General features: G+C 30.8%; 50 protein-coding genes. 10 read left to right on the top strand and 40 right to left on the bottom strand.

From position 1 onward, the window contains the following. The 10 genes from RWQ73_RS03655 to upp form a co-directional block, all read right to left on the bottom strand. On the bottom strand, positions 1 to 487 hold a 487-nt coding region (locus tag RWQ73_RS03655; RefSeq protein ID WP_314406748.1), incomplete at its 3' end, for a YSIRK-type signal peptide-containing protein. Positions 488 to 962: 475 nt separating this feature from the next. Further along, complete coding sequence (locus tag RWQ73_RS03650) at positions 963 to 1,367, bottom strand: F0F1 ATP synthase subunit epsilon (RefSeq protein ID WP_314406747.1); 405 nt, start codon at positions 1,365 to 1,367, stop codon at positions 963 to 965. Between the two features lie 20 nt (positions 1,368 to 1,387). After that, entirely contained in the window at positions 1,388 to 2,803 is a 1,416-nt protein-coding gene (gene atpD, locus RWQ73_RS03645) for a F0F1 ATP synthase subunit beta (protein WP_314406746.1), read from the bottom strand. A 39-nt stretch (positions 2,804 to 2,842) separates the two neighbouring features. Beyond that, entirely contained in the window at positions 2,843 to 3,712 is an 870-nt protein-coding gene (gene atpG, locus RWQ73_RS03640) for an ATP synthase F1 subunit gamma (RefSeq protein ID WP_314406745.1), read from the bottom strand. Positions 3,713 to 3,746: 34 nt separating this feature from the next. After that, positions 3,747 to 5,249 carry a F0F1 ATP synthase subunit alpha gene (atpA, locus tag RWQ73_RS03635; RefSeq protein ID WP_314406744.1) on the bottom strand — a complete coding sequence of 501 codons (1,503 nt, stop codon included), beginning with the start codon at positions 5,247 to 5,249 and terminating at the stop codon, positions 3,747 to 3,749. A gap of 27 nt (positions 5,250 to 5,276) precedes the next feature. Next, a complete protein-coding gene (gene atpH / locus RWQ73_RS03630; protein ID WP_314406743.1) occupies positions 5,277 to 5,816 on the bottom strand; it encodes an ATP synthase F1 subunit delta in 540 nt (179 codons plus the stop codon). Beyond that, positions 5,816 to 6,340, bottom strand: a complete 525-nt coding sequence (gene atpF, locus RWQ73_RS03625) for a F0F1 ATP synthase subunit B (protein ID WP_314406742.1) — start codon at positions 6,338 to 6,340, stop codon at positions 5,816 to 5,818. Before atpF ends, atpH begins: the two co-directional genes overlap by 1 nt. A 52-nt stretch (positions 6,341 to 6,392) precedes the next feature. Then, on the bottom strand, positions 6,393 to 6,608 hold the full coding sequence (gene atpE / locus RWQ73_RS03620; RefSeq protein WP_006363497.1) for a F0F1 ATP synthase subunit C: 216 nt from the start codon (positions 6,606 to 6,608) through the stop codon (positions 6,393 to 6,395). Between the two features lie 78 nt (positions 6,609 to 6,686). After that, positions 6,687 to 7,415 (bottom strand): F0F1 ATP synthase subunit A, encoded by a 729-nt coding sequence (gene atpB, locus RWQ73_RS03615; RefSeq protein WP_314406741.1) that lies wholly within the window; start codon positions 7,413 to 7,415, stop codon positions 6,687 to 6,689. A gap of 157 nt (positions 7,416 to 7,572) precedes the next feature. Beyond that, positions 7,573 to 8,202: a uracil phosphoribosyltransferase gene (gene upp / locus RWQ73_RS03610; protein ID WP_314406740.1), complete on the bottom strand. Its 630-nt coding sequence runs from the start codon at positions 8,200 to 8,202 to the stop codon at positions 7,573 to 7,575. Between the two features lie 184 nt (positions 8,203 to 8,386). On the opposite strand from upp, the gene RWQ73_RS03605 reads away from it, so the two are divergent. Together RWQ73_RS03605 and RWQ73_RS03600 are read left to right on the top strand one after the other, a co-directional pair. Further along, positions 8,387 to 8,704 (top strand): hypothetical protein, encoded by a 318-nt coding sequence (locus RWQ73_RS03605; protein ID WP_314406739.1) that lies wholly within the window; start codon positions 8,387 to 8,389, stop codon positions 8,702 to 8,704. A gap of 13 nt (positions 8,705 to 8,717) precedes the next feature. Next, positions 8,718 to 9,242: a hypothetical protein gene (locus RWQ73_RS03600; protein WP_314406738.1), complete on the top strand. Its 525-nt coding sequence runs from the start codon at positions 8,718 to 8,720 to the stop codon at positions 9,240 to 9,242. A 76-nt stretch (positions 9,243 to 9,318) separates the two neighbouring features. Here the strand turns inward: RWQ73_RS03600 and RWQ73_RS03595 are convergent, their stop codons facing one another. The 7 genes from RWQ73_RS03595 to trpX form a co-directional block, all read right to left on the bottom strand. Next, positions 9,319 to 9,954 (bottom strand): PepSY domain-containing protein, encoded by a 636-nt coding sequence (locus RWQ73_RS03595; protein ID WP_314406737.1) that lies wholly within the window; start codon positions 9,952 to 9,954, stop codon positions 9,319 to 9,321. Between the two features lie 83 nt (positions 9,955 to 10,037). Continuing rightward, on the bottom strand, positions 10,038 to 10,607 hold the full coding sequence (locus tag RWQ73_RS03590; RefSeq protein WP_314406736.1) for a PepSY domain-containing protein: 570 nt from the start codon (positions 10,605 to 10,607) through the stop codon (positions 10,038 to 10,040). 277 nt (positions 10,608 to 10,884) lie between these two features. Further along, positions 10,885 to 12,228 carry a HAMP domain-containing sensor histidine kinase gene (locus tag RWQ73_RS03585; protein WP_314406735.1) on the bottom strand — a complete coding sequence of 448 codons (1,344 nt, stop codon included), beginning with the start codon at positions 12,226 to 12,228 and terminating at the stop codon, positions 10,885 to 10,887. After that, positions 12,218 to 12,883 (bottom strand): response regulator transcription factor, encoded by a 666-nt coding sequence (locus tag RWQ73_RS03580; RefSeq protein WP_314406734.1) that lies wholly within the window; start codon positions 12,881 to 12,883, stop codon positions 12,218 to 12,220. The genes RWQ73_RS03585 and RWQ73_RS03580 overlap by 11 nt, the downstream gene beginning before the upstream one ends. Positions 12,884 to 13,083: 200 nt before the next feature. Continuing rightward, positions 13,084 to 13,857, bottom strand: a complete 774-nt coding sequence (locus tag RWQ73_RS03575) for an ATP-binding cassette domain-containing protein (protein ID WP_314406733.1) — start codon at positions 13,855 to 13,857, stop codon at positions 13,084 to 13,086. Positions 13,858 to 13,860: 3 nt separating this feature from the next. Next, positions 13,861 to 14,736, bottom strand: coding sequence for an ABC transporter permease subunit (locus RWQ73_RS03570; RefSeq protein ID WP_314406732.1), 876 nt, complete (start codon positions 14,734 to 14,736; stop codon positions 13,861 to 13,863). Positions 14,737 to 14,977: 241 nt separating this feature from the next. Continuing rightward, positions 14,978 to 15,982 (bottom strand): tryptophan ABC transporter substrate-binding protein, encoded by a 1,005-nt coding sequence (trpX, locus tag RWQ73_RS03565; RefSeq protein WP_314160634.1) that lies wholly within the window; start codon positions 15,980 to 15,982, stop codon positions 14,978 to 14,980. Positions 15,983 to 16,781: 799 nt separating this feature from the next. Between trpX and RWQ73_RS03560 the strand changes: the two genes are divergently transcribed. Further along, positions 16,782 to 17,996, top strand: a complete 1,215-nt coding sequence (locus tag RWQ73_RS03560) for an MFS transporter (protein WP_314406731.1) — start codon at positions 16,782 to 16,784, stop codon at positions 17,994 to 17,996. A gap of 84 nt (positions 17,997 to 18,080) precedes the next feature. On the opposite strand, the gene RWQ73_RS03555 is transcribed toward RWQ73_RS03560, so the two are convergent. From RWQ73_RS03555 to mutM, 6 genes are all read right to left on the bottom strand, one after another. Further along, positions 18,081 to 18,362 (bottom strand): MazG-like family protein, encoded by a 282-nt coding sequence (locus tag RWQ73_RS03555; protein WP_314406730.1) that lies wholly within the window; start codon positions 18,360 to 18,362, stop codon positions 18,081 to 18,083. 10 nt (positions 18,363 to 18,372) lie between these two features. Further along, positions 18,373 to 19,233 (bottom strand): 16S rRNA (adenine(1518)-N(6)/adenine(1519)-N(6))-dimethyltransferase RsmA, encoded by an 861-nt coding sequence (rsmA, locus tag RWQ73_RS03550; RefSeq protein WP_314406729.1) that lies wholly within the window; start codon positions 19,231 to 19,233, stop codon positions 18,373 to 18,375. After that, positions 19,233 to 19,784, bottom strand: coding sequence for a ribonuclease M5 (gene rnmV, locus RWQ73_RS03545; RefSeq protein WP_314406728.1), 552 nt, complete (start codon positions 19,782 to 19,784; stop codon positions 19,233 to 19,235). The genes rsmA and rnmV overlap by 1 nt, the downstream gene beginning before the upstream one ends. Positions 19,785 to 19,846: 62 nt before the next feature. Beyond that, positions 19,847 to 20,179 carry a hypothetical protein gene (locus RWQ73_RS03540; protein ID WP_314406727.1) on the bottom strand — a complete coding sequence of 111 codons (333 nt, stop codon included), beginning with the start codon at positions 20,177 to 20,179 and terminating at the stop codon, positions 19,847 to 19,849. Positions 20,180 to 20,249: 70 nt separating this feature from the next. Next, positions 20,250 to 21,098: a YitT family protein gene (locus tag RWQ73_RS03535; protein WP_314406726.1), complete on the bottom strand. Its 849-nt coding sequence runs from the start codon at positions 21,096 to 21,098 to the stop codon at positions 20,250 to 20,252. A 12-nt stretch (positions 21,099 to 21,110) separates the two neighbouring features. Next, entirely contained in the window at positions 21,111 to 21,971 is an 861-nt protein-coding gene (gene mutM, locus RWQ73_RS03530) for a bifunctional DNA-formamidopyrimidine glycosylase/DNA-(apurinic or apyrimidinic site) lyase (RefSeq protein WP_314406725.1), read from the bottom strand. 185 nt (positions 21,972 to 22,156) lie between these two features. Between mutM and RWQ73_RS03525 the strand changes: the two genes are divergently transcribed. Beyond that, positions 22,157 to 23,500, top strand: a complete 1,344-nt coding sequence (locus tag RWQ73_RS03525; protein ID WP_314406724.1) for an LCP family protein — start codon at positions 22,157 to 22,159, stop codon at positions 23,498 to 23,500. 38 nt (positions 23,501 to 23,538) lie between these two features. Here the strand turns inward: RWQ73_RS03525 and RWQ73_RS03520 are convergent, their stop codons facing one another. The 3 genes from RWQ73_RS03520 to RWQ73_RS03510 are packed head-to-tail and all read right to left on the bottom strand — an operon-like array spanning position 23,539 to position 25,379. Further along, positions 23,539 to 24,480: a DUF4097 family beta strand repeat-containing protein gene (locus tag RWQ73_RS03520; protein ID WP_314406723.1), complete on the bottom strand. Its 942-nt coding sequence runs from the start codon at positions 24,478 to 24,480 to the stop codon at positions 23,539 to 23,541. Further along, on the bottom strand, positions 24,473 to 25,069 hold the full coding sequence (locus RWQ73_RS03515) for an HAAS signaling domain-containing protein (RefSeq protein ID WP_314406722.1): 597 nt from the start codon (positions 25,067 to 25,069) through the stop codon (positions 24,473 to 24,475). The genes RWQ73_RS03520 and RWQ73_RS03515 overlap by 8 nt, the downstream gene beginning before the upstream one ends. Further along, positions 25,062 to 25,379: a PadR family transcriptional regulator gene (locus tag RWQ73_RS03510; protein WP_314406721.1), complete on the bottom strand. Its 318-nt coding sequence runs from the start codon at positions 25,377 to 25,379 to the stop codon at positions 25,062 to 25,064. Before RWQ73_RS03510 ends, RWQ73_RS03515 begins: the two co-directional genes overlap by 8 nt. Positions 25,380 to 25,533: 154 nt before the next feature. On the opposite strand from RWQ73_RS03510, the gene RWQ73_RS03505 reads away from it, so the two are divergent. After that, positions 25,534 to 26,169: a YigZ family protein gene (locus tag RWQ73_RS03505; RefSeq protein ID WP_314406720.1), complete on the top strand. Its 636-nt coding sequence runs from the start codon at positions 25,534 to 25,536 to the stop codon at positions 26,167 to 26,169. 53 nt (positions 26,170 to 26,222) lie between these two features. On the opposite strand, the gene RWQ73_RS03500 is transcribed toward RWQ73_RS03505, so the two are convergent. The 3 genes from RWQ73_RS03500 to RWQ73_RS03490 form a co-directional block, all read right to left on the bottom strand. Next, positions 26,223 to 26,861, bottom strand: coding sequence for an NAD(P)H-dependent oxidoreductase (locus RWQ73_RS03500; RefSeq protein ID WP_314406719.1), 639 nt, complete (start codon positions 26,859 to 26,861; stop codon positions 26,223 to 26,225). 72 nt (positions 26,862 to 26,933) lie between these two features. Continuing rightward, a complete protein-coding gene (locus tag RWQ73_RS03495; RefSeq protein ID WP_314083648.1) occupies positions 26,934 to 28,241 on the bottom strand; it encodes an aspartate kinase in 1,308 nt (435 codons plus the stop codon). Positions 28,242 to 28,376: 135 nt separating this feature from the next. Next, complete coding sequence (locus RWQ73_RS03490) at positions 28,377 to 29,531, bottom strand: homoserine dehydrogenase (protein ID WP_314406718.1); 1,155 nt, start codon at positions 29,529 to 29,531, stop codon at positions 28,377 to 28,379. Positions 29,532 to 29,786: 255 nt separating this feature from the next. Here RWQ73_RS03490 and thrC point away from each other — a divergent pair, with 255 nt between their 5' ends. The 3 genes from thrC (at position 29,787) to asd (ending at position 33,306) form a co-directional block, all read left to right on the top strand. Beyond that, positions 29,787 to 31,259 carry a threonine synthase gene (gene thrC / locus RWQ73_RS03485; protein WP_314406717.1) on the top strand — a complete coding sequence of 491 codons (1,473 nt, stop codon included), beginning with the start codon at positions 29,787 to 29,789 and terminating at the stop codon, positions 31,257 to 31,259. Continuing rightward, on the top strand, positions 31,259 to 32,140 hold the full coding sequence (thrB, locus tag RWQ73_RS03480; RefSeq protein ID WP_314406716.1) for a homoserine kinase: 882 nt from the start codon (positions 31,259 to 31,261) through the stop codon (positions 32,138 to 32,140). The genes thrC and thrB overlap by 1 nt, the downstream gene beginning before the upstream one ends. Before the next feature lie 89 nt (positions 32,141 to 32,229). Continuing rightward, positions 32,230 to 33,306, top strand: a complete 1,077-nt coding sequence (gene asd / locus RWQ73_RS03475; protein WP_314406715.1) for an aspartate-semialdehyde dehydrogenase — start codon at positions 32,230 to 32,232, stop codon at positions 33,304 to 33,306. Between the two features lie 65 nt (positions 33,307 to 33,371). Here asd and RWQ73_RS03470 read toward each other — a convergent pair whose 3' ends face one another. The 4 genes from RWQ73_RS03470 to RWQ73_RS03455 all read right to left on the bottom strand — a co-directional run bounded on the left by RWQ73_RS03470 (position 33,372) and on the right by RWQ73_RS03455 (position 36,405). Further along, the gene (locus RWQ73_RS03470; RefSeq protein WP_314406714.1) at positions 33,372 to 34,478 is read right to left on the bottom strand and encodes a Gfo/Idh/MocA family oxidoreductase; all 1,107 of its coding nucleotides are present in this window, start codon (positions 34,476 to 34,478) and stop codon (positions 33,372 to 33,374) included. Positions 34,479 to 34,699: 221 nt separating this feature from the next. Next, a complete protein-coding gene (gene rpmF, locus RWQ73_RS03465; RefSeq protein WP_003147267.1) occupies positions 34,700 to 34,876 on the bottom strand; it encodes a 50S ribosomal protein L32 in 177 nt (58 codons plus the stop codon). Between the two features lie 32 nt (positions 34,877 to 34,908). Further along, the gene (locus tag RWQ73_RS03460) at positions 34,909 to 35,415 is read right to left on the bottom strand and encodes a YceD family protein (RefSeq protein WP_314406713.1); all 507 of its coding nucleotides are present in this window, start codon (positions 35,413 to 35,415) and stop codon (positions 34,909 to 34,911) included. An 87-nt stretch (positions 35,416 to 35,502) separates the two neighbouring features. Further along, positions 35,503 to 36,405, bottom strand: coding sequence for a 1,4-dihydroxy-2-naphthoate polyprenyltransferase (locus RWQ73_RS03455; RefSeq protein ID WP_314406712.1), 903 nt, complete (start codon positions 36,403 to 36,405; stop codon positions 35,503 to 35,505). A 161-nt stretch (positions 36,406 to 36,566) separates the two neighbouring features. Between RWQ73_RS03455 and RWQ73_RS03450 the strand changes: the two genes are divergently transcribed. After that, entirely contained in the window at positions 36,567 to 37,430 is an 864-nt protein-coding gene (locus tag RWQ73_RS03450) for an NAD(P)-dependent oxidoreductase (RefSeq protein ID WP_314406711.1), read from the top strand. A gap of 29 nt (positions 37,431 to 37,459) precedes the next feature. Here RWQ73_RS03450 and RWQ73_RS03445 read toward each other — a convergent pair whose 3' ends face one another. The 7 genes from RWQ73_RS03445 to hrcA all read right to left on the bottom strand — a co-directional run bounded on the left by RWQ73_RS03445 (position 37,460) and on the right by hrcA (position 45,594). After that, positions 37,460 to 38,317 (bottom strand): LD-carboxypeptidase, encoded by an 858-nt coding sequence (locus RWQ73_RS03445; RefSeq protein WP_314406710.1) that lies wholly within the window; start codon positions 38,315 to 38,317, stop codon positions 37,460 to 37,462. A gap of 1 nt (position 38,318) precedes the next feature. Further along, positions 38,319 to 39,377, bottom strand: coding sequence for a hypothetical protein (locus tag RWQ73_RS03440; RefSeq protein ID WP_314406709.1), 1,059 nt, complete (start codon positions 39,375 to 39,377; stop codon positions 38,319 to 38,321). A gap of 17 nt (positions 39,378 to 39,394) precedes the next feature. Next, positions 39,395 to 40,342, bottom strand: coding sequence for an HD domain-containing protein (locus tag RWQ73_RS03435; protein ID WP_314406708.1), 948 nt, complete (start codon positions 40,340 to 40,342; stop codon positions 39,395 to 39,397). Between the two features lie 281 nt (positions 40,343 to 40,623). Further along, positions 40,624 to 41,775, bottom strand: a complete 1,152-nt coding sequence (gene dnaJ / locus RWQ73_RS03430; RefSeq protein WP_314406707.1) for a molecular chaperone DnaJ — start codon at positions 41,773 to 41,775, stop codon at positions 40,624 to 40,626. 72 nt (positions 41,776 to 41,847) lie between these two features. Continuing rightward, positions 41,848 to 43,671 (bottom strand): molecular chaperone DnaK, encoded by a 1,824-nt coding sequence (gene dnaK, locus RWQ73_RS03425; RefSeq protein ID WP_314406706.1) that lies wholly within the window; start codon positions 43,669 to 43,671, stop codon positions 41,848 to 41,850. Positions 43,672 to 44,030: 359 nt separating this feature from the next. Continuing rightward, on the bottom strand, positions 44,031 to 44,567 hold the full coding sequence (grpE, locus tag RWQ73_RS03420) for a nucleotide exchange factor GrpE (RefSeq protein WP_314406705.1): 537 nt from the start codon (positions 44,565 to 44,567) through the stop codon (positions 44,031 to 44,033). A 13-nt stretch (positions 44,568 to 44,580) separates the two neighbouring features. Then, a complete protein-coding gene (gene hrcA / locus RWQ73_RS03415) occupies positions 44,581 to 45,594 on the bottom strand; it encodes a heat-inducible transcriptional repressor HrcA (RefSeq protein ID WP_314406704.1) in 1,014 nt (337 codons plus the stop codon). A 265-nt stretch (positions 45,595 to 45,859) separates the two neighbouring features. Between hrcA and prfB the strand changes: the two genes are divergently transcribed. Further along, a complete protein-coding gene (gene prfB, locus RWQ73_RS03410; RefSeq protein WP_314406703.1) occupies positions 45,860 to 46,978 on the top strand; it encodes a peptide chain release factor 2 in 1,119 nt (372 codons plus the stop codon). The last annotated feature ends 115 nt before the right edge of the window (positions 46,979 to 47,093 follow it).

Below are 47,093 nucleotides of genomic sequence, written 5' to 3'. Positions count from 1 at the left end.
CATATTGTGTTTTTCCGTCATTTAATCGTCCAGATATCTTAGCACCACTATAATCAATTGTTTCCGAATCTGTTAATTCTCTTTTAGATCGTTTACTAATTTTCTTCCTATTTTTATTAGTAACAATATCCATATCTTTTTTATCTACAATATTAGGTTTATTTTCTAAACCACTAACTTCACTTGTAGTATCAACATTAGATGAATTACTATTATTTTCAGTAGGTTTTATAGAATTAGTATCCACTTGTTGGGGTGTTGTACTAGAATTTACCCCCGTTTTATCACTATTAAGAATATTTTTGGGGCTTACAGAATTATCATCCACATCGTCACTATTTGTTCTATTGACAGTAGTTTCAACAACAGACTCATTAGCTAAAACTACAGATGCTTCACTACCTAAAAATACAATACCAGTACCTATTAAAACTGACGCTGCACCAACTTTTAATTTTTTTATCGAAAATATTTCCTTTCTTTCCATATGATTACATGTTCCTTTCTATAATAACAATTATTTACACATTACATTTATCACCTAATTATTATTATATTATTTTAGTTAATGTGAATTATAAAATATTTCCTTCATATTATATCAAATTTATTATTTTTTATCAATTAATATATTTTAAAAAACCATAAAATACAACTTTAAAACCTTTTCTACTTACCTTAAATATAGTTAAAATTTTACTTAAAATATACTTTAAAAAACAGGTGTGAAATATTTTTTTATTTAAATAGTTATCTTATTGGTAAGTATATTACATAAAAAGAATAATATATTAATATATATTGATTTTACTCTTGACTTTAATAAAAATAGCAAACATCTAAAAACTAACGGGAATATATATTTAAATCAAAATAAATAGCGTAACTGTCTTTATGACTGCTACGCTATTATAATCTTGACTTTTAAAGTCAAATAGATTCAATTCATATCTTTTCTTATTTTACTTACCAGATACTTTCAGACGGGCACAAGCTTTAGCTAAAGCTAGTTCTGCACGTCTTACATCAAGACCATCTTCTTTTTTAGCAAGACGCTCTTCTGCACGTTCTAATGCTCTTTGGGCACGTTCAACGTCAATATCTTTGTCTAATTCTGCTGTTTGAACTATAATAGTTACTTCGCCTTTATGTGTTTCCACAAATCCTTCACTTACAGCTAGAAATTCTTCTCGTCCATCAGGAAAAATCACTTTTAACGGACCAATTTTTAATGACGCTACCATAGGAACATGGTTTGCCATTATCCCAACTTGTCCACTAGTAGTTCCCAATACAACCATAGAAGCTTCTTTAGCACTATAAGCTTCTCCATTAGGAGTAACAATGCTTACACTTAAAGTATTCATTTATTTACCTCCTATTTGTATTATACTTCTACTCCTAGTTTGCGAGCTTTTTCTAATACATCTTCAATTCCACCTACAAGACGGAAGCAATCTTCTGGAATGTGGTCGTATTTACCTTCTAGTATTCCTTTGAATGCTTGAACAGATTCAGATACTGGAACATATGATCCAGGTTGACCTGTGAATTGCTCTGCAACGTGGAAGTTTTGAGATAAGAAGAATTGTACACGACGTGCTCTATCAACTGTTTTCTTATCTTCATCACTTAATTCATCCATACCTAAGATGGCAATAATATCTTGTAATTCACGATATTTTTGAAGTGTTCTTTGAATTGTTGTCGCTACTTGGTAGTGTTCTTCTCCTACGATTTCAGGAGCTAATGCTCTTGATGTAGAAGCTAGAGGGTCAACAGCTGGATAGATACCCATCTCTGTTAACGCACGTTCAAGGTTTGTTGTCGCATCTAAGTGGGCGAATGTTGTAGCTGGTGCCGGGTCAGTATAGTCATCGGCTGGTACATAAATCGCTTGAATAGATGTTACAGAACCTTTCTTAGTTGATGTGATACGTTCTTGTAAACGTCCCATCTCTGTAGCAAGTGTTGGTTGGTAACCAACGGCTGAAGGCATACGTCCTAATAACGCAGAAACCTCAGATCCTGCTTGTGTAAAACGGAAAATGTTGTCGATGAATAGAAGTACGTCTTGTCCTTCTTCATCACGGAAGTATTCCGCCATAGTTAATCCTGTTAATGCTACACGCATACGAGCTCCTGGTGGTTCGTTCATTTGCCCGAATACCATGGCTGTTTTGTTAATAACACCAGAATCTTTCATTTCATAGTATAAGTCATTTCCTTCACGAGTACGTTCACCTACACCTGTGAATACTGAAAGACCACCGTGTTGTTGTGCAACGTTATTGATAAGCTCTTGAATAAGAACTGTTTTACCAACTCCCGCACCACCGAAAAGACCGATTTTACCACCTTTAATATATGGTGCTAGTAAGTCAATAACTTTAATACCTGTTTCTAAAACTTCAACGTGTGTTGATAATTCATCAAAAGTAGGAGCTTCTTTGTGAATTGATTCTTTTTGAACTTCTTCTCCTGCTTCTGCTCCGTGGTCAACTGCTTCACCTAGAACGTTGAACACACGACCTAATGTGTAGTTACCTACAGGAACTGTAATCGGTGCTCCTGTATCTACTACTTCTGCTCCCCTATTTAATCCATCTGTAGATGACATAGCGATTGTTCTAACTACATTATCACCTACTTCTAGAGAAACTTCAAGAATTAATTTTTCTTTTTTCCCATCGCCTTTTTCTATATAAACTTCTAAAGCGTTTAATAGATTTGGCATATGCCCTGATTCGAATTTAACATCTACTACAGGTCCCATAACTTGGAGAATATAACCTTTATTCATATGTTGTATGCTAACTTAATAGCTTCTCCTTTCTCATTACTATTTTGTTGCTGCTGCTCCACTTACAATCTCTGTGATTTCTTGTGTAATAGCGGCTTGTCTTGCACGATTATATTTAATCGTAAGTGTATCAATAATATTTCCTGCATTATCAGTTGAATTTTTCATTGCTGTTTTTCTTGCAGAATGTTCACTAGCTTTACTATCTAATATACTTCCATAAATCATACTTTCAGCATATTGCGGTAGTATTACATCTAGTACTGCTGCCTCACCAGGTTCAAATTCATATACACCAGTAATTTGATCATTAGAATTTGTAAATTGATCTGTGTTTTCAATAGGTAGAACTTTACTTTCAGTTACAACCTGTTGAATCATACTAACAAAATGATTGAAGTGTATGTATATTTCATCATATTCTTTATCGATAAAGTAACCTACCACTTTATTAGTAATTTCTTTAACCTGAGTGAAACTTGGCTCATCTGGTATATCTCTGTAACTATCAACTACATTATAGCCATTTTTTCTAAAGAATTCAGCACCATAGTTTCCTATAGCTACGATACCATACCCTTCATTATTATGTCTTTCTTTAACAGTATTAACAAAATTTCTAATAACGTTCGAGTTGAATCCTCCACATAAACCACTATCACTAGTAATTACAACATAAAGAGTTTTCTTAGCTTCTCTTTTTTCTAACATAGGGTGTTTAATATTAGCACCTTTACCAAAAATTGTCCCCATTACCTCTTGCATTTTTTGCATATATGGATTAAATCTCTGTGCGTTTGATTGTGCTTTTAATAGTTTCGATGTTGAAACCATCTCCATTGCTTTTGTAATATGACTAGTTTTTTTCGTAGAATTGATTTTGTTTTTAATATCTCTTAGTGACGCCAATTAGTTCACCACCTTTACTCTACTACTTATCATCTTAGGCAAAAGTTTTTTTGAATGCAGCGATTACTCCATCCATAACTTCTGTTGATGGTAAGTCTTTTGTTTCAATAATATGCTTAACTGCTTCATTTTCATGAGCATCTAAGTATGCATATAATTCTTGTTCAAATCTGTGAATATCTTTAACTTCTACATCATCTAAGAATCCATGAGTTAAAGCATAAAGAATCATAACTTGTTTTTCTACTGGAATTGGTTTATGTAAGTCTTGTTTTAAAACTTCAACTGTACGTTTACCACGTTCTAGTTTTTCACGAGTTGCTGGATCTAGATCAGAACCGAATTGAGCAAAGCTTTCTAACTCTCGGTAAGATGCTAAGTCCAGACGTAGTGTTCCTGATACTTTTTTCATTGCTTTAATTTGTGCAGATCCTCCTACCCTAGATACTGAAAGTCCGGCGTTAATTGCTGGTCTAATACCTGAGAAGAATAAATCTGATTGTAAGAAGATTTGACCATCTGTAATTGAAATTACGTTTGTTGGAATATATGCAGAAATGTCACCTGCTTGTGTTTCTACGAATGGTAGCGCAGTGATACTTCCTCCACCAAAATCTTCATTTACACGAGCTGCACGTTCAAGAAGACGTGAGTGTAAGTAGAATACGTCCCCTGGATATGCTTCACGACCTGGTGGTCGTTTTAATAGTAATGATAACTCACGGTAAGCTGCTGCTTGTTTTGATAAGTCATCATACACGATTACTACATCTTTACCATTAAACATGAACTCTTCTGCCATAGCAACCCCAGCATAAGGTGCAATGTATAGAAGTGGTGCTGGTTGAGATGCTGACGCTGTTACTACAATAGTGTAATCTAATGCACCGTGTTCTTTAAGAGTTTCTACAACACTACGTACTGTAGATTCTTTTTGTCCGATAGCAACATAGATACAAATAACATCTTGTCCTTTTTGAGCTAAAATTGAGTCGATAGCTACTGCAGTTTTACCTGTTTGTCTATCTCCGATAATAAGCTCACGTTGTCCACGTCCGATTGGTACTAATGCATCAATTGCCTTGATACCTGTTTGGAATGGAACTGATACTGATTTACGTCCCATAACCCCAACAGCTGGAGATTCAATTGGACGACGTTTTGTAGTATTTACTGGTCCACGACCATCAACTGGTTGTCCTAATGGATCTACTACACGCCCGATAAGTTCTTCACCAACAGGTACGTCCATAACACGACCTGTACGACGAACTTCGTCTCCTTCTTTGATATCAGTTGTTGGACCTAAGATTACGATACCAACATTTGTGTCTTCAAGGTTTTGGGCAAGACCCATAACCCCTGTTTTAGTGAACTCTACAAGCTCACCACTCATTATTTCATTAAGACCGTATACACGAGCAATACCGTCCCCTACTTCTATAACTGTACCGACATCTGTTGACTTAACTTCAAACTGATAATTTTCTATTTGTGATTTTAGTAATGAACTAATTTCTTCAGCTTTAATAGCCATTTATGTCCCTCCTTGTTTCAACTTCTTCTAGATTGTAGAAATTTTTGATTTTATAGCATTTAATTTTGCCTTAATACTAGCGTCAACTACTTTATTATTATAAGTAAGTTTTAATCCACCAAGAAGACTTTCATCTACAAAATTATTAAGTTCTACTTTTTCTAGTTGTAACTCATTTTTAAGTTTTTCTTTTAGATTTTCTAACTGTACGTCAGTTAGTGGCGAAGCTGATTCAACTTTCACAACAACGCTATTTGAATGTTTATTAAACAATTCTGTAAATTGCTCTAAAACAAAATTTATTAATGAGATTTGCAGATTACCTGCTAAGATTTTCACTACATTTACAACATATTTATTAACACCTGTAAATGAAGCATCAATCAAATTAATTTTTTTAATTTTTTCTATATTAGGGTTGTTCATCAATGTAACAAAATCTGAAGATTCATTAACGACTTTTGCAACTTCATTTAACTCATAAGAAACTTGTTCTAAAGAGTTATTTTCTTTCGCAACTTCAAATAATGAATATCCAATTTTATTAGCTAATACTGACTTACTCATTATTTCACCCCTACCTCTTTGATGACTTTATCAACATATTCACTTTGTGTTGAGCCATCTAATTCTTTTTCTAAAATTTTCGAAGCTACAAGCACTGATAGTTCAGCAATTTGTTTGTTGATTTCTTCAAGTGCTCTTTTCTTCTCATCCTCAATATCTCTTTGAGCATTTACTTTTAATTGTTCTGCTTGTTTACGAGCTTCTTCAAGAATAGCTTGTTTTTCAACCTTAGATTGTTCACGAGCATCTTCCATCATAACTTTGATTTCTTTTTGAGCATTTCTTAATTTTTCTTGATTTTCTTCAAGTAAAACTAATGCTTCTTTTTGATTTTTAGCGGCATCATCAAGTTGACCTTCAACTAATCTTTGACGCTCATCTAACATATCAATAAGTTTATCCCAAGCAAATTTTTTCAGTAATACTAATAAGATCAATACAGCTACAATATTAATAACCATATTTCCCAGATTAAAACCTTGATGAGAAGAGTGTTCAGTAGCTAAAAATACTAAATTTTCCATTTACTAACTGCTCCTATTCTTCTTAGTTATTTTGTTTTAATACTAAAATTAACTATTTTGCTAAAATGATGAATGAGATAACTATTGCTAAGATAGGTACCGCTTCAACAAGTGCGAATAATACGAAAGCATTTGATTTTAATCTTGACTCTAATTCTGGTTGACGAGATACACCTTCGATAAATTTACCGAATAAAAATCCGTTACCGATACCAGCACCAACTGCTGCTAATCCTGCTGCTAAACCTGCTCCAATTAATTCTACCATAATTATATTTTCCTCCTTGGATAATAAATGAATTTTATTAATTATTAGATTTTTGCACATATAGTGCAATTAAAAAGATTAATGTTCATCACTAATTTTATGTGATAAATAAATAAATGTTAAGACAGTAAAGATATATGCTTGGATAAATCCTATAAATAGAGAGAATCCTTTCCATACCACTAATCCTACCATACCAGCTATTGCACCAAAGAATCCTACTGTTGTAAGAGTTGCTAATAGTGCTAATAATATTTCACCTGCATAGATATTACCGAATAAACGCATTGAAAAAGTCATCAAGTTTGTGAATTCTTCAATAACCTTGAATGGTGTAATACCAATACCTGAAGAAGTATATGTACCAAAATAGTGTTTAACTCCTTTATACTTAATTCCTGCAAAATGAGTAAATACAATAATCAATAATGCAAGAGAGAAAGTAAATGTTGGATCCGCAGTTACAGAGTTTACATAGATTACTTCATCATAACTAACCTCTATTAATACACCAATAGTATTCGCTACTGCAACAAGTGAAATAATTGTTAGAGCTGTCGCCCATAATCCTTTACCATATTTTTTCCAGTTAACATTACCTTTGATGACATTATCACTAACGAAATACGCAAGTAATTCAACCGCATTTTGACGTTTACTATCTGGTCTTAATTTTATTCTACTAGTTAGAAACATCACAATAACAAAGGTAAGTAATACTGTTATTAAAGTTGTGATTACACTAGGAATATTAACCGTTATATCATAGCCAAATAATTTGGTAATAAGATATGTGTGTTTTTCCATATATTCCCCTCACCTCTTTTCTTAAAGTATCTTTTATATTTCTAAGTCTGTTGTAATATAAAAAATTAGAAATACATAATCATATTATAATATGATTTTATAATATTTGCTAGCGATTTCTTAAATTTTATATAAATTCATAAAAAAGAATTAATTATTATTTCGTTCCGAAGATTCTATCTCCAGCATCTCCTAATCCTGGTACAATGTATCCATGATCATTTAATTTTTCGTCTAATCCAGCTATAAAAATATCTACATCTGGGTGAGCTTTATGTAACGCTTCTACACCTTCTGGTGCAGCTATAAGACACATAAATTTAATATCCGTAACTCCACGTTGTTTTAATGAATTTATTGCAGCAATGGCAGAACCTCCTGTTGCCAACATCGGATCAACAACGATGAAATGACGTTCTTCTGGATTGCTCGGTATTTTAACAAAATACTCATGTGGTTGAAGAGTTTCTGGATCACGATATAATCCTACGTGTCCTACTCTTGCTGATGGAATTAGATTCATTAATCCATCAACCATTCCTAATCCTGCACGTAGAATTGGAACAAATACTATCTTTTTACCTGAAAGACGTTTACAAGTAGTTGTTTGGATTGGTGTTTCTACTTCTACATCCTCCAATGGAAGGTCACGAGTGATTTCATAAGCCATTAAAGATCCTACTTCATTAGTAAGTTGTCTAAAGTCTTTAGAACCTGTTCTTTTATCTCTTATAAAAGATAATTTATGTTGGATCAATGGATGATCAAATACATGAACTTTTGACATAATTATAGTTCTCCTTTGTAATGTTATTATATTTATTTTACTCTAATTATTTCATTTTAACAAGGGATATCCAAAAATATTTTACTCCATTCAAGAAAATATTTTTTTATTAATTTTACTATATTACTAGACTTCATTGATAGAAAATATTACAATAATAAAAACAATATATGGAGACATTAACATGAACAAAAGAATCTTTTTAGGGACATTTTTATTAACTAGTATTTTTTACTACGTTCTACCACTGGCTTTTTTAAAATTTTATAACGGAACGACTGACAAAGCTGGTTTTATTCTAATATTAGCGTATGGTTTCTTTTCATTTTCAATAACAGTACTAATTTCTTATTTTATGGAAAGAACAGTATTCACACCGTTACTTAGCAGTATCCTAGCACTGCCGCTATTTTTTATTTTTAACTCTAGCGCACTAGTGCTAATACTTATTATAATAGTATTTTCTTTTTTAGGTTATTTTTTAACAGCATTACTAAAATAAAAAAGGAGAGAAAATGACAACTTTAAAACGAAATTTAATTATAGCCACAGGTATTTACATACTTTTTTACTTAGCTCCTATTATCGCTAATCCATTTACTACATTAAATTTACTAGAAGCATTTTTAATAGGAATATTAGTATTCGGCGTTTCTTACTTAAATTACATTTTCACATACACTGGTAAAAGCACACTTAATGAACGCACCAAAAGTACAATTATTACAAGTTGCATATTGTTAATAGCGTTATTAATATTTTTTAATCCTATTCAATTCCCAATTGTATTTAATGTAGTGATAAATAAATATATAGCTATTATCCTACTTCTTCTTATATTATTGTTTATTATTTTATTGGCAAGAAAAATGGATAACTCTATAATCTTAATTTTGCTTTTTGCCCCATCTATTATCCAAGGCTTATTGATGCGCTTATCATACAAGGCTATGCTCTTTTACGTCACTAATCCTAATATTAACCTATATTTAACAATTGCTATTTTTATCGGATACTACATTTATAACAACAAAAAATAGCAAACAATTTAATTTATTATAGATATAAAAAACTGATAACCTAGTCTTTATTTCTAGATTATCAGTTTATTTTTTATTAGTTATCTATTTCTACTTTTAAGATTTTACCTGATACAGCATCAACTTTCACATCATATTCTAATCCGTTTGCACGTGCTTCTACTTCATAGATGTATAATGGTACTCCATTATTTTGAGGTGCGTAATCATCTTCATAGTCTGGTTTAATTTTTACAAAATTGATATTTTGCTCTGGTGTTGAGATCGCAGCAGCTACTAATGAACGTATTTCTTGTGGAGATTTTGCATTTTGTGTATTTTGTTGAACGTTATTGTTGTTTTGAGCAACTGGGGCTGAGTTATTATTATTATTTGAATTTTGATTATTAGCTTGTGAATTATTATTTGAGTTACTGTCACCACTATTATTGTTGTTATTATTGTTATTTGGATTTATTTGTGTTCCTACGTTCATCTTGACATTTGAATAAGCATCTTGAATTTTAGCTCTTTGCCCTTCTTCATACTTGTCATATGCATATGCTCCAACGCTACCTGTCACTATCACAGCTAACGCTCCAATAATTAATGGTTTTAAAAAGTTTCGTTTCGGTCTTTTTGGTTCTTGGTTAAATTGATTATTATTGTTAATAGTTTCTGTATATGTACCTTCTAATGTTTCGATTTCGTTATTATTAATATTTTTTGTCATTTTTCTCTTACCTCTTTTTTCTTTATATTTTTATTATACATTTCCTTTATGAATCTTAGATGAAGATTAAAATATTATTTTTTCTAGTCATCAATTTTCACTTTTAATACTTTCCCTGATACAGCATCTACTACTACATCATACTCTAACCCGTTAGCTTTTGCTTCAACTTTATAAACATATAAAGATACTCCATTATTTTGTGGTGCATAATCATCCTCGTATTTAGGTTTGATTTTTATAAAGTTAATATTTTGTTCAGGTACTGATATTGCTTCTGCTACAATTGAGCGGATTTCTTGTTGTGATTTTACATTTTGAGTATTTTGTTGTGTATTATTATTCTGAGTACTATTATTTGAGCTATTATTTCCACTATTATTGTCATTTGAATTAGTTTGATTTCCTGTATTCAACTTAACATTATAGTATGCATCTTGAATTTTAGTTCTTTGTGCAGTCTCATATTTATCATAAGCATAAGCTCCAACTCCACCTGTCACTACAACAGCTAAAGCGCCGATAATTAATGGTTTTAAAAAGTTTCTTTTTGTTTTTTTAGGTTGTTCATTATATTGGTTATCGTTTTCGATAGTTTCAATATAAGTTCCTTCAATAGTTTCGATTTCGTTGTTATTTATATTTTTTGTCATTTTTAATTTACCTCTTTTTATTTATATTCTTATTTTATATTTCTTTTATGAATCTTAAATGAAGATTTCATTTTTGTTCTTCTCTTTTGACATTTTTATTATATCTTTGTTTCATGAATCTTAAATGAAGATTTTCATTTTTGTTCTTCTCTTTTGATATTTTTATTATATCTTCGTTTTATGAACGCTAAATGAAGATTGTTAATACTTTAGAGAATTTTTATAAAAATAAATAAAAAGTACACCTTCTTAATTAAAAGGTGCACTCTCATTATTTTTATAAGTTAACAACAAATCTAGCTCCATTAGGTTTATTGTCTATAATCGCTATCTTACCATCATGTAATTCTACGATTTTTTTTGTAATAGATAATCCTAGTCCAGACGAATTATCTTCTGTTGTTGTTCGTGATTTATCTACTTTATAGAATCTATTCCATATATTTATTTTTTCTTCATCACTTATTCCAATACCATCATCAGCTACTTCGAAAATTATTCTATTTCTTTTAGCTAAACATACCGTAACTTCCGTTTTAGCGTATTTTAAAGCATTTGACAATAAATTATCTATCATACGCATAATTAAAGCTTCATTTGCATGAACTATGATATTTTCTTCTATACTTATGGATAACTTTATATTCTTATTATCGAATAAAATTTTATAGTCTTCTAATGTATGTTTAATCTTATCAGATAATTGAAGTGTTTGTTTTGGTATTTCCAAACGACTATCTAGTCTAGATAATTCTAAAATTTGATTGATCATAGATGTCATTCTCTTACTCTGTCTTTCAATTGCAGAGAACGATTCTTTTGCTTCTTCTATAGAATCGGTATATTTAGCTCCATATTCACTTTCTGCCATAATTACAGAAATTGGCGTACGAAGTTCATGTGATACATCCGAACTGAATTGGCGTTCTCTTTTCGATGAATTTTCTAGAGTTTCTAACATTTTATTAAAAACTTTACCTAACTTGTGAACTTCATCAGCTCCATCTTCTATAGAGATTCTTTTACTAAGATCATTACTTTTTGCGATAGCATCCGCAATTTCGGTCATATCTCTTACAGGTTTCAATGAACTCCTTATTATCAAGTATCCTCCATACATTATAACTAAAATGACAAATGGACTACCCACACCAATAATTAACGGTAATATCCAACCATTTATATTATTGGTAATTTGTACTATACCTCTCACATATTTCCCATTCCCTAATCTAGCAGAACTAGTCTCCGAATCATAATATAAATATTTATTATGATTCACATCTTTATATTCAGAAATAGCCCCAAGACTAAAATCATTAACTTTAAAATTTCTAGGTACAGAACCTGCAATGAGATTTCCATCTTTATCATAGACTGATAACGTGACACCATCTTCATACGGGGTAAACTTATCAGATCCGCTTGAGATTTCAGCTACCTCTTCTATCAACTTCTTTTCACTATTTTTTTCAACAACACTGTCACTAACAACAAATGTTCCTATTATCAGCGATCCTATCAGTAAAACTATAAATGTCGTATACCATAGAGTTATTTTAAAAGTTAAAGACACTTTTCTAAATGGAAATATCGATAATTTCTTAATTTTATTTAACAAAGTATCCTAGCCCCCTTTTAGTGTAAATAATAGTCTTATCTGTTCCATTATCTAATTTTTTTCTAATATTTTTTACAATAACATCTACTATATTAGAAGCTCCATCGTAGTCATAATCCCAAACATGATTAAGAATTTGATCACGACTTAGAATACTCTCTTTATTCTTCATAAGATACTCTAATACTTCATATTCTTTACCAGTTAATCCAATGTTCTCACCATTTCTAGTAACCTGCTTTTTAGAGATATCAAGTACAACATCATCGACTTGAATAACATTAGTTGCTAATCCATAATTCCTTCTCATTAAAACTCTTATTCTAGCAAGTAGTTCATCAAATTCAAACGGCTTTACGATATAATCATCAGCTCCACTATCAAGACCAACAATTTTATCTTCTAAAGTATCTCTTGCAGTTAACATAATCACTGGTGTATTATTTTTACTTTCACGAAGTCTCGCTATAAACTCATAACCATCAACATTTGGCATCATTATATCTGTAATAATCAAATCATACTCACTATAGCTAACAAAATCCAGTGCTTCTTCACCATCAAAACAGCTGTCTACACTATAATTATTCTTTTTTAAATGTTTAGTAATTATTCTATTTAAATCGCGTTCATCTTCAACAACTAGAATCTTCATAACAATCTCCTCATACCAAATTTCTACTATATTTTACTCAATTCACATATAAATGTAAAACAATAGTTATCAAATCTATAGAATTTTAAATTAACGTTTATTAATAAAGTCAGTATATATTATATAAATGAATATAAAATGAAAAAACGACCTAAAGTGGTAATTTATAAAATCACATATCTAAGTCGCTTTTGTTACTTTTATTCACTTTCTTCCAAGTTGTAAAGTAACTCATATAATACTTTTGCATCTAGTTTTTCTTTTTCATCTTTACTAATATCTCGAACTAACTCTCCACGGTGCAACACTATTATTCTATTTCCGTATTTAACTGCATCTTGGATATTATGAGTAATCATTAAAGCAGTTAACTTTTTCTCTTCTATTTTTTCACGAGTAAGTTCCATTATTTTCTTCTGTGTTTTAGGATCTAATGCTGCAGTGTGTTCGTCAAGAAGTAAAAGTTTTGGAGTAGTCATAGTCGCCATTAAAAGCGCAATAGCTTGACGTTGACCTCCTGACAACAGACCCATTTCACTATCTAATCTATCTTCAAGCCCCAAATCTAAAGTTGCCAATAATTCTTTAAAAAGCTTTCTATCTTCTTTCGTAGTCCCTGGTTTGAAACCTCTAACTTTACCACGACGTAACGCTAAAGACATATTCTGTGCTACAGTCATACGAGGAGCTGTTCCATCAAGTGGATTTTGGAAAACTCTACTAATGAATCCCGCTCTTTTGTGTTCTACTATATTACTTACATCTTTTCCCTCGATTAAAATTTCTCCACCGTCTAGTGAGAAAGAACCCGCTAAGGCGTTAAGAAATGTTGATTTCCCTGCTCCGTTTCCTCCAAGAATAGTAATAAAATCACCATCTTTTATCTCAAGACTAACATTTTTTAAAGCATGTTGCTCTCTAATAGTTCCAGGAAAGAATGTTTTATCTATTTTATTTATTTTTATAAATGACATGTTCTACGCATCCTTTCTCTTAGTTTTTAATTTTAATTGAGGTAAAGTTAAGAAAATAGCAATTACTAAAGCTGAAACTAGTTTAAAGTCATTAGCTCCAATAATATTTAATTTCAATACTCCAACTAACAATAATCTATAAATTATAGCACCACAGATTACACAAATTAATCTTGTAGTAAAAGTTACGTCTTTAAAGATTACTTCTCCTATAATAATTGCTGCTAAAGCTACTACTATTACCCCGATACCGCTATTTACATCTGAATAACCATTATTTTGAGCTAAAATTGCACCAGCTAAAGAAATAATTCCATTAGCAAGCATTAATCCTAAAATAGTCATTGTTTTTGTAGAAATACCTAATGCTGTTGCCATTTTCTCATTATCTCCTGTTGCAATTAAACTCTGGCCTAATTCTGTTGAGAAGAATAAAGACATAGCGATAATAATTAATCCAGAAAGAATAATTCCAACAAATACAGTATCATAATGAGTTGGTAAGTTTAATCCTTGAATCTTACTGAAAATTGTATCTTTATTGATTAAACTTAAATTTGGTCTACCCATAATTCTAAGGTTAACCGATAATAATGCAGTCATCGTCAAGATACCTGCAAGTAAACTTGGGATTTTACAAACAGTAATTAAGAACCCTGTAACAAGCCCAGCTAACATACCTGCTACTATAGAAATCAGGGTAGCTACTATTGGATTAATCCCATTGTGGATACAAATAACACAGACAGCTGCTCCTAAAGGATACGCTCCTTCTGTAGTCATATCTGCAATATTTAACACTCTAAAACTTATAAACAATCCAAGCGACAATATTCCCCACAGCATTCCCTGAGAAATCGCCGAAATAAATAAATCCATTTTGCACCTCTTTTATTTTATATTTGTTCTAATTAGGTTTATATAACTTAGAGCGACTCATAAACAATAATTTATTTTCTATTGATTTGATGAGTCGCTCCTTTAACTTTATTTACTACCTATAATGGGGCTGACCCAAAAGTCCTAAATTTCAACAAAATGTATATGATAATTCATAAACTTTGCGGGGGGACTCGACAAAGTCGATTTCTCCGAAATCACGATTTTTGAGTCACTCTCATTATTTTTTATCTACTACTTTTGCTTTATCTTTAATCTCTTTTGGAATTTCAATTCCTAATTGTTTTGCTTTTGCTTCATTTAGGTAAATTACACCTTCATTAGCAAGAACGATTGGCATATCTTTAGTATCAGCACCTTTTAACACTTTAGCTACAACTTTTGCAGTTTCAACACCGATTTGATATTGGTCAACACCTAGTCCTAATAGTCCTCCATCAGCTACCATTGTATCTGCAGATGGGAATACTGGAATTTTCTTAGCATCAGTAACTTTTACAACTGTCGCCATTGCACTAGCAATTGTATTATCGATTGGCACGAAGATTGCATCAGTTTGTGAAGCAAGACTTTCTGTTACTTGTTGAATATCATTTGTGTTCGCTACTGTTGATACTTTAACTTCTAATCCTAATTCTTTAGCTAATTTTTCAGCTTCTTGAGCTTGTTTCACAGAGTTATCTTCACTAGCTGTATAAAGAATACCAACTTTTTTCATATTAGGTAATACTTTTTTCATGATTTCAAGTTGTTGTTTAATTGGAGTTCTATCACTAACACCAGTAATGTTATTTCCTGGTTTATTTTCAGCTTTAATTAATCCTGCTTCAACTGGATATGTAATACCACCCATTATAATTGGTTTATCTTTTGTTGCATTTGATAGTGATAAAGTAGCTGGTGTTGTAATACCTACTAAGATATCATTATTATCTGTAACTAATTTTTGACCCATACTTGCTAAGTTACTTTGATCACCTTGAGCATTTTGAAGATCAATTTTTAAATTTTTACCAACTTCATATCCTTCTTTTTTAAGTCCATCTTCTAAACCTTTATAGATTTGGTCAAGAGCCGGATGACTAAGTAGTTGAAGTACTCCTACTTTAACTTCTTTATTATCAACTTTTTTAGTTTCTTCACCTTTTTTACTTGAGAAGAATCCATAACCTAATACACAAACTAATAATACCGCGAATGCTACAAAAATTTTATTTACTTTCATTTTAATAATCTCCTTTATGTTTAATAATATTTTTTGTAATCAAATTTTAGAAGCGTATCTATATAAAAAGACCACTAGCATAATATCTAGTGGTCCTTTAACTATAATTTTAATAATATAAAAAGCCACCTAGATATTTCTATGTGGTCTCGATTTTTCCATCACAAATAATCCACATAGATACTTACTTCTCGTCTGAGAGCCGTATCTATGTTAAAAAGAAACAAGATCGACTCAGTATCTAGTGGCTTTGCCAACGAATATTTAGTTGTAGCGTGTCAACTTGATACAGTTTCATAAATCTCTTTTCTCCTTTACGTTTAATTCTTGATTACATTATACCAACTGTTTCTTAAATTGTCAATATACTTTTTAAAAAAATATATAAAATTCTGACAATTCCATGAAAAATCTATTTATTTCGTTAATAATATATTTTTTTTGAACGGTTATATCTTTATTCCTCGCTATATATAAACAATTATTAAAAATATATTAAGACCATTTCATCTTATCCTTCTGTATTATAAAATTATCCAATATATAAATAGCTACTTTTAAAAATTATGAAAATTATTCGTTTTCATAATTTAAATATAAAGATTTCTATAAATATCTCAACTTTAAAACCTCAAATATTACTGTTATATATAGCTTAAATATGTATTATTAAAAATCTCAATTTTAATGAAAATAAATTTGAAAATATATCATTTTCATGAAAATTTACACTTGAAAATCTGTTTTCATAGGAGTATGATAAATATATGTTATTAAAAATTAAGTTAGGAGAATATTTATGGATAACCATTCTGCTATAGAAAAAGAAAAATTATTTAACAAAGGATTTATCACAATAACTACAATTAATTTTATTGTATTTTTAATATATTATTGTTTCGTAGTTATTACAGCAAAATTTGCAACATCTCAATTAGGAGCTACTGCAGCTCAGGCAGGATTTGCCGCAGGTATTTATATTATCGGAACACTTGTCGCTCGTCTTTATATCGGTAAGAAATTAGAAATTGTTGGTCGTAAACAAATTTTACGTTTTGGAGCTTTAATCTATTTAATAACAACCTCAGCTTACCTAATATCATCTAACATTATTATTTTAGACACTGTTCGTTTTCTAAATGGTTTTGCATACGGAACTATTTCTACTGCTGCTAATGCAATCGTTACAACTTATATACCTAAAACTCGCAATGGTGAAGGTATAAACTACTATGGATTAAGCACAAGTTTAGCTGCTGCAATCGGGCCATTTATCGGTATGTTACTACTTCCTATTACAGGATTTAATGCCGTTATCATACTAGCAATCATATTATCTGTTTCAGTTACAATTGCTTGTTTCTTATTCCCTATTAAAAATATCGAATTAGATGAAAAACAAAAACAACTTTTAAATAGTTGGGCACTAAATACTTTTATCGAGTATAGAGTTCTATTTATTTCAACAGTAGCATTTTTAATCGGTTTAGCTTACTCTAGCGTGTTAGGCTTCTTATCTATTTATGCTGATAGTTTAAATTTATCAACAGCTGGAGCATTCTTTTTTGTAGTTTACGCTCTTATTATCACGGCTACTCGTCCGTTCGCAGGGCGTGTATTTGATGCTCGTGGTGAAAATGCGGTTATGTATCCAAGTTTTGTATTTTTAACTTTAGGCTTATTAATGTTAAGTTTTACTAACGGTAGCTTTATGTTATTATTCTCAGGTGCATTAATTGGATTAGGTTACGGAACATTCATGTCAAATGGTCAAGCTGTTTGCCTAAAACTTGTTGACTCTACTAAAGTAGGTATCGCACTTTCTACTTACTTTATAGGATTAGATCTTGGTCTTGGATTTGGACCTTATGCTCTAGGTACTGTTCATGGAATCCTATCTTATAGCGGAATTTATATTCTTTGTGCAGTAATCACAATCGGTGTCACAGTTCTTTATGCAATGTTCTACAAAGGTAAAGAGATACCTGTACTAAAAACAAAAACTAGTCGATAGTAATATTAAAAACTTTAAAAGAGGAGTGACTCAAAAAATCGATTTCTACGAAATCCCGATTTATGAGTTACTCCTCTTTTAATTTTATTTTTCTGGATATCGTCTTGCAACATCTATCAACTTTTCTTCGATAATTTTTTTAGGATCCTCATTTAGATAATAACACATTGCTAAAGAATAAATTAAAACATCCGCTAACTCATCTTTTATCTCTTGTATATTATCCCCTTTTTCGTCCCATTGAAAATGTTCTAATAGCTCTGCCGCTTCTATAGAGATACTTTTAGAAAATCTTTCTAAAGTATCATATTTTTCCCAACCTCTTTTTTCTCGAAACTCAGTTATTATAGTTTTTAGTTCTTCCATCTTATTTCCCTTAGATTAAGCTGCTATTTATTAAATTATTATATAAATTGTAGAATTCTACTAAACTTAAAGTTTCACTTCGTCTAGCTGGTTCAATATCACTATCTACACAAGCATTTTGCAAATCTTGCTTTTTATCTTTACCATAACTTGAAATTAGGTTATTTAATAGTGTTTTTCTTCGTTGAACAAAACATGAACGAACAAATTTAAAGAATTTAGCATCAGTTTCAAATTCACGATTTTCCTTAGTCATAATTTTCACAACTGCACTTTCAACATTCGGTGCTGGTACGAATACTTTTTTCGGTACAGTAAATAAATATTCAACATCAGTATAGTAATTCAATAGAATTGTCAATGAATTATAATCTTTTGTTCCTACCTTAGCATTTAGTCTATTAGCAACTTCTTTTTGCATCATAACTACATAACCATCAATTTTCTCAGTATTTTCTATTAAGTGAGTTAAAATTGGCGTGGTAATGTAGTACGGTAAGTTTGCTACCACCATAATTTTTTCACAATCCGACATCTTCTCAGCGATTATTTTATCAACATCAACTTTTAAGATGTCATTATTTATAATCTCAACATTAGGATAATCAGCAAGTGTCTCCGATAAAATCGGTAAAAGTCTACCATCAATTTCAAATGAAATTACTTTTTTAGCTTTCTTAGCTAATGCCTCTGTAAGAGAACCAATTCCAGGTCCAATTTCTATTACCCCTACATTTTCATTTACTCCAGCTCCATCAACGATTCTATTTAAGATATTCGCATCTATTAAAAAGTTTTGCCCTAGACTTTTCTTAAATGTAAAACCGTGTTTTTTTAGTATTTCAAAAGTTTTCTTAGGTGTTCCTATCATTATTTTATTCCTTTACTTATTTTTGTCATCTCATCTAATAAACGTTCTTTAGAAATATTATACATATTAAGTTTGTTTAGTAATTGTTTGGCATTAGTATAACCTATATTTAATCTTTCACAAAGTTCTTCTCTTAAAACTTTTGAAGTAGCGCCTCCTACTAAACCTAACTCTATCAATATTTCATTACTTATATCATTTTTCACCTCATCCATCGGTGTATAATGATTTCTTATAGCCGCAATAATATCTTCTTTACTCGCAGCCTCAATTCCAATTTTCCCTTTGCTATCTACTGCTTTTTTATTTGAAATATAAGCATGTTTAGCAGTAGGGATACTTTTTTCTATTATACTTCTAATTCTTTTTCCGGCATAATCAGGATCGGTTAGAACTATTAATCCTCTTGTTTTCTCTAGAAAGATTAAACGTTCTATTTTCTTCTTAGTTAGAGCAGAACCATTAGTTTCAAATGTATCACAATCTATTGCTTCTTTGACCCTATTTGTATCATCTCTTCCTTCTACTACTATTATTTCTTTGATTTTCATTTTATTATCCTTTAAAAAATTCATCAGTCTATTATAACATATTTAAACAAATTTTTCTCATGCTAGCTTGAATATTTCAAATAGTTGTATATTTCATGCGTAATTTCATTGTGAACTTTATACTTATAACCTCCGCAAAGAAAATTCTTTTTTAATTCAAATTTCTCTTTAAGCATAATCTTTTCTAATGCTTTTCCTTTCTTACACACTAGTATTTCCCAATGATTTTCAAACTTAACTAAGTAACAATTATAGGTCTTATCTTTTCCATATGTTCCAGCTAAATATAGAAGTCCAACAAGGTCTAATAGTATATGCCACCACTTTACTGTTTTTCTTCTTTCTAACAAATAAACTTTCTCGCTTTTAATTAGATAATTATATAATTCTTCCATTACTCCCACCTCTTTATACTAATTATATCACAAAAAATCCTCTGCAGAACAAACCGCAAAGGAAATTTTATTAGTGTATATCTTTTTTCTTAAAGTTAGCTCCACTTACTTCACTAACTGTTCCAATTGATAAAAAGGCATTCTTATCATTTCTAAAGACTATTTTTTTAAGTTTTGATTCTTCAATACGAGTAATTACACAAAAGATGATTTTTGTTTCTTGTCCAGAATATCCACCTTCTCCGTGTAATAAAGTTACCCCACGACCTAATCGATCTTGAATTTCTTGACTTATTACTTGATAGTTGCTTGTAATAACCATTACAGATTTAGAATCATTTAGTCCCTCAATAACTATATCCATCACTTTAGAAGCAACGAAATAACTTATCATAGAATATAACGCCGCTTCCCATGTGAATACAAATCCAGAAGCTATAAAAATCACAACATTTATTCCAAGAACCATCTCCCCTACAGAAATCGGTAACTTTTTAGTAGCGTAGATTGAAAACATTTCACTACCGTCTAGTGTTCCACCATTTCTAATAACTAATCCTACCCCTATTCCAAGTATTATACCACCGAAGATACACGCTAAGAATGGATCGGTAACTAGCGGAGGAAAACTATGAAAATAAGATGTTGCAAAAGATAAGATAATAATTCCAAAAATAGATGCTATAGAAAAGCCTCTACCTATTTGCTTATATCCTAAATACAGAAATGGAATATTAAAAATTAAAATGAAAACCCCAAGTGGTAATCCTATGTAGTGACGGGCAATAATTGATACACCAATTACTCCTCCATCTAATATATTATTGGGAATTAAGAAAAATTCTAACCCCGCTGCGAAAATTAATGATCCAATAATTATACTTATATATTTCTTTAAAAAATCTATTTTGCTCTCCATTGATTCTCCTTTTTATTTTATTTTTTGACAAATAGGACAAAAATGACTAGAACGACCTTTTATCGTAACATTTTCTACATCATGACCTAACGGGCAAACTTTCTTTCCATAAATCTGATGGAAATTTTGCATGTTTCCTTCTCCACCATCAGCATGAACATAATCCGAGATTGTAGATCCACCCTCTTTTATTGCCAACTCTAAAATATCTACTAATTCTTTAAATAAACTCTCCTTTTTCTTTTTTGAGAGTTCACTCGCCTTTGTTAGTGGATGAACTTTTTGACGATATAATACTTCACAATCATAAATGTTACCACATCCACAAAATACGTTTCCTTCTAGAAGTAGCGCTTTTATAGGTTGATCCTTATATTTGTTTTCAGCTAATTTATCTAGAAAATATTTTTTTGCAGTATTATCAAAAGGTTCTGGAGCAAGATTAATAAAAGGTTTAAACTTCGTTATATCTTCAATATATCTAAGCTCTCCAAATCTTCTAATATCACTGTAAACTAGTTTTTCTCCGGTTGACAATTCGAAAATTACATGTTGGTGTTTAAAATAGTTCTTATTAGTAATCTCTGCTATATCTTTAACTAAAAAAAATGCTCCTGTCATACCAAAATGTGTAATTATATATCCCTCATTTAATGTAAAATATAGATATTTCCCTCTACGTGATAATTTTTCTATTGTTTTTCCTTTAACATTCTCAGAAAAACAACAAATATCTTGCTTTACAATTGTCATTTTATTTAGTTTATGGCTTTCTTTTACAGTATTTGAGTATTTTACATCTAGAATTTGTTTGTCTATAACTACTTCTTCTAATCCAAATTTTATATTTTCAACCTCTGGTAACTCCGGCATAATGTGCTCCTATTTTTATAATTACTTTTTTAATTGTAATACAAATAATAAAAAAATTCAAAGATTTCTTTTTAACTTATCTTGATAATATACCTATTTTCTTTATTTTTTTCGCTTTATTATAGCGTTAGAACAAAATATGTAGTATAATAATAAAGTTAAATATAAAAAGGGGCCGTTATTAAATGGAAGAAAGAGAATCTAGACGAAAAAGAATTAGTTCAGCCTCATATAAAAGAGGAGGACGCTCTCCTAAAAAAAGAGGTTTTAAAAAAATATTATTCACAATTTTAGCATTATTCTTAGTTGGAACTGGAGCATTTGCCGCTTATACTTTCCATAACTTCTCAAGTTCTGCTAAAAAAGGTTATAAAAATGTAGATTATCTAAAAGAAGTTGATCCTAACTTTAAAAAATTCTCAGTTTTAATTTTAGGTATTGATATGAATGATGATCGTAAAGCACAAGGTCAAACTCGTGAAGATAGTAGAACAGACTCTATGATCTTAGCAACTGTCAATAAAGATAAAAAACGTATGGATATGGTTAGTATCCCTCGTGACTCTCTTAGTTTAATGAGAGAAAAAGATGATGAAAACAACAATAGTGCTTATTTCTACGACAAAATTACCCATGCACATGCGTATAATGATGTCAAAGGAACGACTAATGCAGTAGAAAACCTGCTAAATACTCCAATTAACTTCTATGTATTAATTAACTTTAAAGCATTTGTTCAAACTGTTGATGCCTTTGGTGGTATTGATTTATACGTTCCTTTCGATATGGATGAGCAAAATGCTAATGGTGAAGAAAATACAATTAAACTGAAAAAAGGGTGGCATACTTTAAATGGTGAACAAGCCCTTGCCTTTGCTCGTAGTAGATATTACGATAGTGATATTGAACGTGGTCAACGTCAACTTCAAGCTATTCATTCACTTATTGATAAAGCAAAAAGCTTAAATGCTTTAGCAAAAATCAATGAAGTTATTAACATAGCTGGAAATAATGTAGAGCATAATTTATCAACAACTCAAATCTCTACAGCAATTAAAATGTTCCTTAATGAAGATATGGAAATCGTATCTCATAGAATCGAAGGCTATGACATTTATTATGGTGGTGTCTACTACTATTATCCAAGACCACTGTCTTTACTTTATGCATCTTCTGCATTAAGAAATAATCTAGATTTACCTTTACCAAAGGCTACAGATTTATTAAACATCTACTATCAAGGTCATATCTCTATAGGATTTAAACAATATAGAATTAATAATTTACGTTTAGTGCAAAATTATCCAATTTCTAATCTTACAGTTATGTCACCAGAAGATTCATTATTAAATCTTCCTGAACGACTTACATCAGAAGATTTGAAAAATGATATAACTGTTAGTAACGAAAATAGACCAGATGAGACAACTAATAATAATAACAATGGCAATAAACAGAAAAATACTACAACTGGTATCGGTACAACAAATACCCATCAAAATACCAATGTAAATAATAACCAAGAATAATTAATATCCCATCAAAACTAATTTTGATGGGATATTAATTATTTATTTGAAAACTTTACATTTACAGTTCCAGTTTTTGAAGAGGTGAATAATTGTTTCTTTTTATTTGAGCTATTTGTAAAATTTGATTCTTCATCACTTAATTCAGCTATAATATCACCTTCTGTTGACTTAAGAGTAATAGAATTATTTGCAGTAAGATTACTTAGAATAATATTACCAGTAGTTGTTTTTAAGTTAATATTATCTGAACTTTCACTAGGAAGATTACTTACCTTAATATTTCCTAGTTCATTAGTTATATTAATATCTTTTATTGTTGATGATGACAACTCTATATCTCCTGTTTCATTATCAATACTAATATCTTTTAAATCATTAATATTATTTAATTTAACATCTCCTGTAGCAACATTAATTTTTAGAGAATTATTTTTACTATTTAAGTTATCTATATTTAAATTTCCAGTTGCTAATTTAATATCAGCATCTGAAGCTGAAATATTAGTTATATATACATCACCTAGTTTACTATTAATTATAAGAGATTTAATATCTAGATTCTTGATAAAATAATCTCCTAATTTATTAACTGAATTGATATCGATATTAGAAGATTTAGGTATTTTTATAATAAGTTTTCTTTTTTCAGTAAAGAAATTAGAATTAATACTCACAATATTTTTATTTTCTTTTATAGATAACTTATTTCCTATGTGCTCTATATTAACTTTACGTTCTAGAGCAGTATAGTATTCTATTTCCATATTTTTAGAAGTAGTATTCTCTTCTATGGTTACATCAGAATCAATAATATCTAAATCTAAATTTTTAACATCATCAATTGAGACAGTATAATTCTTTTTCTCAAAATTAGAAGAAAATCTAGGTATATGACCATTATTTAAGTAAGTTGCTAATCCTATCAATACTAGTCCAAAAATTATAAAACTAATAGAAATTTTTATAAATTTATTCATTTATATACACCTCTTTTTTGAAAATCTTCACAAAAATTGTTCTGATGTTTATACCATTTTGACGTGATTTTTTATATATTTTTATCAACCAGTCAATACCAATTAAACCAGCCCCTGAAATAACAAATCCAAATCCTAAAGTATCTAAGAAATACGAAATATTTCTTTCGTAAATAAGATAAAATGGGGATTTTAATATTAATAAGATTCCACCAATGAAAATAGCTATAATAGAAAATACAATACTAAATATTATAGATAGAATAACTATAAAAAGACTAGCGACTAGAGAAAATATAGTTATCCAAGCAGGAAATAATAATACGATATTAATAAAGCCGAGCTCTCGTGGTATAAACCTCCATACTAGTTTTGTTTGTTTTTTCCCAATATTATGTTCATCTAAAATTTGATCAACGATGATATTAATATCCCCTAATTGCGATACAGCTTCTTCTTCACTTAAGCCCTCATCAATACGATCATCAATCATTTCTTCAAAAAAATTGAGTGTTTTATACATCTCTTTTGGCGATAAATATTGTTTTAATTTATTTCCCAAAAGAGTGCAAAACTGTGTCTTATCCATGTTTTTCATCTCCTAATATATATTTATGTGCATTACTTATTACTTTCCAGTCGATAAGAAATTCCTGAATTTTATTGAGACCAACATCTGTAATTTTATAATATTTTCTTAGTCTACTATTATGTTCTACCGAATATGAGGTAACACAATCGTTTGCTTCCAAGCGTTTTAAGATTGGATATAACGTTGATTCCGATATAGGAATTACATTTGAAACATCTTTTATAATTTTATACCCATATGATTCAGAATTACGTAAAGTAGCAAGAACACATATTTCCAATAAACCTCTTTTTAATTGAGCTTCCATACAAATATCTCCTTTCACATAATACTATACATTGCATAGTATAATTTGTCAAGTAGTATAATGAGAAATACATTCTAATTATTGACATTTTATTTATAATACATCATAATTAATATAGTAAATTCAGCAAATTACAAATTACAAAGGAGGTACTATGGCGAAAAAATTTATTACAATCAAAGAAGATTCATACGACGAATTTGTAGAGAAAAAATCTACATTTATCACCCATTTAATTAGGGTAAGTAGGGAAGACGAAGCTCGTGATTTTATTCAAAAAATGAAGAAAAAACACTATGATGCAACTCATGTTTGTTCATGTTATGTTGTTGGAGATAATAACGAAATAACTCGTGCTAACGATGATGGTGAACCTAGTGGAACTGCTGGTGCTCCGATGTTAGACGTACTAGTAAAAAAAGAAATAAAAAATGTCTGTGCTACCGTAATACGTTATTTCGGTGGGACTAAGCTAGGAACTGGTGGTTTAGTTCGTGCATACGGTGGTGGAGTTATTAATGCGTTAAAAAATGCAACATTAGTAGAAAGAAAAGATGCTTTTGAAGTTAGATTAGAATTAGATTATAGTCTAAATGGAAAAATAGAATATGAAATTGGAAAAACTAATTTTATCGTGAATAATCTAGAGTATACCGATAAGATCGTTTATACAATTTATGTTATGCAAGAAGATTATACCAACTTTGAAAATTGGATTGCTAACCTAACTAACGGCCAATTTAAAATTATATCTTCTAAAGAAAAACAACTTGAATTCGATATAAAATAAAGATAAGAAGGAAGTAAAAACCGAATTAAACGGTCTCTTATTCCTTCTTAGTTTTATTTTTTATTCTTTCTAGAAAATTCTTCTATCCATGCTTTTAAATCAACTATACCCTGTTTTACAATTTGTTCTTTATTATTAAACGCTAAATCTAGTCCCTCTACTCGTAAAACTTTAATTTTATCTATTCCCAGCACACTAAATATACCTCTAACATACTGAACCGCAAAATCTAAATTTGTATATTGAATATGCTTATCGAATTCCCCTCCGCTAGTTATAACAAAAGTCACTTGCTTATCGGAATCATCCAATCCTATTAAAGATTCTTCTTCACATTTAAATGTCTCATTCACAATTACAATATTATCTATGTAATCTTTAAATTTTGACACTACATTAAAATTGTGAAGTGGCATATAAATAAACACTGCTTTAGCATTCTTCCATTGTGCTAATAACTCTTTTTGTCTAAGTTTATCATGTTGTTCTTTTTCTGATAAATGTACTCCTTCATAGTTAAACATAAACTTATCCATTACTGGAATATGTAAACTTGGGTCGTATAAATTAAGGTTTTCTATATTTTTGAACCCTTCTTCTCTTAATTTATCTTTTCCTACATTAGCTAAGATATTTGATATACGATGTTTCCCATCATAGTCTGGATGACACATAATCTGTAAAATTTTCATAACTCACCTCTAAATAGTAATTACCAATTATAAAAAACTTCCCAACTATAAAGTAATTGGGAAGTTTTGATTTTATTTAAACTCGTTGTAAATTGTGTTTATAGTTTTTTCATAATCATTATTATGAACACCTACGATAATATTAATTTCATCATTAGTTTGTGAAATTAATGCAATATTTACCCCTGCTTCCCCTAAAGCTTTGAATAATCTACCTGATAAACCTTTTGTATTTTTCATTTTTTCTCCTACTGTAGCAATAAGTGAAATTTCATGAGTAACATTAACCTCATCAGCTTCTAAAACTGCTTTAATTTTAGCAACTAACTCATGAATAAATGGTCTAACATTACCTGTTTCTACAACTACAGAAAATGAGTCTATTCCACTTGGAATATGTTCGATACTAACATTAAAATCTTCAAATATTTTAAGTGCTTTACCTATTAATCCAACCTCATTTGCCATATGACGTTTTTTAATTGTAATAATTGAGAAATCTTTTTTCCCTGCAATACCAGTTACTATTTGTTTTGCATCAAGGTGCTTATTATCAGAAATAATAGTTCCCTCTGCAGTTGGATCATTTGTATTACGAATTTGAATTGGAATGTCTTTATCACGAACTGGGAAAATAGCCTCCTCATGAAGAACGCTAGCACCCATATATGAAAGTTCACGAAGTTCTGTGTAGCTTATAACTTTAATTTCATGTGGATTTTCAATAATACGTGGGTCTGCCATTAAAATACCTGATACATCCGTCCAGTTTTCATAAACACTAGCATCTGCAATATTAGCAACTATCGCACCACTAACATCTCCTCCTCCACGAGTCATAATTTTTATTTCACCATTAGGACGACTTCCATAAAATCCAGGAATAAGTAGACGATCATATTCTTTCACTACAGCATCAAAAGCTGCTTGAGTTCTTTCAAAATCAATTTCACCTTGATAATTGTAAAAAATTAAATCTTTAGCATCCACAAAATGATACCCTAAATACTCAGCCATCAATAAAGCTGTTAAATATTCTCCACGGCTTACTAAATATTCCTCATCGATTCCTTTACTAATCTCTGCTTTTAATTTAGCAAGTTCTCCTTCGATATCAAATTTTAAGTTTAATTCATTTTTTATAGCAATAAACTTATCTTCAATCATTTTAAAAATATTGTCAAAGTTAATATTGTATTTAGTATGTGCATAGCATAAATAAAGTAAGTCTGTTACCTTATTATCTTCTTTATTCGCTTTCCCTACAGCACTAACTACAACAAAACGACGCGCATCGTCAAGTTCTACAATACTTTTAACTTTTTTAAATTGTTCCGCACTCGCTACCGAGCTTCCTCCAAATTTTGCTACTCTAACCATCTTAACTCCTTTTTCTAACTTGTTATTTGTATTTTTATTACTAATATATATTATATAACTATCCGTAAAAAAATCAATAAATTTTCTGAAAAATCTAAAATTTATTTTTAATAATCATTTTATTCTTTATAACAATTATTTATGAAACTTAGCAACAACAAACTTACTATCTTTATCTTTTACTTCAGCAACTAAATCAGATAGCTGTTTTAATGAAATTTCTTTTGTCTTTACATAGTAATTATCTTTATATTGCTCAGCACTCTCTACTAATCCACTAGATAATTTAACCGACGAACGTATTAGATAGTTTCTTCTAGTTAATTCCTCAGAATAAGTTAAGTCATTATTTATTACTACATCAACTCTAGCTGCCCCTTCATTAATATCTACAATATCCTGAACAATAGCGTTTCCTGTAGGTAGTTTCCCTGCTCCTTGACCATAAAATTTAAGTTCACCAATAAATGATCCATCTAAAGTAATGATATTATTATTTAAAGGAACAGCCGCTTCTTGAGATTCTTTTCCAAAAATAGAAAGCATTACTGAAGTCTCATACTTTCCATCTTCTACATTAGTCTCTCCTATATACTTAACAGCTAAATCATATTGTTTTAAATAGTCAATATCATTTTTTGTAATATTTCTCATAGAGTATGTAGGAAAATCTGGTTCAACATGAATGTCAAATGCAAGTGCATTACTTAAAATAATTTTATTAACTACATCTCCACCATCTACATCAGCACTAGGATCTGCTTCAGCATAACCTAAGTCTTGCGCAGTTTTTAATGTAGATTCAAATTCTTGATTATTTCTATACATATTATCTAGAATAAAATTACTTGTTCCGTTAAATATTCCATAAACACGTTTTACTTCATCAACACGTCTAGTTCTCTCTAAGTTTACAAGCCAAGGGATTCCACCACCTACACTAGCTTCAAAAATAAACTTCACTTTATTTCTTTCTGCCAATTCGACAAACTCATCTAAATATTTAGCTGCTACAGCTTTATTCGCTGTAACAACATGCTTCCCACTCTCTAATGATTTTTTTATAAATTCATACGCAGGATTAATTCCTCCTAAACATTCAACAACTACTGAGATTTCCTTATCATTAATAATTTCATTAATATCATCTGTAGCTAAATGCATTTTGTCGCGACTTCTCGCAAAAACACTTTTCACTTCAATTTTCTTTAATTCGTCTGTTTTTCCATTTGTTATTATATCGTATACTCCGCTACCAACAGTTCCATACCCCAAAATAGCAACTTTCATAAAATTTATTTCCTCCTTGAAAGTATTTTTTCTCTACTAATTAAAAGTTTAGCAAGTATTTTTTCTATGTCAATAATTTAATACTTATAATTTTCAATCAATTTCAACTTTTTTCAATTTTTGACTGTTTTTATAACCATTTTTGGTGTAAAATTAAAGTTATAAAAATTAATCAGGTTCTTTTTGTAAAAAACACTTGTATTTTTATAGAGAACATTGTATCATATATACAACGATAAAGCAAGGAGATTTTAAATGATTTACGAAAGTACAAGAGATATTAATAGAAAATTAAATCCTAGTGAAGCTATTCTTCAAGGTTTAAGTGAAGAAGGTGGACTTTTCGTTTTAAGAGATTTAGGAAAAAATAAATTAGATTTAGAGAAATTAATCGGAAAAAGCTACTATGAAGTAGCTGAAGCCGTGCTACGTCTTTTCGTAGACTTTAACGATGAAGAAATTAAAAAATGTGTAGAAGAAGCATATAGAGGTAAATTCTCTCATGAAAACATTACTCCTCTAGTAGGATTAAAAGATAGCTACGTTCTTGAATTATTCAATGGACCTACTAGTGCATTTAAAGACGTAGGTCTTTCACTTCTTCCACAACTTACAAAAACGGCACTTACAAAAGTAGAAGACAAAAATGACATTCTTATCTTAACGGCGACTAGTGGAGATACAGGTAAAGCTGCACTAGAAGGTTTTAAAGATGTAGATAGAACAAAAATTATAGTCTTCTATCCTAACGATGGAGTAAGTACAGTACAAAAAACACAAATGCAAACTCAAGAAGGTAAAAATACAAAAGTTTGTGCAATTCATGGAAACTTTGACGATGCTCAAAGTGGTATTAAAGAACTATTCGTTGATGAAGAATTCAAAAAAGAATTACTTACTAAAAACATTAAGTTATCAAGTGCAAACTCAATCAATATCGGGCGTCTTATCCCACAAGTAGTTTACTACGTTGTTTCATACCTAGACTTAGTAAATACAAACAAAATTAAATTAAATGATAAAGTTAACTTTGTTGTGCCTACAGGTAACTTTGGTAATATTCTTGCTGGTTACTACGCTGAACAAATTGGATTACCTGTAAATAAACTAGTTTGTGCAAGTAATAACAATAATGTACTTTATGATTTCTTAACAACTGGTGTTTATGATAAAAATAGAGATTTCTTAAAAACAGTATCACCAAGTATGGATATCTTAATTTCTAGTAACTTAGAACGTCTACTATACTACGTTAGCGGTTGTGATAACGCATATATTGCTAAACTTATGAAAGACTTAAAAGAAACTGGTCGCTTCGAAGTTACCGGTGACGTGCTAGCTAAGATAAAAGATAAATTCCAAGCTGGGTTTGCTGATGATGAACAAACTAAAGAAACAATTAAAGCTATCTATGAAAAAGATAACTACCTATTAGATACTCATACTGCAGTAGCTTACAAAGTTCTTCTTGATAATTTAGATAATGAGCATGCTAGTATTGCATTATCAACAGCATCTCCATATAAATTTACAGAGAGTGTCTACTCTTCTCTATTCGAAACTCAAGGTGAGGACGAGTTTACTCTTATGAATAAACTTCATGAAAAAACAAAAGTTGTTATCCCTGAGAACTTAAGAGATCTTGACAAAAAAGAAATTAGACACAAAGATGTAATTAATAAAGAAGATATGAAGAAATACATCTTAGAGAAACTAGGTGATTTATAATGGTAAGTGTTCGTGTACCTGCCACTTCTGCGAATGTTGGATGTGGATTTGATAGCCTTGGTGTTGCTTTAACACTTTACACTACTTTTAAATTCGAAAAATTAGACAGTGGTCTTGAATTCGTCGGATTTGAAGAACGTTTTTCGAATGAAAACAACCTAGTTTATCAAACATTACTAACTACACTAAAAAAATTAAACAAAGAAATTTCAGGTGTTAGAATATCAATTGATAATGATGTTCCGATTAGTCGCGGTCTAGGTAGTAGCTCTACTTGTGTTGTTGCTGGAATATACGGTGCGTACTTACTAACTGATACACCTATTGATAAACAAGAAATCTTTACAATAGCTAACGAGATTGAGGGACATCCTGATAATGTTTCGCCAGCTATCTTCGGAAGTTTAAGCTCATCTTGTACTACTGATAGTAAAGAAGCGGTGACTGTTAGATATGAGGTCGATGAGAAATTTAATTTCCTAGCATTAATTCCAAACTTCGAAACTTCTACTGAAGAAGCTAGAAAAGTAATGCCAAAAGAAATCAAACTACAAGATGCAATCTACTCATTATCACGTATCGGATCGGTTATTAAGGCATTTGAAACTTATGACTTAGAACTTCTTAATAAGGTTATGGGAGATAAAATCCATGAACCATACAGAAAAGAAATAATCCATGAATATCATGAGGTAAGAGAAATCTGCGAAAAGATTGATAGCTCTGCATTTTTCATTTCCGGAAGTGGTTCTACATTAATGAATATTGTTAGCGATACTAACAATATTGAAAAAATAAAAACTGAACTTGCTAAATTAAAATACAACTGGCAAGCAATTTTACTAAAAGTTGATAAAGAAGGAACAGTAGTTCTAAATTAATATGTTGATAATTTTTGGACTTCTTCTTTTATTGCAGAGAGGAAATTCATTTTAAAATATTTTTTATATAAATAAAGGAGAGATTTATTATGCAAAAATCAAGAGTAGCCGTATTAGGGGCAACAGGAATGGTAGGTCAACGCCTATTAGTATTATTAGAAAACCACCCATACTTTGACGTAGTTAAATTAGCAGCGTCACCTCGTTCTGCTGGTAAAAAATATGGAGAACTTATGGAAAGCCGTTGGAAATTAGATCACGCTGTACCTGAGTACACTAAAGAATTAGTTGTTGAAGACTTATACAAAATTGATGAAGTTTCTGAAGGAATTGACATGGTATTTTGTGCTATTAACCTTGATAAAGAATCTTTAATCAAACTTGAAGAAGACTATGCTAAACGTGAAGTAGTTGTTGTATCTAACAACTCTGCAAACAGAAACAAAGACGATGTACCGATGATTATCCCAGAGATTAACTCTGCTCACCTAGATGTTCTTCCAGCTCAAAGAGAACGTCTTGGAACTAAAAAAGGATTCATCGTTACAAAACCTAACTGTTCAATTCAAAGCTACGTACCTATCTTTGAAGCGATTAAAGAGTACGGTGTTAAAGAAGCATCTATCTGTACTTATCAAGCTATCTCAGGAAGCGGAAAAACGTTCAACGAATGGCCTGAAATGGTAGAAAATATCATCCCTTACATCGGAGGAGAAGAAGAGAAAAGTGAAAAAGAACCACTTAAAATCTTTGGTAAAGTAGTTGATGGGAAAATTGTTCCAGATGATTCTATGAAACTATCAGCTCAATGTATTCGTGTACCAGTTCTTGATGGACACCTTGCTTGTGTCTCATTCAATTTAGAAAATGATCCAGGATTAGAAACTTTAGTTGAAAAAATTAAAAATCATGTTCCTGAAATTGCTAAACATGAATTACCACTAGCTCCAACACCATTCATTAAATACTATGAAGAAAACGATCGTCCACAACCGGTTCTAGATCGCGATAACGAAAAAGGTATGCAAATTACTGTAGGTCGTCTTCGTGAAGATAACCTATTTGACTACAAATTCGTAGGACTTTCTCATAACACATTACGTGGAGCAGCTGGTGGAGCTGTATTAACTGCAGAACTAATTAAAAAATTAGGATACTTAGATTAATATTATAAAATAATACTCCAGGAGAACTTCTCTTGGAGTATTTGTTATTATTAGTCTCTTAGTTTCTATTTTACTATTTCTCTCAACTTTACTTTTCTATTTTCTTTTAAAGACAATGTGCATGCATCAGCAGTCGCAATTGACTCTAGAGCTGCGACACCATTTAATAGTTTTTCATATTCTTTTGATACTTTTTCTCCATTCAAAATATTATGCAAATACAACATTTCTTTATCTATACAGCTTTGTAACCAAAGAGGGCAACGTACATTAGGATTTCCATAAGCTATTGCTCCATCCATTCCTCTACCTGTATAAATAGCCATTCTGTCATCATCTTCTTCTTTTGATTCATGGATTAAGAAATAACTCTCTCCTTCTCCCGCTACTCTTAAAGTACCTCTAGTATTATATAAATCTAATTTTATAGCTCCTTTTGTACCTTCTATAAGGACATAGTGTTCACCCCATCTAAAAGCATTCCCATATTCAAGTACTGCGTATCGTTTATTAGAAAATTCCAGATTAACTATTAAGAAATCATCTTCATCACCAAAATTTTCGCCAACATGACATACATTTCCACCTATCATAGTTACTTGCTCGGGTAGACCATCCATAATAAATTGAATACAATCAAGTTCATGAATGTGATGGTATAAGTGTCCTCCAGACTGTGATCGATTTTTTTTCCAAGAAACAGTTTCTTGTTTTTCTTCCCATCCTGTTCTTGCTGCATGACAAAATATTACATCTCCTATTTTCCCTTGCTTAATCAATTCTTTTGCGTGATGTACTCCATTAAAAAAGTTCATAATATGACCTGCCATAAAAATCACATTATTTTCTCGACAAGTTTCAACCATAACCTTACAATCTTCATAAGATAAAGCGATTGGTTTTTCACAGAATACATGTTTACCATTCTTAGCGGCTAATAATACTGGCTCACGATGTAAATTACTCGGTGTTGCGACGATAACACAATCTACATCTTCTCTTGTTACCAATTGTTCTAAAGTTGAACAATTCTCTGCTTCTAGTTCCTTAGCAACTTTCTCTCCATTTTCTGGATCAAAAACTGCAGTTACCTTCGCATCTTTTATTTTCTCTAATGAACGAGCTAAGTCTGCACCAAAATAACCTGTTCCGACAATTCCATAATTTTTCATATCAAAACCCTCTTTTCATATTCCTAAACAATTAAGAAATAATATTATATGTCCTTATATTTATTCTACAACTTACTAATACAAATGTAAAGATTTATTTTCTGTTCATTTTTAATATAAATTTAAATCTTCAGATGCAAATCTCATATATTCATTTTCTACCTTAATTTTAAACATAAAAAACCCTAAGGACACCTCCTTAGGGTTTGGTAATATTTAAATTATTTAACGTCTAGAACTTGTCTACCTTTGTACATACCAGTTTTTCTATCAACACGGTGACCCATTACGTAGTTACCAGTTGTTGCATCGATAGTAATTGATGGTGCAGATAGTTTTTTGTGAGTTCTTCTTTTTCTTTTAGCTGTTTTTGATGTTCTTCTAAAAGGAACTGCCATAGTTAATTTCCTCCAATTATTTTAAATAATTCTTATTGTTCTTTAAATAGTCCGTTAAGAGCTGCAAATGGTGATTCTTTCTTTTCTTTAACATCAGTTAAAGACTCTTCAGAAACTAATTCCCAGTCATTACCAGAAACCATCTCTAGCTCTTCTTCATCAGAAGTAGTTATTGGAATATTTAAAATTATAAGCTCATTCACTAAAGGTGTTAAATCAATATACATATCCATTAAATTAACGTCGAATACCTCTTCACCTGCAAATACAGATTTATCAATATATTCTTCTTTCTCTTCGATTTCAAATGGAACAACGACTTCTTTTAGTGTTTTTCCTGAAATCATTTCGAAGTTACCTTTAATTAATAGATCGGCATAGATTTTATCTTGTCCACCTCGAGTCAATTTCCCACTAACAACAACGTCTCTAATATCTTTTAGAGAGCTGTCATAGTGTGCTACGTTAACATTTATATTTTCTTCAAAAACAAAAGTATCACTATTATTTTTGAATAACGAAGATCTTAACCATTTCATTAAATATCACCTCATAAACACATTATTTATTATATATCTTTTAGTTTAAGATGTCAACAAAAAAAGTTGACTCTTTTATTATTTTTTTTAATTCATTATATATTTCAATATATTTGCTAACGACATTATGAATCCTACAAAAATCGTTAACTTAGCTGTCAGTACCATATACGGTGCCATTGTTTTTTTATGATTATTCAAACTAAAACCTTTAATTATTTTTATCGCCAAAGGAATAGTAACAAACACCAGTAGATTCCACCAAGAAACATATTTAGTAACTATAAATAATATATTTAATAAATATACTATGATGAAGCTGCCTGCCATTGTTTTAATTGCATTATTTCTTCCGACTAATATTGCATATGTTCTTCTCCCTGATTCTTTATCATTATCTAAATCACGGATATTATTCGCTAATAAAATAGCTCCTATCATGATAAATAAAGGTAATGAAACTATAATAATATCAGCATTAACATAACCAGTTTGGAAATAGAATGATAATGCAATTATTATTGTTCCCATGAAAAATCCAGAGACAACTTCTCCAAATGGAGAATAAGCTATGGGATACTTTCCTCCAGTATAGAAATATCCAGCAAGCATACACACTAGACCAACGACTAGTACATAAATACTAGTCATAAAAGTTAATATTAACCCCAGTACAAATGCTAGTGCATATAATACTAAGGCTCCTACCATAACCTCTTTTGGACTTAAATTCCCCTTGACTATCGAACCAGAAATACCTTCGGAATCAACCTTATCCAATCCATGCTTATAATCATAGTATTCATTAAATAAGTTGGTTGCCGCTTGAATCAACAAACAAGCCAGTAAAAACAATATAAATTTTAAAATCGAAAACTTAATCTCATATTCTAAAGCATAAGTAGCGCCGAATAAAACCGGTGCTATTGATGCTGGGTAACTATGTGGTCTTGTACACATAAAAAACTCTTTTAATTTACTTTTATTCACAATATCCTCCTAGTTATCTTCTTACCTTGAATATTATACCATATTTTTAATTGCTATGATATTAAATTTCTTTCCTTCCATCTACAATCATTTATCATAACGTTTTCATTGATTTATGATATAATTAAAGAACATAAAACTATTTATTGGAGGCATTTCCTATGAAAATTGCATGGATTGGAACTGGAGTTATGGGAGAAAGTATGGCTGGTCACCTTATGGATGCCGGTCATGAACTTTTCGTCTATAACAGAACAAAGAGTAAAACTGACAACTTAGTAAAACGTGGAGCAACACTTCTTAACGAAGTAAAAGACGCACCTAAATTTGCTGATGTTGTATTTACAATAGTAGGTTATCCTAAAGATGTTGAGGAAGTTTATTTAGGTGAAAATGGACTTATCACAACAGCTAAAAAAGGCCAAGTATTTGTAGATATGACGACTTCTTCTCCTACTCTAGCTGAAAAAATCAGCAACGAATTCCTAAAAGTTGGAGCATATGCATTCGACCTTCCAGTTACAGGTGGCGATGTTGGAGCGAGAAATGCTACTCTATCAATCATGGCAGGTGGAGATAAGAAAGTATTTGAAGAAGTTGTTCTTCCACTAGTTGAAAAACTTGGTAAAAATATTACATATTTCGGTGAAGCTGGTAAAGGGCAATATGCTAAACTTGCTAACCAAATTGCTATAGCTACTACTATGATTTCTGTTGCTGAAAGCTTTAAATTCGCTAAAGAAGTTGGTTTAGACTTAGACTCGTTCTTCAAAACAGTATCAACAGGTTCTGGTGGAAGCTTCTCGATGACTTCATATGGGCCACGTATCCTAAACGGAGACTTCAAACCAGGATTCTTCATTCACCACTTTATTAAAGATATGAAATTAACTTTAGAGGAATGTGAAAAAATGAACATCAATCTTCCTGGACTTGAAACAGCATATAAAATTTACAACGAGTTAGAAGAAGAAGTTCGCAATACAAACGGAACTCAAGCAATTTCTAAATGGTATAAACTATAATTAATAGAAAAACTTTCAGAGTAATTTATCTACTCTGAAAGTTTTTTTATATTTATTCTACCACCTATAGTAATCATTTTAGAATTTATATCATGCCCTACTTCACTTGTCTTAGCTACTGGTAAATCTTTATCTATAAAATCTTTGACTATACTATAAATATCATTTTTATTATATATTTTTTCGATATTAGTAAAAGTTCCAAGTAATAAACCTGAAATTTTATCAAAAACACCCATTTGTTTTAATTGAATTAGATGAGTAATTAATGATTCTACTGTTGTACCTAGTCCTTCTAAAAATAATATTCTATTTTCTAAATCTGGAAAATACTGAGTGCCTGCTAGTTTAAGAAAACACCTAATATTTCCACCTGCAACTATCCCACTAATTTCTTCACCTTGAAAAAAATTCCATGATATATTTGTTAAATCTGGTTCATTATACATCACTGTTTTCTTAAAACTATCTCTTATATTTTCATTTCCAATAATATTCAATACTTGGTATAAATATGTAGATTCTCCTGTTTTAATCGTTATTGCATTTAATACTACACTTAAATCACTATATCCAAAAAATGGTTTAATATTCTTTTTAATAATATCATAGTCTAGATAATCTAATATTTCATTAGAAAGATCTCCACCAGAAATATCAAAAATTGCCTTTATACTTTTATCACTAAAAAAATTCATTAGCTCTTCACTACGTATTTCTGCACTAGCACTTCTTCCAAATTTATCTTTATATAAATAGTTACTATAAACAGGAACTAAGCCTAGACTTTTTAATATCTCTTCTAATTTATCTAATTTAACTTTATCTTCCCTAGCTTTGCCATTAGAACAAACTACTAAAGCTACTTTATTATTTATCTCTAACATATTAGTTTAGTTCTATACTCTCTATGTAGTATTTAGAGCGAGATTCTCCACCCTTATATTGCTTGTCGTTTAATCGCAGTATATATTTACCTGCAACACTATTTGAAGATGAATTTTTAATTGGAACTATTAATCTATCCCCTTCAGTAGTCCAACTACTTTCATCAGTTGGAGTAAATTGAGTTGCACCACCAATTCCTCCCATTCCTGTTATATAAACTTTATCTTTTTTAAAGAATACTGTCTCTCCTAACACAAGAGAATTATTATACTTATCTTCATTACCTGAATAACTATCATCTACTTCTCTATATTTTATATTTTTCAGTGATGGTACATCTTTATAAACATCTTCTGCACTGTATGTATCCTTGTAAGCTGTATTATAAACATCCGTTAATTCAGCCAATGACATTTTAGTTACATGATAATCCTTACCACTGACAGTGACATTTTTATCTATATCAACTAAATAACCAAATAATACTACTGGCCCTAACTTTCTTCCTCCATGAGTTACAAAGAAATATTTTCTAAGAATTTCTTTTGCTGCAGATTTATTATGGTCAGTATTTTTTAGATTTAAATCAGTCCATTTTAATTTACTAGAATCTATTTTTGATGAAATTTTTTTAAGATCTTCACTGATAGGTGTTAATTTCCCATCTTTTACATCATATGCGCCAATTAGTTCATTTTTTCCTACAATCTTATTGTTTGAAATATGTCCACCTTGTCTTAGGTAGATTTTAGTACCTCCATTGCTGCTATCTACTGAATAACTAACCGTTGGGGCAAAGTTTTTCAACTCAGCTATAGTTTCTTGAGATAAATTCAATTCAGATTTTAATGAATCTAAATCTGTAATAGTACGTATTTTCTCTACAACTACTGTAGTTTCCTTATCTAAATTTTTTCCATCTACACTCCCTAAGTTCGCACTATTATTTGTAGATGAACCATCTTGCATTTCTTCATATTTAATAATTCCAAATACACATACTACAGCAGCAATAAATATTGCAACAAAACCTAATATATATTTCATACCTTTATTCATAACTTTTTCTCTTTTCCTTAATTATTTTCCTTATCAAACGTTGGAACATAGAAGTGTCTACCTTCTAGACCGAATAGTTTTTCACTAAATGTTCCAGGTTCAACATTCGCTAAATTTTTATCAAACATCATCATACGTGCATCAATATTATCTATAAAATGAATAATTTCCGCTTCTTTAATCATCGGTAATTTAGGAGAACCAAATTCATATTTACCATGATGAGCAAGTATAATATGTCTTAATAAAGTAATTTCTTCTGCTTCAATTCCTAGCTTATCGGCCATTCTTGCTACTTCGTCACTCATAATAACAATATGGCCTAAAAGTTCTCCCTCTAATGTATAAGAGGTTCCTACAGGTCCACTAAGTTCTACAGTTTTTCCTAAATCATGCAAAATGATTCCGCTATATAATAAATCTTTATTTAGTGATGGATAGATTCCCACTAACGCCTTTGCTATCTTCAACATAGTTGTCGTGTGATAAATTAATCCTGAATAAAAATCATGATGCATTGATTTAGCTGCAGGATAACTAATAAATTGCTTTTTATATTTATTTAACAATTCAATTGTTACAGTTCGTAAATTTTCGTTACTTATTTCTTTTAGGAAATAATTTAATTCATTAATCATTATATCTTTTGGTACTGGGGCAGTTTGAATATAATCTTGTATATCAATATTATCACTATCCAAAGCCATTCGATAGTTTTTTATCTTTAATTGAAGCTTCCCACGATAGTCTAAAACAGTTCCCTCAACATAAATCATCTTACCAGATTTTAAATTTTCACTGTCTTCTTCTTTAACTTCCCAGATTTTACCATCAATACTTCCTGACTTATCTTTTAGATAAAGTGTTAAATATGGTTTACCACTAGTAGCAATTCCACGAACTACATTATCCAATAATAAAAACATATTAATTTCTTGATCTGTTTTAAAATCACTTATGAACATTTCTCCACTCCTTCTTTCTAGTTTTTATGTCTTCCATATTATATTTTACTTTGGATTACAAAAAAATTCAAATAAATATGGTAAATTACTTAACTAAATAACAAAAAAAGGAGCGACTTGACAAAATCGATTTTTTGTCTAATCACTCCCACAAAGTTTATTAGATATCTAAAAAATTTTAATTAAACTAATTTAGGTTTCTAAGAAACCGATACGTTCATGAGTTTAAATATAAAATTTCTTAAATTTAGTACTTTTGGGTCAGCCCTAATTTCTCTTTATTAATCAAATAGATCTTTTGCTTTTCTACTTACTTTATCTAAAAAACTCTCATCTTCTTCAACTTTTTCATTATTTAATTTAGCAAGTTCAAGATATAATTCACGTTCTCTAGTTGATAAGTTTTTAGGAATTTCTATAGATACCACTATATAGTGATCTCCTTGACCATATCCCATTACACTCTTAACACCTTTACCTGCAAGTCGGAATTTACGTCCATGTTGTGTTCCTGCTGGAACGTTTAATTCAATCTCACCTGTTAATGTACGCACATCAAGTTTTGTGCCTAACGCTGCCTGTGCTGGAGAAAGTTTTAATTCAGTATAAATATCATCATCTTCTCTATGGAAGTATGAATCTTCAGCAACGATTACTTCTATGAATAAATCACCTGCTGGACCACCATTTTCACCTGCTCCACCTTTACCACGAAGACGAACACGTTGACCTGAACTAATTCCTTCTGGAATCTCTACTTCATATTCTACTTCACGATTATTGTATCCTTTACCGAAACAGTGAGCACATTTATCTTTGATAATTTTTCCACGTCCTTGACACTCTGAACATGTACGCTGACTCTGCATACGTCCAAATGGAGTATCTTGAATTACCGCTTCTTGTCCACTACCATTACATCTGTGACAAGTATTTACAGATGAAGAATCTTTCGCTCCACTTCCATGGCAATGATCACATTCTACATCTTTTCGGATTTTAATAGTTTTTTTCGTACCGAATACGGCATCTTCAAAACTTATACGAATACGGTGTAATAAGTCTTCTCCTTGACGTGGCGCATTTGGATTACGACGTGATCCACCACCTCCAAAGAAACTTGAGAAAATATCTCCAAGGTCATCAAAACCACCTGAGAATCCAGAGAAACCTCCACCGAAACCGCCAAACCCACCTTGACCTGCTCCACCTTCAAATGCTGCATGACCAAATTGATCATATTGAGCTTTTTTAGTATCGTCACTTAGCACTTCGTAAGCTTCTGTAATTTCTTTAAATTTATCTTCAGCTCCTGGCTCTTTGTTGATATCTGGGTGATATTGTTTTGATAATTTACGATATGCTTTTTTTATTTCAGCTGCACTGGCACTTTTACTAACGCCAAGTACCTCATAATAATCTCTTTTAGCCATCTTAATCTCTCCTATAATTATTTAACGAAGGGCTAGCGCTTAACGCTACCAGCCCTTCAACTTTTTATTTAATTATTTTTTCTCAGTGAAGTCTGCATCGATTGTATCATCATCATTCTTAGATGAAGTTGCTCCAGCATCTGCACCTTGAGCTCCAGCTGCTGCATTAGCTTGCTCGTAAAGTTTCATAGTCATTTCTTGAACAGCTTTGTTCAATTCGTCTTTAGCTGCTTTAATTTCTTCTAAGTTATTATTTTTAATAGCTTCTTTTAATGTATCATTTTTAGCTTTAATGTTATCTAATAAGCTTTGGTCTACTTTATCTTTAGCTTCTTCTAATGCTTTGTCTGCTTGGAATGAAAGTTGGTCAGCTTCGTTACGTACATCTGCTTCTTCTTTACGTTTAGCGTCTGCTTCTGCATTAGCTTCTGCTTCTTTAACCATTCTATCGATATCAGCATCAGTTAATGAGCTACTTGATTCAATAGTAATTTTTTGTTGTTTTTGAGTTCCAAGGTCTTTAGCCGTAACATTTACAATACCGTTTTTGTCGATATCGAATGTAACTTCGATTTGAGGTACTCCACGTGGTGCTGGTGGTATATCTGAAAGTTGGAATCTTCCAAGAGTTTTGTTATCAGATGCCATTGGACGTTCACCTTGTAATACATGGATATCTACTGCTGGTTGGTTATCTGCAGCTGTAGAGAATACTTGTGATTTAGATGTTGGGATTGTAGTATTTCTTGGAATTAATACTGTCATAACTGATCCCATTGTTTCAATACCTAGTGATAATGGAGTTACGTCTAGTAAGACGATGTCTTTAACATCTCCTGTAATTACTCCACCTTGGATAGCAGCACCCATAGCAACTACTTCGTCAGGGTTTACTCCTTTATGAGGTTCTTTACCCATTTCTTTTTTAACAGCTTCTTGAACTGCTGGAATACGAGTTGATCCACCAACTAAGATTACTTGATCGATTTCACTTGGAGTTAATCCTGCATCTTTAAGTGCTTGGCGAGTTGGTACTAATGTTCTTTCTACTAAGCTGTGAGTAAGCTCATCAAATTTAGCACGAGTTAATGTGTTTTCTAAGTGAACTGGTCCATTAGCTCCAGCTGAGATGAATGGTAATGAAATTTGTGTTGAAGTTACACCAGATAAGTCTTTTTTAGCTTTTTCTGCTGCATCTTTAAGACGTTGCATTGCCATTTTGTCTTGTGATAAGTCGATAGCTTGTTCTTTTTTGAATTCATCTACAAGGTAGTCAATAATAGCTTGGTCAAAGTCATCTCCACCTAGTAAGTTATCTCCAGATGTTGCTAATACTTCGAATACTCCATCTCCTAGTTCTAAGATAGATACGTCGAATGTACCACCACCAAGGTCAAATACTAATACCTTTTGATCTACGTCTGTTTTTTCTAATCCATATGCTAATGCCGCTGCAGTAGGTTCGTTAATAATACGTTCTACTTCTAATCCAGCAATTTTACCAGCGTCTTTAGTTGCTTGACGTTGAGCGTCGTTGAAGTATGCTGGTACTGTGATAACAGCTTTAGTTACTTTTTCACCTAAGTATGCTTCAGCAGTTGCTTTTAAGTTTTGTAAAATCATTGCTGAAATTTCTTGTGGTGAGTATTTTTTACCATTTACTTCTTCTTTATAATCTGTACCCATATGACGTTTGATAGAAATTACTGTGTTAGGGTTTGTAATTGCTTGACGTTTTGCTACTTCTCCTACTTGAATTTCTTCACCTTTAAATGCTACTACAGAAGGAGTAGTTCTGTTACCTTCTGGGTTAGGGATTACTTTAGCTTCCCCACCTTCTAATACTGATACACATGAGTTTGTTGTTCCTAAGTCTATACCTATAATTTTTGACATTTTTTTGTCCTCCTTAAATTTATAATAACTATATTTGCAAATTTATTTGTTAAAATGATTTTCACTCTAACAAAGTCTAATATTACTTTTTTAAATGCTTTTCAGCTTTACACTGAAAATACTCTACGCAGTGGCTACATACCAATCATTTCGTCACTTTGTTCCTCATTCTTGGTGTAGCTGTGCGATTCTTACTCCTAACTTTTTTCTTCACCTTCTAGGTTCGAAAAAACTAAGGCTCAGTCGATACTTTCAAATCATTTCGTCTCTTCGTTCCTTATTCTTTGAGTATCTTTGAGAAGCTTCCTCGTAACCATTTCTTCGTATTTACAATACTTGAAATGCTAACGATGTAGCCTTTAAGAATTGACTTTAACCATTGCTGGTCTGATTACTCTATCTTTTAGTTTATAACCTTTTTGGAATGTATCTAAGATTACTCCGCTTTCTTTGTCGCTTTCTTCTCCTTGCATTACTGCGTGGTGGAAGTTTGGATCGAACTGAGCATTTTCAGTTTCTACTAGTTCTACACCTTCTGATTTAAGTACAGCTTGTAATCCTTCGTATACCATTTGTACACCTTTTAAAATTGTTTGTACTTCTTCATTAGTTGATTCAACTTGTAAAGCACGTTCAAGGTTGTCTAAACTTGGTAAAATTTCTGTTATAACTTTTTGACTCTTATAAGTATTTATAGTGTCAATTTCTTGATTTTTACGTCGTTTAAAGTTTTCAAACTCTGCATAAAGGCGTAAATACTTGTCTTCTGAAGCTTTTACTTCTTCTTGCAGTTTTTCAATTTGTTCTTGTAATAACTCTTCTGCAGTTTTCTCTACTACTTCCTCTGAATCTGTCGTTTCTTCTTGTAGAGTTTCTTTTTGTTCTTCAGTAGCCATCTCTACCTCCTAATTATTTTAAATTATTATTTAAATTATCACGAACACAAGCTATAAGTGTCATGATTTTTGAATAGTCCATTCTCTTTGGTCCAAATACGGCTATTACACCTTGACCATTAGATGTATTATAACTACTAGACACTAATGAAAGATCATCTATATTTCCAAGTTTAAGCTCAGTTCCTATTTTAATAGATGGTTTGTCTGTTACTTCATTATTATCTAGAAGTTCGACTATCTTATCATCTTCTAAGAGCGATACTACTTCTTTTAATTTTTCTACATTATCTATATCGGGTTGTTTAAGTAAATTGTACTTACCCCCTAATGCTACAGTCTTTTTAATTTTATTTTGCAACAATCTATTTAAAGCTACTACTATCATATCGTAATTATTAACTTTATTCTTTAGATATTTTTCTAACTCACCATGAATTATTACATGAGCTGTTGCCATATCCACATCATAGAAATAACTTTGAAGAAGTTTATTAATCTCCACTATATCCTCTGCAGTGAAATCAGCATCAAGTTTATAGTTTTGTTGGAATACTTCTCCTATGTTTGTTACTAATATAACGAGAATACTACGACTACTTAGAAGAATAACTTCTATTTTATTAATTCGCCTATCCGTTTTTGTCGGGGCTAATATTACTGCTGTACAATCAGTTAAGTCTGATAGTACTATAGCATTTTTTTCTAAGAAGTTATTTTCTGAAACTATATCACCACTAACGAGCTGTTTAAGTTTTTCATTCTCACTATTCGATAGTTCATAATCTTTTTTTATATAATCTACATAATAGCGATAACCCTTTTCTGAAGGTACTCTACCTGATGATATATGCGTCTTTTTAATCAAACCTTCTTTTTCTAATTTACTCATGTCATTTCTTATCGTTGCTGAACTGAAATCAATATTTTGAGCAATTTGTTTAGAACCAACAGGTTGATTAGTCGTAATAAAATTTTCGACTATAGATTGAAGAATGAGTACTTGTCTATCTATTAACATCGTCATCACCTATTCTCCAATTTTGTAATTTAGCACTCTGAGAGTTCGACTGCTAATTACATATATAATAATATCATTAAGGTCAAAGTAAGTCAATACTTTTTTAAAAATTTTTTGACTTTTTTTGACCTTTATTTTATATTCTAGGTTTTAATAGTATTATTACTCTATTTTATTAGTTTAATATATTTCGTACTCTATTCTAACCTTGTATCTTGAGTAAAATTCTTGTATAATAAATAAGCGAAAGAAGTTAATAGAGGTAAAAAATTTGGAACTTATTGAACTTAGAAAAGAACTCGAAGAAATTAACAAAAGAATAACTGAATTTAAAACTTCATTAAAGATAGAAGATAAAACTGAACGTGTTGCTGAAATTGAAAATATGATGCTAGAGGCCGATTTTTGGAATGATAGCGAAGCAGCCAGCCTATTAGTTACAGAATCAAAAAATATAAAAAAAGAACTTGATGAATTTAGTGAAATGATAGACTATTTAGAACACTCTGAAGAGATGGTTGAATTTCTAAAAGATGAAGACGATGAAGAAATATATCAAGACTTACTAGAAACAGTAGTGAGTCTTAAATCAAGTGTTGAAGATTTTAGTTTTAGATTGTTATTCTCTGAAGAATATGATAATAATAATGCTATTTTAGAAATACATGCTGGGGCTGGTGGTACCGATGCTACAGACTGGTCAGAGCTAATGCTTCGTATGTATGAAAGATTCTTCACAAAACAAGGATTAAAGTACAGCTACTTAAATTACCAATCTGGTGATATTACAGGTGTCAAGTCTGCGACAATAAAAATCGAAGGTAACTTTGCTTATGGATTATTAAAAGGAGAAAAAGGAGTACACCGTGTTGTTCGTATCTCACCTTTTGATCCTTCAGGAAAAAGACATACATCCTTTGCTTCAATTGATGTAATACCAGAATTTAACGAAGATGAAATTAATATAGAAATAAATAATGAAGATTTAAAAATAGACACTTATCGTGCTCAAGGGGCAGGTGGACAACATATTAATACTACTGATTCAGCAGTTCGTATTACGCACCTACCAACTGGTATTGTTGTACAATCACAAGCTGAACGTAGCCAAATAAAAAATAAAGATGCAGCAATAAAAAACTTGAAATCTAAACTTTATCAACTTGAAATAGAAGAAAAAGAAAGAGAACTAGCCACTATTCGCGGGGAACAAAAAGATATTGGTTGGGGATCACAAATTCGTTCGTATGTATTTACTCCATATACAATGGTCAAAGACCATAGAACAAACTATGAAGTCTCTACAGTAGATAAAGTAATGGATGGTGAGATAATCGATTTTATCGATGCTTATCTGCATTTCAATATGAAAGAAAAAGAAGTATTATAACTAAATACACGCAAGACACTAATCTGTCTTACGTGTATTTTTTTCTATATTAAATTATAATTTTTCGTATTCAGCTGGTACATCAAATGGATTTTCTTTATTAATATGATCGTAG

This window comes from uncultured Gemella sp., assembly GCF_963525875.1.
Classification (GTDB): Bacteria; Bacillota; Bacilli; order Staphylococcales; family Gemellaceae; genus Gemella.
Note: the sequence above shows the minus strand (reverse complement) of the source record. Positions and strands in the feature narration are given on the sequence as shown.

Coding starts and splice junctions, on each gene's coding strand:
- RWQ73_RS03490 (WP_314406718.1), bottom strand. CDS start 29,531: ATGAAAGTTGCTATTTTGGGGTATGGAACTGTTGGTAGCGGAGTATAC.
- rpmF (WP_003147267.1), bottom strand. CDS start 34,876: ATGGCAGTTCCTTTTAGAAGAACATCAAAAACAGCTAAAAGAAAAAGA.
- RWQ73_RS03515 (WP_314406722.1), bottom strand. CDS start 25,069: ATGGATAAGACACAGTTTTGCACTCTTTTGGGAAATAAATTAAAACAA.
- atpB (WP_314406741.1), bottom strand. CDS start 7,415: ATGGAAAAACACACATATCTTATTACCAAATTATTTGGCTATGATATA.
- RWQ73_RS03595 (WP_314406737.1), bottom strand. CDS start 9,954: ATGACAAAAAATATTAATAATAACGAAATCGAAACATTAGAAGGTACA.
- RWQ73_RS03555 (WP_314406730.1), bottom strand. CDS start 18,362: ATGGAAGAACTAAAAACTATAATAACTGAGTTTCGAGAAAAAAGAGGT.
- RWQ73_RS03560 (WP_314406731.1), top strand. CDS start 16,782: ATGGATAACCATTCTGCTATAGAAAAAGAAAAATTATTTAACAAAGGA.
- RWQ73_RS03570 (WP_314406732.1), bottom strand. CDS start 14,736: ATGGATTTATTTATTTCGGCGATTTCTCAGGGAATGCTGTGGGGAATA.
- RWQ73_RS03540 (WP_314406727.1), bottom strand. CDS start 20,179: ATGGAAGAATTATATAATTATCTAATTAAAAGCGAGAAAGTTTATTTG.
- RWQ73_RS03580 (WP_314406734.1), bottom strand. CDS start 12,883: ATGAAGATTCTAGTTGTTGAAGATGAACGCGATTTAAATAGAATAATT.
- RWQ73_RS03435 (WP_314406708.1), bottom strand. CDS start 40,342: ATGTTCATAAGTGATTTTAAAACAGATCAAGAAATTAATATGTTTTTA.
- RWQ73_RS03520 (WP_314406723.1), bottom strand. CDS start 24,480: ATGAATAAATTTATAAAAATTTCTATTAGTTTTATAATTTTTGGACTA.
- thrC (WP_314406717.1), top strand. CDS start 29,787: ATGATTTACGAAAGTACAAGAGATATTAATAGAAAATTAAATCCTAGT.
- RWQ73_RS03590 (WP_314406736.1), bottom strand. CDS start 10,607: ATGACAAAAAATATAAATAACAACGAAATCGAAACTATTGAAGGAACT.
- RWQ73_RS03510 (WP_314406721.1), bottom strand. CDS start 25,379: ATGGAAGCTCAATTAAAAAGAGGTTTATTGGAAATATGTGTTCTTGCT.
- RWQ73_RS03440 (WP_314406709.1), bottom strand. CDS start 39,377: ATGAATAAAGGTATGAAATATATATTAGGTTTTGTTGCAATATTTATT.
- hrcA (WP_314406704.1), bottom strand. CDS start 45,594: ATGACGATGTTAATAGATAGACAAGTACTCATTCTTCAATCTATAGTC.
- RWQ73_RS03525 (WP_314406724.1), top strand. CDS start 22,157: ATGGAAGAAAGAGAATCTAGACGAAAAAGAATTAGTTCAGCCTCATAT.
- RWQ73_RS03450 (WP_314406711.1), top strand. CDS start 36,567: ATGAAAATTGCATGGATTGGAACTGGAGTTATGGGAGAAAGTATGGCT.
- atpD (WP_314406746.1), bottom strand. CDS start 2,803: ATGAATAAAGGTTATATTCTCCAAGTTATGGGACCTGTAGTAGATGTT.
- RWQ73_RS03650 (WP_314406747.1), bottom strand. CDS start 1,367: ATGAATACTTTAAGTGTAAGCATTGTTACTCCTAATGGAGAAGCTTAT.
- atpE (WP_006363497.1), bottom strand. CDS start 6,608: ATGGTAGAATTAATTGGAGCAGGTTTAGCAGCAGGATTAGCAGCAGTT.
- trpX (WP_314160634.1), bottom strand. CDS start 15,982: ATGAAAGTAAATAAAATTTTTGTAGCATTCGCGGTATTATTAGTTTGT.
- thrB (WP_314406716.1), top strand. CDS start 31,259: ATGGTAAGTGTTCGTGTACCTGCCACTTCTGCGAATGTTGGATGTGGA.
- RWQ73_RS03505 (WP_314406720.1), top strand. CDS start 25,534: ATGGCGAAAAAATTTATTACAATCAAAGAAGATTCATACGACGAATTT.
- RWQ73_RS03575 (WP_314406733.1), bottom strand. CDS start 13,857: ATGTCATTTATAAAAATAAATAAAATAGATAAAACATTCTTTCCTGGA.
- upp (WP_314406740.1), bottom strand. CDS start 8,202: ATGTCAAAAGTTCATGTATTTGATCATCCATTGATCCAACATAAATTA.
- RWQ73_RS03445 (WP_314406710.1), bottom strand. CDS start 38,317: ATGTTAGAGATAAATAATAAAGTAGCTTTAGTAGTTTGTTCTAATGGC.
- dnaK (WP_314406706.1), bottom strand. CDS start 43,671: ATGTCAAAAATTATAGGTATAGACTTAGGAACAACAAACTCATGTGTA.
- RWQ73_RS03460 (WP_314406713.1), bottom strand. CDS start 35,415: ATGAAATGGTTAAGATCTTCGTTATTCAAAAATAATAGTGATACTTTT.
- atpH (WP_314406743.1), bottom strand. CDS start 5,816: ATGAGTAAGTCAGTATTAGCTAATAAAATTGGATATTCATTATTTGAA.
- RWQ73_RS03500 (WP_314406719.1), bottom strand. CDS start 26,861: ATGAAAATTTTACAGATTATGTGTCATCCAGACTATGATGGGAAACAT.
- RWQ73_RS03470 (WP_314406714.1), bottom strand. CDS start 34,478: ATGAAAAATTATGGAATTGTCGGAACAGGTTATTTTGGTGCAGACTTA.
- RWQ73_RS03600 (WP_314406738.1), top strand. CDS start 8,718: ATGACAACTTTAAAACGAAATTTAATTATAGCCACAGGTATTTACATA.
- asd (WP_314406715.1), top strand. CDS start 32,230: ATGCAAAAATCAAGAGTAGCCGTATTAGGGGCAACAGGAATGGTAGGT.
- rsmA (WP_314406729.1), bottom strand. CDS start 19,233: ATGATAGGAACACCTAAGAAAACTTTTGAAATACTAAAAAAACACGGT.
- rnmV (WP_314406728.1), bottom strand. CDS start 19,784: ATGAAAATCAAAGAAATAATAGTAGTAGAAGGAAGAGATGATACAAAT.
- atpF (WP_314406742.1), bottom strand. CDS start 6,340: ATGGAAAATTTAGTATTTTTAGCTACTGAACACTCTTCTCATCAAGGT.
- dnaJ (WP_314406707.1), bottom strand. CDS start 41,775: ATGGCTAAAAGAGATTATTATGAGGTACTTGGCGTTAGTAAAAGTGCC.
- mutM (WP_314406725.1), bottom strand. CDS start 21,971: ATGCCGGAGTTACCAGAGGTTGAAAATATAAAATTTGGATTAGAAGAA.
- RWQ73_RS03605 (WP_314406739.1), top strand. CDS start 8,387: ATGAACAAAAGAATCTTTTTAGGGACATTTTTATTAACTAGTATTTTT.
- RWQ73_RS03535 (WP_314406726.1), bottom strand. CDS start 21,098: ATGGAGAGCAAAATAGATTTTTTAAAGAAATATATAAGTATAATTATT.
- RWQ73_RS03495 (WP_314083648.1), bottom strand. CDS start 28,241: ATGGTTAGAGTAGCAAAATTTGGAGGAAGCTCGGTAGCGAGTGCGGAA.
- atpA (WP_314406744.1), bottom strand. CDS start 5,249: ATGGCTATTAAAGCTGAAGAAATTAGTTCATTACTAAAATCACAAATA.
- grpE (WP_314406705.1), bottom strand. CDS start 44,567: ATGGCTACTGAAGAACAAAAAGAAACTCTACAAGAAGAAACGACAGAT.